Below are 57,671 nucleotides of genomic sequence, written 5' to 3'. Positions count from 1 at the left end.
CAACAACCACGTTATATGCTATTCTGTTTTTGCGGTAGTCTTTGAACTTTCGGTTCGTCAATCTTATCACTCCTTTCTCGGTTCGCGTCCTCTGAGCTCGAGCCTGCCGCTGACGAAATCTGTAACAGTGATACCTTTGCTACGGCATATAAGATATATTTCAGCAAGTGTCAGGTCAAGCGGGTGCGATGTACGGTTTGTTACAGTACCCTTTGAGCAGCCCATGATACGGGCGGTGTCCTCGACCTTATCGAATGCGCGCAGCAGCTTGAAGTTATCGCGCATTGTGCTTTCAAAACGGTCTATTTCGCGCAAAAATGTTTTCGGCATAAAAACGCCCCCTTTTTGAATTTTTATTTTGTTTTTCGCACAAATTTTTGTGTTTTGCTTGACAAATCTCGCAGCACCAGTTATAATAAAGTCATGGGCATAATAAGTTTTACACGGGCTTAAATGTTCTAACTGAGTGCTTACTTGTGAGATGGTCGGCGCTCTGAACCCTTTCGTTTTTCGGGAGGGTTCTTTTTTTATTTATTCAGCTCGTCGGCTATCCTGCGATCAGCGGCGTGCCGATATTTGCGCAATCTGCGCTCCAGCTTGCTTCGGCTCGCCGACTGTGCGAGTATCAGCATGAAAATTGCTGTTGATACCGCCATGCCCGTTAGGCTGTGTGCGAAGCAGGCTATCATCTGCGATACGCAGAATATAACAGACAGCACGCCCGCTTTACGTTCGTCATTTTTCATTTGCTTCACCTCAATCTAATTTGAACATTTTGCCGACTACCTTCCTCGTATAGTCGGCAATTTCTTCATCTGTCGGCTCTATGGACTTATCCTTGCAGAACCATACTAACGCCCGGGTAGAAATTTTCCATTTTAGCGCCGTGATTACTGATATTATCAGCAAAATACAGACTATCAAAAAGCAAAGTTTCATTTGCTTCACCTCCCTTCTTCGCTTCATGTTCAGGCGCTTTCTGCGCGGGGTTTAAAAAGCTCGTTAACGTCACAATCAAGAGAATTATAGAAAAATACTATATCTTCGGGATATACGCTTTCATATCCGTTAAGCTTATTGTTTAGCTTTTTATAACTAATCCCGTTGAGTTCTGCGAAATTTTTTTGTGATATTTTTCTTTCTCTCAAAATCCTTTTGACGTTATAAGCTACAATTGTGGGTCTATTCAAAATATTCACCTCCTGCCGTTTTCCAATAATATTGGATTGATTTTATTATACTCCAATTTAATTAGAATGTCAATAGGCTAATTCCAATTATCTTAGAACAGAGCTTACAAATTTTTGTATGACTTTTTGTGCAGTTTACCAAAAATATTGGATTTATCAAATTTTATTGGAAAAGTTCTTGATATTTTTGGATTTTGTGTTATAATGTTTAATAGAGATTGGAGGTGCTTGAAATGATAGGCGATAAACTAAAAAAACGTCGCGAAGAGCTCGGGCTTACACAAGCCGATTTAGAAAAGCTTACGGGGATAGGTAATCGAATGATTAGCAACTACGAAAAGAACAACAATAAACCGAATGATGAAACTATTCTGGTATTGATGAAGGCTCTGCAATGTGATGCCAATTATTTGTTTGATTATCAACCGCAAATCAAGAACGGCAAACCACTTTATATAACGCCGCATGAAGAAAGGCTAATCAAAGCGTATCGTCAAATGCCCGAAATGCACCTAGCAATTGACAGACTATTAGGCATTGAAGAACCAAATATAGCAGTAAGTCAGAAAGCTGCCCGCAGCGGTGATGGCCGCGCGATCGACACAGTGAAAATGACTTCTGAGCGCACAGCGAAATTTGAAAACGCTGAAACGGACGACGATATTTAATACATAATAAAAACCTCGCAGGGTATACTACCTTGCGAGGTGATAAAAGTTGATATATGGTTCATACAAAAACGCTCGTAATGCCGCGTGGCAATGCCTGATTGATTTTGATATAAAAGAGTTGCCCGTTAAACCGTCTATGATCGCTAAGCAATTAGGTATAAAGATAATAAAAAACAGCTCTATCAATGAGCTGTCAGAGGGTGAAAGCGGCGCAACATATCTTATCAAGTCCAAATGGTATATCGTTTATAACGATACAGAGCCTAGACAGCGTTGCAGATTTACAGTCGCACACGAGCTCGGGCATATTCTTTTAGGGCACATTATGTGTGACAAACACTATGCTCGTACATTTGACACGTCACGCCCGACCATAGAGCAGGAAGCGGACGTTTTCGCGGCAAGGCTGCTTGCTCCGGCGTGTGTGCTATGGGGATTAGATATTCACACAGCGCGTGAGATCTCTGAGCTGTGCGACATATCGCTTACGGCCGCGCAGGTAAGAGCGGAACGTATGGAAATCCTATACTCTCGGAATAAGTTTCTTACAAGCCCGCTTGAAAAGAAAGTCTACTCCAATTTTCAATCATATATACAGCAAAAAAGGTGATAATGTGGAGATCAAGGACCGAGTTAAGGCACTCCGAAAAGAAAACCACTTGACACAAGAAGACATGGCAAACCTTTTGGGAATATCGCCCGGAGGTTACAGCGCATTAGAAACGGGCAGAAATGCTTTCGACATTGATAAACTTGCCATAATGGCTGAAAGATTTCATGTATCTATTGAGTATCTCGCCCATGGCACAAAAAAAGACACTTCGTTGGTGGACGAAGTGTCAAAACTACTTAGCGGATTATCTCGTGAAGAATTACTAGAAATCCGCAGATACATAAAATATGTGCGCTGGACACGTGAAAACGACTAGAAAGAGGGGGTAATATAAAAATGGTAATTAAAGTTGTAGTCGGAAATACTACGGCGCAAACAGGTAACAATAATTCTGAGGAAACAGAAGAGGTAAGGCATAAGGGTAATAGCTTGCTTGAAACTCTGTCTAATTATACTGTAATAGATCTTGAAACAACAGGTACGAACATTTATGGTTGCGACATTATAGAGCTTTCGGCTGTTAGAGTACGCGATAATCAGATAACCGACAAATATTCGACCCTCGTTTGTCCTCCTACACATATCCCCATTCAAATACAGAAGCTTACCGGCATAACAGATGAAATGGTCGCGGGCAAACCAACCATTGACGATGTTATAAATGATTACGTTGCCTTTCTTGGCGATGACATTCTTTTAGGACATAATATCGCACGGTTTGATGTAAACATTATATATGATGTTTACAATGACATAACGGGTAAGGAACTGCACAATGACTTTGTAGATACATACAGATACGCCCGCTTTTGTCACTTAAATACGACTAATCTGAAGCTTAGTACCATTGCTGAATATTATGGCGTAGTCAACGAACAAGCTCACCGCTCGCTTTCTGATTGCATTGCTAATCACTATGTATATCAGGCTATGAAACAAGATTTTTCAGCACCTGAGAGAATTACTTCTGCTAAAAAGCCGAAAAAATATTCTCCCGAAACAAAAGCCGTTCAAGAAATTCAGTATACGTTGAAAACTATTCTCGAGAGCGGCGAATTAACAACGGAAAATGTCTATACAATACGTGATTGGCTGAATGAACACACCGAGTTTATCAATAAATACCCTTTTGCAGATATAGACCGTTCAATCAAAAAGGTGCTGGCCGATGGCGTAGTAGATGATACGGAAATAGAGTATCTGCAACAGCTTTTTGCTGATTTATTAGATCCCGTAACTGCTCAGGAACACGAAAACGAATCACTTGACATTAAAGATAAAACTATATGCTTAACAGGTGAATTTAAGTTCGGCGAAAGAACGTCCGTCGGTAATTTTCTATCCAATTTCGGTGCAATAATAACCAAAAACGTGACCCAGAAAACAGATTATTTGATAGTTGGCGACCTGGGAAGCCAAAACTGGCGCTGCGGCAATTACGGCAACAAGATAAAAAAGGCTTTGGAGCTGCAACAAAAGGGCAAGGGCATTGAAATATACAATGAAAATGAGTTCTTCGATAAAATGATTTCCAGGTTCAGAAAAAGGTGATAAATATGTACATGGATAGATTAAAAGAGATTATAGCAACCGTCGAAACGGATTATAATATATCGAGGGACGGCGCTTCTGCATTTACTATCAAAACACTTGCTGATAATAAAACAAATTCGGTTTATCTCGGCTCAAACTTCGCGTTACGCATAAAGCGCATGAAACTCGTTTACAGGCTCACCATAAGCAACAAGCTAGTTGATGATTATGATAGTCTGCACTGCGTTAAATATAAAGAAAATGCCATTGACAGAACCATAGATATAGACTACCCACATGATATGCTCGATGAATTGTATACATACGCGGATATAGCGCTAAGATATACAGCCGCAAACTATATGCCGTCAATTCTGTTCGGCTGCTGTTCCAAATACATCGAGTGTTCAAAAGCGAAAAAGTGTCTGCATGATGATCTGTTATATTCAAAAGGCTGTTGGTATCGCTTGAACATTGAAAAGGGTAAAATACTATTCGACGAATAATGTAAATATCGAACAATATGCACATACGTTGTGCATATTTATTATTGCAAATTTGTGAGGTATATTATGGGCAAAATAGAAAAGACTGCTTCGGGCAAGTACCGCATGAGAGTATACAGCGCAAAAGCAGGCTGCACAAAGTCATTTACTCATGCGAAAAAATCAGTAGTACAGTCGATGGCGGACGAATGGCTGAAATCTCTTGAAACGCGGCCATTATCCGAAAAGACATTTGCGGAATGTGTAGAAGATTATATCAGCATGAAATCTAACATACTATCCCCGACAACCGTTGACAAATACCGAAACATACCTAAAAACCAACTTTCAACGGAATTTCTAAACATGAAGCTTGACCGTATCAACGGCATAATGATACAAAATGAGATCAATAATCTCGCTGCTAGATATTCCCCTAAGACCGTGCATAATGCGGCCGGGCTGATTTCTGCGGTAATGCGTACATATTATCCCGCGCTCAACTACAAAGTAACTTTGCCGCAAGTGCAGAAACAGTACAAGGAATATCCATCGGCAGCGGAAGTTCTTAGCTGGTTCAAAGATTCACCGATTGAACTACTGGTGCTGCTGGGTATATGGCAAGGATTCAGAGTTTCAGAGATACGCGGTTTAAAAAAATCAGATTTTCATGACGGTACATTGCTTATAGATCGTGTAATCGTAAATGTCGGCAATACACCCATTGAGAAAAAAGCCGCTAAGACAGTAGAAAGCCGACGTAAAATGACCGTACCACCTATCATACAAGACATGGTAGATAAGGTCGATGGCGAATACATAACAAAGCTAAGCGGCGAAAGCATATATAAGAGATTTAAGCGTGTTGTCAAGAAGCACGGTTATCCAGATCTAACGTTTCACGACCTCCGTCACCTAAACGCGTCAATAATGCTGTTGCTCGGTGTACCCGATAAATACGCGATGGAACGCGGCGGCTGGTCTACAACATCAACGTTGAAACGTGTCTATCAGGAAACATTCAGCAGCGAACGTGAGAAAATGGACACTAGAATTGACAGTTACTTTGAGAACCTTTTGAACAATGACTTGACAAAAATTTGACAAGCATTTTTCAGAACCCTTGTATTTACAAGGTATTAAAGGGGTTTTACTGGGGGTTCGAATCCCCTATGCTCCACTTCACAAAGAGAAACCGCTGTAAAATCAGCGGTTTTTTTGTTATATGCAGTTGATAAGTCCGAAAAACCGGACACTAATTTTCTTTCAGCAGACCGTATTTCAAGACCACCCGCTCGATCGAACGTATCATTCGCGGCCCTAAGATCAGCAAAAACACAACGTTTGAAAACGCATACACCGCACAAAATGGCGCTGAGCCTGCCGCATAAGCGATAAATCGCGCCAAATTAAAGCCGCCGTCCTGCCAAATCACGCTGAAAACGTCCATTATAAAGGAGTATAGGACACCTGAAAATGCTCCAAATAGATATATATTCCATTTATATTTGCCCAACTGCGAGCTCAAAATGCCCGAGAGAACGCCGATAAGCCCCCAACTGAACATCTGAAATAACGTCCACATTCCCTGCCCAAAGTAGATGTTGGAGATGAGAGCCGTCAGCGCACCGCAGATGAAACCCGCGTCCGCGCCCAGCGACACGCCGGCGATTATGATTATCGCAGTGCACGGTTTGAAACCCGCGAGCGGAGTGAAAACAATGCGGCCGACGACCGAAAGAGCCGTGAGCACCGCCGTTATCGAGATGAACCCCGCGCTCTTGCGGCGAGCGGTCTTGACAAGGCTGATCAGCAGGAAAATCGCGCAGACTGACACAAAAATTAGCGACGGAATCGAATTATTCATCGCCATCACCTCGCTCATTTTTGCGGCTGACTGCACTTGAGATAAGCTCGGAATCGGTCATTGTCTCGTCAAAATAACCTCTGCCAATCAGCGAAGCTGCCGTCGTATAAACAGAATTTTGCATGATAAATTGCCGCACAGGAAGACTTGAAACAGCCTTTCCACCAAAAATCAGAGTGACATCATCGGCAGTTTCAGCAATAAAATCCATGTCGTGCGTAATAAAAATCACGGCTTTACCCTCCGCCGCCAACTCTTTTAAAAGCGTTGAAAGCTGCCTTTTGCACCGCTTATCAAGCCCTTTAGTCGGCTCATCGAGCAACAAAATTTTCGGCTCAAGCAGCAAAAGTTTGACCAAAGCAGCCCGCTGGATCTCCCCTCCTGACAGATCGTAAGGGTGAAGATCAAGCAATTTTTCGGAAATATTCAGCCTTTTGCAGAACGTTTTTACGGTTTCAAAGTCGTATTTTTCGCCGTCGGGAGAGGTAGAAATGTCCTCTTTAACACTCTCGCAAATGAAAATATCGTGTGGGTCTTGCGGCAGAGAAGCTATCAAATTTCGATAAAGAGCGCCCGATTTGTACGAAGAAATGCGCTTTCCGTCAATATAAATTTTGCCGTCACGCAGAGTTTTTAGACCGCTTATGAGCTTAAAAAGTGTGGTTTTTCCCGAGCCATTAGCACCGCAGATCGCGTGGATTCGTCCAAAATCAGCATTAAAATCGAGGCTATCAATGACATCTTTGCCGCGTCGCGTGTATGAAAAGTAGGCATTTTCCACCTTAACAGCATCACCATTCAAGTGATTTTTGCTCTCTATGAATTGATCGCAAGCAGCATTTTTATAATGACCTCGCACAAAATTCATTGCTGAAGAAGTCGTGAAAGCGGGGCAATTGTCAAGTTTAAACGATGAGAAAAGCTTAGCTGAAGTGGGCAGAAAGTCGTGATTTGCAGCTTTTTTTACGAACAAAGACGGATCATCGAAAGCAAGCTGGTGACCATTTTCCAGATACAAAATCTTATCAGCAAAATTGAAAAACTTCTCGGTATTGTGCTCGCTAATAATGATCGTAGTGCCCATTTCACGCCGAATTCGCAGAACTATATCGCTAAATCTCTCAGCAGAAATGGGGTCTAACTGGGATGTTGGCTCGTCTAAAATCAGCAATTTAGGGTAGGCTGTCATGACAGCGGCAAGGTTCACAAGTTGTTTTTGACCGCCTGAAAGGCTGCAAATATCTGATCCGATGATAGATTCAAGTCCGAAAAAAGCGCAGATCTCAGCTATCCTAAGTTCGATAGTTTCGGGTGACAAGCCTAGATTCTGTGGTAAAAATGCAAGTTCAGAATATACTTTTTCGTTCACATAAGCGGCGTTTGGGTCTTGAAAAACATAGCCTATCTCGGCAGCAGATGCTATTTTAGGCAAGTCATTCAAAAATTTTCCGGCGTAAATTATTTTGCCGTCAAGCCTTCCATTAGGAGAGATTTCGGGCTTAAGAAGACGCAAAAGAGTAGATTTTCCCGAACCACTTGTCCCACAAATGAGCAAAAAATCACCTTGTTCAAGTGAAAAATCTATATCATGAAGTGCAAAACCATTCGATTTATCACCAGCATAAGGATAGGAAAAATTTAATTTTTCGCATTCGATAAATGCCATTTTAGTCTATCCTCCAATTCAAAAGATGTCGGTATAAGAGTTAAAATCGTGAATAAAATTGTCGGGAGCATGGAAAAATCCGTTTTAAATGACGGGTAAAACGAGGTTGAAAGTTTGTGAGTGAGGGAGAAAACTATCACACAAACTGTAATGACAAGCGTCAAAATAAGCACAAGAAGTTCGTTAAATTGAAATTTTCTGTGCGAAATTTGCGTGCGTTTATGTAATAAATAACCTCTGGCGTTCATTGAAACAGCCGTATTTGCCGACTTTTCAAATGAGAATTCAGCGAGCGACATAAATATTTTCAGATAGCTTTTGACTTTTTCAAACCAAGTATCCTCACATATCAAGCCTGCTGAACGATGAGCATCGGCAATTTCGGCAAAACGTCGCTTGAATTCTGGAACATATCTCAGCGTCAAAGCAGCGATCAGTCCTAATGTTGCAAAGCGTTTACCATAAATCTCGACGATCTTTTCAGCAGTCATTAGTGTAGAAAAAATACGAAACCAAGCCAAAACTGCGATCATGGAAAGCGAAAAATTAGCTCCATACGCCATTGCTTCAAGCGTTATTGGTGTGTTTTTCACATAAAAAAGTACTGTATTTCCTCGGTGAACAAACAGCGGATTTGAAACTGTGATAACCAAAAACACGGCTAAATAGAACCGAAAGTCCTTAAAATAATCTGTTATAACATCAAAAAAGCATGCATTTATAATCGAAATCACAAGAGAAATCGCACGCAAATAGACGTTCTGAGTGAACATTGTGATGCCGATCACTGACAAAAAAAACAAAAATAGAACTCCAGAATTGAGTTGCGAAAACTTTTTCATACGTCATAATCCCTAATAAATCGTAAAATAAATGACAATATTATCGCCATCTTCAAGAACATAATCCGACATTCCAACATTCGGTTTATCACCATTTACCGAATAGACCCAGCCCGATCTCTTCGTGCAATCGCCCTCATAAAGCCCGCCTATACCTTTAATATAGGCTGTTTTATAAATGTTTTCAGACGGTTTTTGATAATCAAGAGATATATTTTTTTCCTCACAATAACATAAAAGAACATCAAATACCGTGTCATTCTCCGAAAAACTAATCGTTTCATTATCAGCAAAGTAATGTTTTTCAGGCAAAAGATCGCCACTTTTCAATTCTTCTTTCAGCCTTTTATAATTATGTTTGGCATATATTTGATCGAAATTTATTGAAAGATCTGCATGATAATTTTGATTTTCTTTATTGTTATCATGATCATCTGTAGTCGAAAGATGAATATTTTTAATAAAAAAAATTGCAAATAATGCAAATATAATGACAATCGCCGAATATTCTGCAACGCGTTTTTTCTTGATTTTATCCATTAATACTCCTTAAATCAAAAATAGACCTTTATAGTGTACATGATTTTTTGATAAAAATTTAAATCTGCAAAGGTCGATTTTTTTACACTTTTAAATAATCCAAGTGAATCAGAAATTTGAACTGTAGAATGATTTGAATAGATTTTCTCCATTAAAGCACTCTGGAAATCATCAAGCTGGCTTTGTAAATCATCACTTAATGCAGAAAAATCGTAAATTCCATTTGCCATTTCAACATGTTTTTGCTGGTAATTAAGGAGAGAAACGCAAGTTTGGAGAGCAAATGAAGCGTCATATTTCAGCTTATTCCTTATATATAGAATTCGCACACCTACAAGAATCGCAGCCAGAAACAGCGGAGCAAGAGCAAAAATCAAATAATAATTCTTCGTTTGCTCTTCATCATCTATAATTTTATCGGCAATTCTTTCACCCGAAGCCACATTATTTCCTTGCTGAATCGCAGCATTATTTTGCGTCAGTTCCAGCAATTTTTCTGCTGAAACGCCATTTGGAAGCGGCATTTTATTAAAATACTCGGGCGTAGACTCGAATGGGATCCAGCCGATCCCCGTTAAATAGTACTCAGTCCAAGCGTGAAAATCGGCATCTGTAAGAGTAATTTGCGAACCGGAAAGCTTGTTTTTAACCGCATTTTTATCAACAATATACCCCTCTGCATAGCGCGCAGGTATGCCATAATATCTAAAGATCTCGGTCGCAGCACTTGCAAAATGAATCGAATATCCCGATTTAGAAGTCTGTAAAAATTGTTCCAAAGTCAAATTAGAAGAATTATTATCATACGAAAAACCACCAAGATAATCGTAAATAACGTTGGCAATGTCATTCAAATCGCCACGCTCAACATCATATTTAGCAAGTTCAGTATCTAAAATTCGGTTGATATTGTCGGGTAGTTTAGTGAAATTCTGTGTGTAGATCTCGTCGAAGATTGCTGAATTTGAAATAAAAGTTTCGTCAAGCAAGTCGTTTTCATCATGATATTTATTAGAAAAAGAACTTGAATTTTGGATAAGATCTGCTATAGTTAGTGATGAAGCAGGCGTTTTCTCGCCAAATTTTTTCGAATTTTCAAATCCTCCTGACGAAAAAAAGCGAGGTGAAGCATCATATTTTGCCGTTGCAGGAGTGTAATATACACTTGAATTTGCGCCAAGATTCGTCACAGTTACATTATTAAAAGAGAAATCATCAGCAAAATTTTCTGCGAAAATGACAGTCTGAGAATCTGCAATGAACCTCTGCGCATCCAAATAAGCCAACTTTTCTGAGTAATCACTGATCTGCGAATAATCTGCCGTCTGCCATTTGCCATCAGAATAATTATACCCCAAAAAACCGTGCAAATACATGGCTTCGGGCGTATCCATCACAACTTCAAGCGATGAGAAACCTTTAGGCCGGAAAGGTTTTGAATCACTTAGATCACCCATTGGCAACTGAAAACCATCGCCGCCATATACTGAATTTGAAATATTCATGGTGATTTTTTTTGAGAAAACCTGCATAAATTGCGCAGAGATGAAGATAGATAATGCGGAAATTATCGCAAAACTTCGGGACATCACATCCAAAAAAGAGCGCTTTTTATTATAAAAAATCATAATTAATGTGCAAAAAATCGCCAAAACTACAGATAAAATATTGCCTAAAAAGGCCACAAAAACTATCATTAACGAAAGAAAAACAGCTTTCAAAATTTTAGAATCACTGAAAAAGATCCAAGAAAATAGAAGCAAAAGGCAACTCAGAAAAATGATTTTTGCAGCAAAAGATGTGCCACTTGAATTAAATAAATGCACTGAAAAGGCATACTTTTCAAACATGATAAGCTGAATTTTATTGAGCAATGCGGCAAAAAAATCAATTAAATCATTATGAAAGATAACGTAAAGAATCGGTAAGATGACCGCTATAATAAGCGAAATTTTCTTGGATTTTTTGATGATCGAGATTGAAAAAAGCATGGAAATAGCTAACATTATAAAAAAATATATTGCAGAAAATGAATCAAAAATCAGAGAAAACGATAAAAATAACGAGCAAATTGCTAAGAACAAAAGTGCAAATGATGATGCAAAATCCATTTTATCAGAGCTGTTTTGTTTCAAAATCGACAACTTCAAGTCTTATGCACCTCACCATTTTCAATCAAAATACCATCAAAATCATTTGCTGAACGAGAAAAAAATGACTTTTTATCGTTAGAAAAAAGTTTCAGAAAAGTACTTTGGACGTCCCATTCACCTTGAACATGTACTATTTCATCGCCGATTTTCACTGCACACTCCCCGCCTTTTGCAAAGCAATCGTACATTAAAGTTAGCAAAAGCGATGCATTTTTTTGAGAAATATCGACATCATCGGAATAACAAAATACAATATTCACTACGCCTTCTCCACCGTTAGGTCGTTCAGAAATCATGTATTTTCCAGCTTTTGCAGACAGTTTCATATGAATATCGCGCATCGAATCACCCAATTGATATTCACGAACACCATCGCGCAGTCCATTGCCTTTTTTTTGAGAAAAAATATTGCTATCAGATAGTTCAAAATTCAAAATTTCAGGCAAAACCTCAGGCATTATAAGACATGGTTCAGAGTTTGCGATTTGAATTTTTCGACCAAATATCGAACCGAAACGAGTAATTTTCACATCAGAAATCTCAACATTAAGCAGTCCACAAGTTGAGTTTTTTACATCGATTCCAAGTGAAAGCAACCCGTTTACAGAAGATGTACGCTTGATTTTCAGTTCAGTTTTCTCGTTAGTATACAGATTTTCAAGTTGAATTTTCGCAGTAATTGACCACGAAAAATCGAATTTCAATGTGTTTTTCAGCTTCAATTCAATTCGATATTTGCTGATTTTCGTTTCATTTTTCAAATGAATCGGAATTAAAAATGTGATGATTGACGCAAAAATCTGCCAAACGATCAAAGAAATCAAAAGTGATAATATTACTTCAACTATCACTTTGTCTTTCCTTTCATGTGCGGCGGAGGTAAATTTACGAGAATTTTCGTGCAAATTTCGTCTGCTTTTACGCTCTGAGCCGCTGCATTTGGTGTCAAAACGAGTCTGTGTGCTGCCGATTCCGTGAAAATCTCCGCGATGTCAGCAGGCAAAACATAGTCGCGCTCATCAAAATAAGCCATAGCTTTTGCTGCTTTCATGATCGCGATCGCGCCACGTGGACTTACTCCCTGAGCAACATTTTCATCACAATTCGTCGCCTCGATAAGCGCCGCAAGCCACTCCGCAATCGGCTGTGAGAAGAAAATTTTATCGCAATCGACTTGCATTTTCAGCACTTCTTCCCTGCCGCAGACCGCGTTGATCTCCGTTTTTGGATGCTCGGCGCGGTGTAAAAGCAACTCCGAAAGCTCCGTCTGCGTGGGTCTGCCGAGTGAGATTTTCATCATAAAACGGTCGAGCTGTGAGTTTGGAAGCGGCATCGTGCCTGCCGAACCGTAGGGATTTTGCGTCGCGATTACCATAAATGGCGACTCCAACTCGTAAGTTTTTCCGTCCTCACTTACGCAATTTTCCTCCATTGCCTGCAAAAGAGCCGCCTGAGTTCTCGGGGAAGTGCGGTTTATCTCGTCCGCAAGCAGAATGTTCGTCATTACCGCGCCGCTGTGAAATCTGAATTGTCCTGAAGCAGCGTCCCAAAGCGTAAAGCCCGTAATGTCGCTCGGAAGAGTATCCGGCGTGAACTGAACACGCTTGGTTTCAAGTCCCGCCGCCGCCGCAAGCGCCTTTGAGAGCGTAGTTTTTCCGACTCCTGGCACGTCCTCAAGCAGTAAATGTCCGCCCGCAGCGAGTGTAACAACAGCCTTTTTCACAGCTTTCTCCTTGCCTTTGAGCGATTTATTCACTTCATCAAATATCTTTTTTGCGTAATTGCTCATGTGATTTTGTCCTTTTTATAATGTATATAACGCCGCTGCATGCCAAAATTATAATTAAAATTGCACCCGCTGCAGCCTCTTTTTTTAAAGCTTTTTCACGTTCAGACAACTCGTTAGCGCTCAAAATCAGCTCTTTATCAGCCGATTTATATGAAGAAATTTCTTCATTCAGCGCTGAAATTTTGCTCAATTTTGTGAAATTCACATCGCTTGCAGGGTAAAAATTCTCTCTGATTTTAGCATTAAGCTTCTCGATCTCATCACATTTACGCTTTGAAATCGCATACTTTTCTTTCAAAATATCAAGCGTTTCATCATCAATGCCGTACTCATCAGCACGATTTTTCAGTTCTGAAATCATTGAGAAATCACTTGCAAGCGGTTCATCTATCGACTCGATTTGATCAGAATCGTACTTAAAAAAGCCCTCTGCAAACGGATTTTCAGTTGAAAGTACGTCTGTCAAAGCAAAGTTTTCGTTCAAATAATACTCTCCGACGACTGAAAAATACCCCTGAACAGCCAGCGCCGCAAGCGCTTCCATCGTTGCGATCGTGTTCGATTCGTCACCGTAAACGTGTGAAAAACCGCCGTCATCTGTCTGATAGCTCAGCAGAATATCCGTCAGCCGTACGCCGTTTTCCTTTGTAAAATCACTGCTTTCGCTGCAATTCACGCCCTGTGCGCAAAGTCCAATTATCATTTGTGCTGCCGTTTCGCACGATATTTCGTCCGTTTCAGCAAAGTATTTTTTCAGATAATCCAGCGCTTTTTCTGCGTTTTCACCGTCTTTCGGAAGCGCCATGAGCGCCATCGCAGTGATGTCTGCATCGCTGTTTGAAAGCCCGAAACCGCCGTCCGACTGCTGCATTTTGCAGAGCTTTTTGACCGTTTTTGCATTGTCAAGACTGCAAAAATTCTGTGCCGCGGCGAGCCATGCAAGCTCATTTGCGCCCGCCTGCGAGATGTCCAGGTCCACTAATTTCGCAAAATTTTCGCGCTGATCTTCATCACAGAGCACCGCCGCAACAGCTATTCTCGCAGGCTCGGTTAGGTATCCGCCATCGGGTCCAAGCATAAAATCTGCTAATTTTTCAACTGAAACGCGAGCGTAATCATCATAATTATCATCAATATCGAGTACGCGTTCAGCCAAAACGAACCAATCTCCTTCGGAAGTTCCCGCTAGATCATGCGCCAAAAATCCATCACAAAGGCTATCGGAAGCAAGCTTTTTACGCTCCCACTTGAGCGCTTTTTGCACGCTTTCTTGGTAAATTTCCGCCGTCAGAAGTTCCCTTTTCGGCTCTTCCGCGCTCGCTTTCAGCCCTCCGACCAGCGTAAAAACCATTACCGTGGTGCAAAAAAATCGCAAAAATTTAGAAGCAAATGTCATAATTTTCGTCGCCCTCAGTGTATCCGCCTATGTCTTTTCCGTACGCCAATGTGTATCTCAGCCGAAGTTTGTCACCGTCTTTCAGGTGCATATCACTCGTTCCGTAGCTCGTGAAATGGTCGTTTACCGTTATCATCCAGCCTGAGCCGGTCGTATAATCCTTCTCGCTCAGCCCATCGGGATCGCTGTTGCTCGTGTAATGTATCATCGGGTCGGCGTCGATGCGCTTTTTCAGCTCGGGGTCGATCGCCGCGCCCGCCGCCATGCCTGCCTTGTGAAGTCCGGCAATGTAAAACGCTTCGCCAAAGCTTCCAGTACTGCTTACATTAAATCCGTAATTCTCCAAAGCGTTCACTATCGACTCCGCCGCCGATTCGCCTTGACGGATTCCGACAGTCATGTCGCTGACAATAGTTCCCAGACCGAGCACATTCGCGTCGATCTGCATGGTCGCAACGCCGATTAGGTCGCCGTCCTGCAAAGCCGTGCACTGTATCGCATAGGAAAAATCTGCATATCTGCCCTGATTATCGGTGATCCGTATGTCCAGCGTGTTCTCGCCGCCGACCAAATTCAGCAGGTAGCTTGTGTACTCGCCGTCCCACTGGTAATGAATCTCCGCGCCGTTCAAGCGCACAAAAAGATTATTGTAAAAAAGCTTGTTGCCGTCGCAGTCGCGCGGCGCCAGATCCAGCGTATACAGCGTTCCGCGCACATTTTCGGGCACATTTTGGTACGCCAGATACGGCGCGGTTTCCGGCGTAGTTTGCGCAATAAGTTTAATTTCAAAAGTCAGATCTTCCTGCTTCTGCTCGCCATCGTATTCGTATTTTGCGCTGATTCGTATGGTATTTAACCCCATATCCAGTGTACACGAGTACTGGCCGTCCGCACTTTTCAGCTTCTTATTTTTGTGATAAATGGTTATCTTTACATTCTCAGCCTCACCGCTAACATACGCCGTGAAGTTCAGCTGCGGGTCTGACTGCGTGTGCGAATACAGACTGGTTTCAAGCTTCGGCTCGGCCGGCTGAGGCGGGTCGGGCTCGCTCTGCGCCTCTTTCAGATATACCGTATACTCGCGGTAGCCGGAGTAAACTTTTCCATCTTTGTCAGTATACGTCGCCGCTACCCGTATCTTGTTGCGCCCGCCGTTCTCCGCCGAAAGCGTAACCTCGCCCTTGTAAGGCACTTTCGAGCCGTTTACGCTGACGTCAAGCCGTTTGAGTTTCAGTTCTTTTTTCAGATGCGTTATCGTGAAAGCGTACTGCGCGTTTTCCACGGTTTCGCCGTCGATTATGCTCGTTTTGAAGTAGACTTGGTCAGTTTCCGCGCCGTCCTGCGGGTCATCACCGGGGGTGTCGGTGCGGCTCTCGTCGTCCGCAAGCTGATTGCCCCCGCCCGATGAATTTCCCGACGAGAGGTCGGTATCCGCACCGGTCGAATTTGTCGGGTCGGCATACCCGCCGCTGTCCGACGTACCGCCCCAATTATTTCCTCCGCCGCTGCCCGAAGTTTGCTCCTCAGGCAGCCGCGGAGAAGCCGAAGCCTCGCTCTCCGTATCATCATCGCGGTCATTTTTCGCTTCATCACCGCTAAGATCTTCGTGTTCCGCTTCGGCATTCTCATCGCCGTTCAGAGCTTCCGCAAAGCCGTTGTCAGCAGGCAGCTTCGCGAGAATGCTCTGCGGCTCTCCCGAAATTTTGTCCGAACCGTCAGGCTGATACTGCTTGTGTTCCAGACCGAAAGCGCTCGCGCCGATGATGATCGCGCACGCCGCCGCCGATATTTTCATCGCCAGTCTGCCAATGTCAGCCATTTCAGTTCAGCTCCTTTCGGGAAAAACGTTCAAATTACTTGTTCTTCTTAAATACAGTGATAGCCGCGCCTGCAAGTATCATTACTGCCGAAAGAGCCGCCGCTCCGCCGGTTGCAGGGTTAGTGTTGTCGGCCGCAGAAGATGTGGACGAGCTGCTGCTTGCGCCGGACGATGCTGCCGAAGAAGCTGCCGAGCTGGAGGCCGCACTCGAGCTTGCCGCAGAAGAGTTGCCCTCAGAGGAAGCTGCGGAGGAAGTATCAGCCGCAGAGCTGTTTACACTGGAAGTATCTGTATCGGAAGATGTATCAGCAGCAGAAGAGCTGTCTGCATCGGAGGAATCAGCCGCCGAAGAAGAATCTGCCGCAGAGGAAGCGTCGTCCTGAAGCTTCTTGTAAGCCGTTTCAGCGTCGATAAGGTCGTCGGCGTTGCTTACCAGCTTCTGGAGGTCTTCGGAAAGCGCGTCGTAAGCTTCGCGGGCAGCCTTTATAGCGTCGCCGCTCTCGAGAGTAACTTCGCCTATATCGTCGATAGCCTTTTCAGCCGCCTTGAGCGCGTCGTAATCAGCCTCGGCAAGTACTGTGATGTCGATGTCTGCGTAAAGCGGAGCGTACTCGTGGCCTGTTTCATCGTCGGTATCGCCGTAAAGCATTCCGTCGAAGGATACGCTTACTTCGGTATCGTCGGTAGTGAGCGGCTCGCTGAAATCGTAGTCCGCGCGCGCTGTAACGTCTTTCTCAACGCCGTTTGCGAGAGTAGCAGTAACTTTCAGGCTCTTCTCGTCAAAAAGCTCGCCCTCTTTGTAGATCTTAGTACCGGTAGCGGTGAGCTTGTCAACTCTGCTGCCCAGCGCCATAACGTAGCCCGAATCATTCTTGAAGTAGAGAGTGCCGTCCTCGTCAGCAAAAAGGCTGGTAAGGCAGTACTGCGCCTGTCCGCCTACGGGTGTAAAGAGTATCGGGCAAACGTTCTCGTGAGTTTTTCCGTTTTCGGTAACAGTCTCGGTCTTTTCAGGCTCGGTCATATCCTTGTTATCGTGGAAAGCGTATACCTTGCCGGGGGTGTAGTTAGAAGTAAAGTAAACGTAGTTCTCGCCGTTATCGTCTTTTACCAGCGCGCTCGACTGGCAGTAACCGTCGGTTTCGAGGGTGTAAACTACCTTGAAGCTCTCAGCGTCTATAACCGCGATATGGTGGCCGCTGTACTGGCTGAACTGTCCGCCTCCGCAAACGCCAACGTAAACTCTGCCGTTAGCAGCGATTGGGGTAGAGGTGCTCATGCCGCCGAGATCAAGCTCTTCGAGGTCGGTGACCTTATTATCATCGCTCAGCTTGAAGCGGTAAACCAGCTTAGCCTTGCTGGTGATAAAGTAGTAGCCTGTTTCAGCGTCGTAGCTTACTGCCGAGCGCAGGTCGCCCTTAAGATCGGAAGCTTCGCTTAAAATAGTAGCAGCCTTGTTCTCTACGCTTCCCTGCTTATCGAATACCAGTATCGAGCTTCCCTCGCCGTCGCCGTTGCCCAGACCGTTATCTGTGCCGACGATTATAGCGTCTGCGGTAGCGTATGCGCCCGCCCAGTAGTATCCGCCTGCGGCAGCGTATGTCCATGCAGCCGCCTGCTCTTCATTGGTCTGCTCGGGGTCGGTATCAGCCACGGGCAGGCAAACGAAATTCGCGTCCTTAGTTTCGCTGTTCCAGAAACCTGTGTAGATGTATCCGTCAGAATAGATTATTTCGGAGTTCGACTGTCCGCCCAGCGGGTCATGATATACCCAGAGCGACTCGAGAGTATCGGCGTCGAAAGCCTGTACTATTCCGCCGCCCTCGCTTACGAATATCTTGCCGTCAGCGTAAAGCGGAGCGGTAATGCCGTAAGAGGTGGACTTTTCCATCTGTCCCTCTACGCTCAGAACTTCGCCCGTTTCCTTATTGATCTTTCTGAGCTTGCTGCCGCTGGTAACTACAAGGTCGTCGCCAACTACCGCGGGCACGCCGGGTGCAGCCGCCCAGCCGCTGCCGAGCTTAGCTACCCAGTAAAGGGCTGTGTCATTCTTATTTACGGGTGTTGGCGACTTGGTCGTGCCGCCAAAAGCGTCTGCTGCGAGTACCGCGCTGACCGAAAGCGCTGTGGCAGCCGCGATAGCCGCCGATCTTTTCATTAGTCCTTTCATTTCATAAAGACTCCCTTATAAATATTTGCAGAGGGCGTACCGGGGTGCAAAAAAAGCTTTCCTCTTTATAATAAGGAAAGCTGCGGGAAGATCAGTCATAGCGGCAATTCACGGCAGATAAAAATATGTACAGCAAACCAAGCCACGCCCATCTGCCATTTTGAAAAAGCACGCGAGCGCGACCTCAAAAAACATTTTTATCTGCATAAAAAGCGATACGCTGGCCCGCGCTTTTCCCATTGCCCAAAAAGCGTTGATCCATCGCCGCGCGGCAGGTCTCCTGGCTCAAGACTCGGCACGGCGGAAAAGTCTTCTCATTCGCGGTATGCGAACAATGACCGCGCGCTTATAAAAAGCTGCGCACTCCGTCGGCTTCGGCGTCTAATACAGTAATGGCGGTTGCGTCGGACTCAAACCGACTTCCCTATTGATCTACTCGGTCAGCAATTACGCGCCTTTCAAACCATCGCGGCTATATATCAGCAAAATATCTGCATATATCAATTATAGCACAAGGCGAATATTTTTGCAATAGCTTATTTTAATTTCATGCAAATTAGCCCGATATGCGCCGAAATGTAAACGATTTTTGTAACATCTACTTATCCGCTGCCAATATTTGCGGGGAAAATCGGCACTTTTAACGCTTGAATAAAGGCTGGCGTTGTGATATACTATAAGTACATCAGTAAAAAACGAAAGGATATAATAATATGAATATTGCAGTTGCACAGTCAGGCGGCCCTACCTGCGCTATAAACGCTTCGCTGGTCGGCGTTTTCAAGCAGGCGCTCAAAACGCCAGAGATCGACGCAGTTTTCGGCTCGCGAAACGGAATCGAGGGCATCATCGGCGACGACCTCGTAGACCTAAAGCGCATAATACGTACCAACGAGGATATGGAGCTGCTGCGCCAGACGCCATCTACCGTGCTGGGTTCATGCCGCCGCAAGCTGCCCGAGCCTGGCGGCGAGGACGCGGAAGCGCTCTACAAAAAGATATTCGAGTGCCTTGAAAAGCACCGCATAGAGGCTTTTTTCTACATCGGCGGAAACGACTCTATGGACACTGTGCACAAGCTTTCGCAGTACGCGGAAAAGATAGGCTCTAAGATCTCGTTCGTCGGCGTGCCGAAAACTATCGACAACGACCTGCCCGTTACCGACCACACCCCCGGCTTCGGTTCGGCGGCGAAGTACGTTACCGCCACCGTGCAGGAGATAATCCGCGACAGCTCGGTGTACTCCATCGACTCGGTAACTATAATCGAGATAATGGGCAGGCACGCGGGCTGGCTCACCGCCTCGACCTGCGTACTGCGCGCGAATGACGAGATAGCCCCGCACCTCATCTACCTGCCCGAGAGCGATTTTTCGGCGGAGCGATTTCTCGAGGACGTTCGCGCCGAGCGTGCTAAGCACAAGGCTGTTATAGTCGCCGTTTCCGAGGGCATAGAGCTGGAGGACGAGGGCGCGCGCAGCGGCGTTACAGACAATTTCGGGCACAAGTACCTCTCGGGCGTTGGAAAGGCGCTGGAACAGCTCGTCCGCGAACAGATAGGCTGCAAGGTACGCTCGATAGAGCTGAACGTAATGCAGCGCTGCTCCAGCCACATCTGCTCAAAGACCGACATCGACGAGGCGGAGCAGATAGGCTCTGAGGCGGTAAAGTGCGCGATGGCGGGCGAGAGCGGCGTTACCATGATATTCCGCCGCATATCCGACAAGCCTTACGTTGTCACCATCGAGAGCGCCGACACCGCGCTGATGGCAAATCAGGAAAAATTCTTCCCCGCGAAGTGGATCACCGCGGAGGGCAACCAAGTTTCTGACGAAGCGATAAAGTACTTCCTGCCGCTCATTCAGGGCGAGGTGAACATTGCGATGAAGAACGGTATGCCCGTGCACTTCAAGATGTAAACTGCAATTATCTGTAAAATACAAAGACCGAAGCTCGATAAAAAGAGCCTCGGTCTTTTTGTGTATTAGTCCGCTTTTTTGTACACTTTAGGAAATTTAACGCAAAATCCAACGCGTTTGCCCTCTACCTTGCAGCTTATCTTAGCCTTGTGCGCGTCGGCTATCGAGCGGGCTATAGAAAGCCCTATGCCGCTGCCGCCCGTTTCGCGTGTGCGCGATGAATCGGCGCGGTAAAAACGCTCAAACAGCAGCCGCGTATCGCCCTGCGGCGGGTCGTCGCAGAAATTCACGGCTTTAAGCACCGCCTTTCCGCCCGTCTGCACAAGGGTAAGGCTGACGCTCCCGCCCGCCGACGAGTATTTTGAAGCGTTCTCGAGCAATATCGAAACCAGCTCGCGCACCAGCGTTTCGCTGCCGAAAAGCGCCAGCCCCTCGGCTACATTTATCTCAAAAGGCAGCGATTTTGAATCGAAGAGCGGCTTAAAGCCCTGCGCCGCCTGCTCCACCGCCTCGCTCAGCGAAAATTCCGCGAAGCTGCTTTGCAGATTTTCCTGCGATTTTGTAAGCGTTAGAAGCTGCGAGAGCAGTTCGCTAAGCCTGTCGGTCTGATTAAGTATGCTCTTCGTCCACTCGTTCTCGCCGCCCGTAAGCTCTATCACTTCGGCGTCGGCGCGTATCACGGCTAGCGGCGTTTTCAGCTCGTGCCCCGCGTCGGTGATGAACCTGCGCTGGCTCTCGATGCTTTCGATAACGGGTCTTACCGCGCGTTTTGAGTAAAGGGCGATGAGCAGTGCCGAGATCGCCAAAAGCGCCGCAGCTATCACAGCCGAGATCTCGAGCATACGCCCGAGTGAAGCCGACTTTTCGCTGAAATCGTAAAATACCAGCATCTTGCCGCCATTCGGCACATCGTTCACTGCGTAGCGGAAATCGCAGCCGCTGTAAAAACCGCGCTTTTTATCCGGCTTCGCCGCCGCCAAGCCCATCTCCTGCGCCTGCTCGCTCGTTACGGTAGAGATATGCCCGGTGTCGATGAAGTCCGCCTCGCCCGATGGATCTATCATCACGGTGAAGTAGCGGGTGCTGTAACGCAGCTCGTCGAAGCGCCGTCCGTCGTCCTTTCTCGGCTCACGCGGGGCGAAATTCTCGGGCATCTTGCCTTTGTTTTCCAGTATACTGTCAATTATCTCGTCCACCTCTGAGATGGTGTAGTAGATGTTCAGCCCGTTGATAAGCCCCGTCATAAGCAGCTCTACGCAGAAAATCACGGCGATGGCGGCGGCGGAGAACTTTACGCTAAGCCGCCTAAGCATTTTCCACCGCGAGCGAATAACCCGCGCCCCTAGCCGCGTTTATAGCAACGTTCGCGCCGATAGACCGCAACTTTTTGCGCAGATAGGATATGTACACCCACACCACGTTTATCTCGGTATCGGTGTCGCAGCCCCATATGCGCTCCATGAATTTTTCGGTAGAGATGAGCATATTCGGATTTTTCATCATGTACTCCATCATCTGAAATTCCTTGTTGCCCAGCCGTACAGCGCCCTGCGGGGTGCTCATTTCAAATGTCGCGCGGCTGAGGGTGACGTTGCCGAATCTCAGCTCTTCGGGGGCGTAGTCTGCCGAGCGGCGGGTCATGGCGCGCAGTCTGGCGAGCAGCTCGCTCATCGCGAAAGGCTTAGTAAGATAGTCGTCCGCGCCCGCGTCAAGGCCGGTGACTTTATCCTCAAGCTCGCTTTTCGCCGTCAGCAGCAGCACTGGCACGCTGCACTTTTCCGCGCGCAGCCTTTTCAGCGCCTCAAGCCCGCTCATTTTCGGCATCATTATGTCCATTATTATAGCGTCGTACTCGGCGGAAAGCACGTAGTCGAGCGCTTCCGCGCCGTTGTAAACAGCGTCTACCGAGTAATTATTGTGCTTCAAAATAGCCGTCAGTGCGTTTGAAAGCTCGCGCTCGTCTTCTGCCAAAAGTATCCTCATACGCTTTCACGTTCCTTACTTTTTCAGCCGCTCCGCCTCCGCCGCGTCGGGCTTGACGTACAGCGTTTTCTGATTTGTGAATATCACCATGCCGGGCTTTGCGCCGACAGGTTTTTTGACGTACTTTATCAGCGTGTAATCCACCGGCACCTGCGAGCTTTCGCGTGCCTTTGAGTGGTAAGCCGCTATGCGCGCCGCCTGCTCTATCGTCGAAAAAGGCGGCTCTGTGCCGTTAGTGCATATCACCGTGTGCGAGCCTGTTATGTTCTGCGTGTGCAGCCAAATATCGGTCTTCTGCGAATCTTTCAGCGTCAGGCGGTCGTTCTGGCGGTTGTGCCTGCCGACCAATATAGTGTAGCCGTCGTCGGAAACGAATTTCAGCGGCGGCAGCGACTTCATAGTCTTAGCTTTCAGCGAGCGCTTTTTGATGTAGCCCTGCTCGGCAAGCTCTTCGCGAAGCTGCGATATATCCGCCTCGGAATCAGCCCTCGTCAGCGAATCGAGCACCGAGTCGATATACTGCTGCTCGCGCTCGCCCTGCGCTATCAGCTCTACGAGCTTCTTCTCCGCGGTGTCCGCTTTTTTGTACTCTTTGTAATACCGCTGAGCGTTCTGCGAGGGGGTAAGGCGCGGGTCTAGGGGTATCTCTATCTCCCCGCCCTGCTCGCTGTAAAAGTTCTCGCAGCGCAGCGAAGTCATGCCTTTCTGCACGGCGTAGAGGTTGGTCATTATCAGGTCGCCCTTAATTTTCAGGCTCTCGCGGTCGGCGCACTCGGCAAGTTCCTGCCGCTGATTAGCCGTGCGGCGGGCGGTGCGCTCTGAAAGCGAGGTCAGCAGGCGGAAAAGGTCTTGCGCCTTTTGCTTTATGCGGTCGAGCCTGCCGCGCTGAGAGTAGAAGCTATCAAGCAGTTCGCAGGCGCTCTCGTGCTCTTTTATCTGCATGAGCGAGCCGAAGTGCGCTATATCTGTAAAGCAGAAATCTTTCAGCCTGCCCTCTTCGTCCGAGAGGGTGATGTAGCGGTGTTCGCCGCCGCGCAGTTTGTCCGACTCGGCTTTCAGCCAGTTTTCAAGCCGAGTAAATTCCTCCTCGCTAACATCGCAGACTGCCTTGTCCTCGCCGCAGGCGCGCCAAACGGCTTCATCGGCGAAAACGGGCGATATGCCCTCGAGCGTCTGCACCAGTGCGTTTGAGAGCCGCTTGCGCTCATACATCGCGAGCATTTTGCGCAGCACGCCGAAGTCCAGCTCTTCCAAATTCGCGCGCGGGCTTTTCGGCGGCAGTGTGTAATCCATGCCAGGCAGCACGGGGCGCACCGAGGACATCTCGGGATTAACGCGCTTTATACTGTCGATCATCTTGCCCTCGCCGTCTATCAAAATTATGTTCGAGCGCCTGCCCATTATCTCCGCCGCGATGGTCAGCCGCTCAATATCGCCCAGCTCGTTCGCCGAGTCGAAATCGAAATACAGTATTCTCTCAAAGCCGTCCTGCCGTATGTCTACCAGCTTGCCCGATGAAAGGCGCTTGCGCATGAGCATACAGAACATCGGCGGTGTCTTGGGGTTCTCTATATTCTCGCGGGTGAGGTGTACGCGCGCCGTGCCCGCGGCGCTGTTTAGCAGCAGCCTGTAACCGCCCTCGCGCGTGCGTATGCCTATTATCAGCTCTTCCTTAGTGGGCTGGTGTATCTTATCCACCCTGCCGCCGATGAGCGGCGAAAGCTCTTTTCGCACTAAGCTGAGGTATATTCCGTCAAGTGCCATTTACAGCCACTTCCTTTCGTTCAGATAATTCAGATAACGCTTACCGGGTCGGTGAAAGCTTTCGAGCGCTCTATCACAAGCTCGGGAAACTCCTCCGCCAGCTTTTCCGCAAGCGCGGCGTGAAAGATATTCTCGGTGTAAAAATGCCCCGCGTCGATAAGGCAAAAGCCGTTGTCAGCCGCCTCTACAAAATCGCTGTGCTTCACATCGCCCGTCACCATAGCCTGACAGCCCGCCGCAGCCGCAGCGCGCCAAAGTCCACCGCCGCTGCCCGAGCATATGCCTATCTTCGCGATGCTCGCGGGCGTTTCAGTGTAGCGAACTACCTTGCAGCCAAGGCGCTTTTTGCACTGCGAAGCGAGGTGCGCCGCCGATGTTTCAAAAGCCGCCGTGCACACATAGCCGATGGGCTTGCCCTCTTCGTAAACGAGCGTTTGCAGGGGCTTTAAGCCAAGCTTCTGCGCCAGCAGATCGTTCATGCCGCCCTGCGCCGAGTCGAAGCTGGTGTGCGCGCAGACAGCCGCAATGCCACTGTTCGCTAAGGCGACTGCGGGCTGCTCCGCCGTCAAGCATTTCAGCGGGCGGAAGATGACGGGGTGGTGCGAGATCACCAGCTGAAAGCCGCCGAGCGCCGCCTCATCAGCCACCGCTTTGGTAATATCAAGCGCCGTGAGCACCTTTTTCACGGGCATATCCCTGCCGCCGACGCATATTCCACTGTTATCGTAGCTCTGCTGCTGCGAAAAGGGCGCGAATGTATCTATATAATCGTAAATTTCTCCAACTGTTGCCATTTTACTCACCTATCTCTTTCATAAGCTGTTCCGCAAGCCGCAGCATATCCTCCGCCTGCGCGGTGTCGCCGTTTTTAGCACTGAGCCTGCCGAGCGCCGCTTTTTTCATGCGCTGTGCCGCGGTGGATATGTACTCCGCGCTGTAAGGCTCGCGGGGGTCTAGCCTGCCCGCCGTAAGATACCTGCCGTCGCAGGGATAGTCTATAAGCTCGGGCGCGTAATGCGCAGCCATCACCGAGTAGACGAATTTTCCGTCGCGGCAGGCGCGCTCGCGCATGATATGCCAGCCGTTTGCAAAAAGCCAACGGCGCAGCTCGTCCACCTTGGTCATGGGCTGAAGTATCAGCGTGCACCCGCGCAGCTGCTTCTGCCACTCGCCGCGCGAAAGTATAGCGGCTATCAGCTCGCCGCCCATGCCTGCGCAAATCACGTCGGTAACACCCTCCTGCGGGACGTTTTCCAGCCCGTCGGAAAGCACGGCATCTATCTTATCGGCAAGCCCGCTTTGGGCGATGTGCTCGATGGCGGAGCTTAGCGGCTGAGGGTTAATATCTGCGGCGATGGCGCGCTCGCAAACACCGCTCTCTACCAGCGCGCAGGCTAGGTAGCCGTGGTCTGCGCCAATATCGGCGGCTATGCGCGGGTCGTGGTCAACATGGCTTTCCGCCAGCATTTCGGCGCAGAGCGCCAGTCTTTTATTTTCCAGCTTGAATATCATCAATGATCTTTCCAATCTATAAAAATGCGGAGACGCCTAATTTATCAAGCGCCTCCGTATGATCTGCAAATCTGACTTTGCGATACGCGCACCGGCTGTGCTGTACTAAGATCAGCCTGCAAAATGCGCGTTGAGCTTTGCGATAAGCTCCTTAGGGTCTACGCCGTGTACCTCGCAAGCCTGCGCTACGGTCTCGCCGCGCGACGATGGGCAGAAAAGGCAGTGCATACCCATTTCGAGAAAATATTCCGCAGTAGTTTCATCAGCGTCCATGATGTCGCCGATAATGGTATCTTCTGTAACTTTAAAATTCATGAAAATTCAACTCCTCTCGAGGATACATAATGTATACCTCTTAACTCCTATTATAACCCATATCAAAAGATTTTTCAAGCCCCCGAGCAAATTTTTTATCTGAAAATTCTGTGACAGACTATCAGCCGCGTTTCAGCTCTTCCCAGTCGGGGCAAGCTCAAGCCCGCCGTCGGTACTGCCGACGAAAGTATCTCCCCTGCGGTAGATGTGGTCGTAGCGAACGTCGGCTTCATAGCGCGTACCGCTCGAGTCGGTAAAATTATCCACGCCGCGTATGCCCTGCGTGGAATTATCTATCATGCGGTCAACGGCGCGGGCGTGGTCGGCGCAGGCGGAATTTACAATGTCGCTCGTCTGCGAGAGGGTCTGCGAAACGCGCTGAGATGCGTTTATAGCCATCTGCTGACGCTGCGCAGCGCCGTTCTGCTCTATCTGCGCGACGTTTTGAAGCTCCTGCTGTTCCAGCGCGAAGTAGAGCGGGCCGTACTGTATCTCAGCCGTGAAGCGCTCGAAAATGCGCTCCATCTCCGCCTCATCGCAGCCGCGCGAGATGAGCATTATGTCAAAAGCCCTGCCCCAGTCAGGCTCGCCCTTTTTCTGCGTGAGCGGCATAAGCCCCATTCCGAACCCCGAGAGCATATCTAAAAATCCGCCGCCGCGCTGCTGTTGTTGGCTAACGGGCAGGCAGCAGAATATCGTCGCGAAAAAGCCGCTGAACTGCGCGCCGCCTTGGCTGAAAGTTATCTTGAATTTGTGCGGAGATACCTGCGCGGGCTTTCCGAGCTTTTGCGAAGTCTGCTGAGCGAAATCCTGCGCGCGCCGGGCTAGGGGCGCATTATCTAAAGGTATAACGCGAATGTCGTCGAGCCTGCCGTATACCGCCGTGAGCCTTTCGTAAGCGTACTGCTGCGGCTTGACGAGCTTGCGGTAGCGCAGCCCCGACCAGCCGTCGAGGAAATAATCGCTCGCCTTCTGACCGAAAACGCCCGGCGCGGTAACCATAGTGCCCTGTGCGTAATCTTTGTAGTAGGCGAATGGGTAAAAGCGCAGCTCGGCAGTCTGCTCATTTTGCGGCGGGCGGCGCAGGACAAGTCCGTAAGTCACCGCCGCGCTGAACGAGCAGGAATTATCCTCAAAGACCTGCCAGCGCCAATTCGGCGGCACGAACGAACGGAAAAGCGCTCCCCGCCCGCCGAAGTCGATATTGCGCACGGCTTTCTCTTCCTCGGTCTGCCGCAGGACGTACTGCGCCCCTCAGAAGCGGCAGGCAAGGCGGGTATCGCCCTCGTGAGCCTTGATATACGCACCGCAGTTGCGGCATTTTATCTCGATAAATTCCATGTGATACACGCTCCTTTCGGTGAAAATATGACAAAAGTCTATTATTATGCACAATTCATCTCATATTCACATTATAACATATTTCATACGCGATTTCAAGCCCTAAAAGACGCATTTTGCTAAGTTTACTCAGGTAAACTTTTGACTAAAGAATTATCTTTTCTTAGCGTTTTTTGACATCTATTGACAAATTCCGAGTTTGGCGGTATAATATATTTGTAAATGCCGTGTAAACATATGCGGCAAAAAATACGGTCAGACAAATCGACCGAAATAGACAAAATTTGCGGAGGTAATAATTATGTTAAAATGTCTGAAAAATGAGAAGCTTTGGTACGCAGTAGGCGGCGCGGCTGCCCTCGTTATCGGCAAGAAGATAGTAAAGGCAAAGAAGACCCGCGAGCTGGCTGTTACCGGTATCGCTAAGGGCATGAAGCTCAAGAGCGACGCTCAGGAAACTCTGCGCAACATGAAGGACGAAGCTTCCGACATCTGCTACGACGCTAAGGTAGAGGCAGGCCTGCACGAGGAAGCCGACGAAGGAAAAGAAGCGGCTGAATAATGAGAGCGAAAATTGTTTACGACGCGCCGGGAAGAATAAGGCTGCGCGGCGGAGCTGACGCTTTTGAAAAGTCCGCCGAAGCGGCCATAGAGCAGTACGCGCTGAAAAACGAATGGGTGCTGGACTGCGAGGCGCATTGTGAAAACGGCGGCATACTGCTGACGTACAAAAAAGGCTGCCGCGAAAAGGCATTGCAGTTCGTGCGGGAGCTTGTGCCCGCCGCTCTCGAGCCTGTATCACCCAGCGGCTGCGACGTAAAAGAGATTGACAGGACTTTTAAATCAGACCTGATAAAGCTCATCGCGGACAGGTATGTGAAAAAGGCTCTGCTGCCCTCGCCGATAAGCAAGGCGCTGATAATCTACAGCGGTCTGAAATACATAGCGCGCGGGATAAGCACGCTTTTCGACGGCAAGCTTACGGTAGAGGTGCTAGACGGCGCGAGCATCGGCGCTTGTCTGGCGCAGAAGAATTACAACACGGCGGGCACGGTAATGTTCCTGCTCTCGGTATCCGCGCTGCTTGAGGATTACACCCGCACGAGGACTAAAGCCGCGCTGACCGACAGCTTAGCTATAAAGGCTGACAAAGTATGGCTTGCGGGCGAGGGCGACGAATCCGACCTGCTGATACCAATGAGCGAGCTGAAAGCGGGCGACTGCATAAGAGTACGCACTGGCAGCGTGATACCCGTAGACGGCGAAGTTACAGACGGCGAAGCATACGTCAACGAAGCCTCTATGACAGGCGAGCCGCTGGCGGTAATGAAGTCGGCGGGAAGCAGCGTATTCGCGGGTACGGTGATTGAGGAAGGCTCTATCGTGATAAAAGTACGCAGCCTTTCATCGGACACTAAGATCAGCAGGATAATCGAGCTTATCGACAACTCTGAGAACCTAAAAGCGGGCGTACAGAGCAAGGCGGAGCGGCTGGCGGACAGCATAGTGCCGTACAGCTTCCTAGGCTTTATACTGACGCTTGCGCTGACGAGGAACGTCACCAAGGCGGTATCGGTGCTGATGGTGGACTACTCCTGCGCGATAAAGCTTTCAACGCCGATAGCTGTCATCTCTGCGATAAAGCAGGCGGCCGACTGCGACATTACGATAAAGGGCGGAAAATATCTGGAAGAATTTGCAATAGCGGATTCGATAGTTTTCGACAAAACGGGCACACTTACGAACGCCGAGCCGGTGCTTGAAAAAGTGATAGCGCTGGGCGACTATTCAGAGGAGAACACGCTGAAAATAGCGGCTTGTCTGGAAGAGCACTTCCCGCACAGCGTTGCGCGAGCGATAGTAAAAGGCGCAGCGGCACGGGGCATAGACCATGCCGAGGAACACGCGGAGGTGCAGTATATAGTGGCGCACGGAATATCCACCACGCTGCACGGAAAGCCCGCGGTCATCGGCAGCAAGCATTTTATCTGCGAGGACGAGGGCGTTGAGATAACGGAAGACCAGCAGCGCGAGATAGACGAAAAGTCGGGCGCCTGCTCGGTAGTATACCTAGCGGTCGGCGGAAAGCTGACGGGCGCGCTCTGCATAAGCGACCCGCCGCGCGCGGAAGCGAAGCGGGCGATAGAGCTGCTGAAAGAAAGCGGCATCGAGAACATAGTAATGCTCACAGGCGACAGCGCGAAGGCGGCCGAGATAACGGCTGAGAAGCTTGGCATAACGAGCTACCGTGCGCAGGTATTGCCCGAGGACAAGCACAGTTGGGTAGAGCGGCTGAAAGAAGAGGGTCACCGCGTGATAATGGTAGGCGACGGCATAAACGACGCGCCTGCGCTGGCGGCGGCGAACGTATCAGCAGCGATGAGCGACGCATCGGACATCGCGCGCGAAACGGCGGACATAACGCTGCGCGGAGCAGACCTGACAGAGCTTGCGCGGATACGCAGGCTGAGCGAAGCCTTAATGGCGCGCATAAACAGCAATTACAGATTCATCCTGTGGTTCAACTCTGTGTTGCTTGCGTGCGGAGCTTTGGGGCTGCTTGCTCCATCGTGGTCGGCGCTTTTGCACAACGCATCGACGATGGCGATATGTGCGAAGAGCATGACCCCGCTGAAAGACAGCGAAAAATAAGACATGAATTGCGGCGTTTTTTCGAAATGGAGGACGCTGCTTTTTTGTGCATTAGTACAGATTTTGTATATTTAAATTATGCAGATTGTACAAATATCGAACATATGAGAAAAATCGAAGCGAATATGCTTGACAAGCGGAGAAAAATATGATAAAATATACTAGTCGTTAAGGCGCAAGCCAAGACTTCACAAGGACAGCAAGGACAGGTGTCCGAGTGGTTTAAGGAGCCGGTCTTGAAAACCGGTGATACGGCAACGTACCGTGGGTTCGAATCCCACCCTGTCCGCCATATTTTTGCGGATTTACCCAAGTGGTGAAGGGGCTCCCCTGCTAAGGGAGTAGGTCGGGAAACCGGCGCGAGAGTTCAAATCTCTCAATCCGCGCCAAGTATTATATCTCGCAGATCGTGCAAAAGAACGGTTTGCGAGTTTTTTTATTTGTGCAGATATGCTGAAAAGAGCGCCGAGATCCCCCCACATTCAAATTAAAACATCATATCATACCGCACGGCTCGCCACGACGCGATCGTGCGTTTTTTATTGCCAATACTTCTTCCTTACCAATAGTCAATAATGTTAAATTTTTATAAAAAATCTATTGACAAACGCACTGTGCCATGTTATAATTGAATGAACATAGAGTTATATGCCAAATTCATGCCAATCTTTGTTGTATATGCCCGCTGAGATGTGCCCTATTATAAATGTATATTTTCACGCGGCGGAAGGCATTATTTATGGTATCAATAAAATGATATAGAGGAATTTCCACAAAAAGGGGGTAATTTTATGAAAACCAAACTCAGAAACCGAACGGCTCTTGCGGGGCTTGCGGCTTTTTTCGCACTCTCCTGCGCCATGAGCGCTGCGGCTTACGCTGCCGACTCCGACGGGGTGTCCGCTAAGCTTACTACCGACAGCGCGGCTTACTCTGCGGGCGACGCCGCCGAGATAACGCTAGATGTGCAAAATGACGGCGGCTTGGCGGACATCTCTACCGAGATATTCCTGCCCGAGGGCATGACCTTGCAAAGCGGCAGCCTTGCGCTAGACCGTGCAGCCGTTCAGACGGGCGAAAGCTTCTCCAATAAGGTGACTGCCGATATTCCCGACAGCGGCACGGACGACAGTTCGTCATCAGCAGACAGCTCATCGCCCGACAGCTCTTCCGCGGCGGACAGCAGCACGCCCGCTTCAAGCAGCCAGACCACCTCTTCGCAGGCGGCTGCACCCGCCGACACAAACCCGAGCACGGGCAGCGGCGCGGCTTACGTTTGGCTTAGCTTCGCACTCATGTCGGGCGCGGCGCTCATTGCGATAGGCGTTAAGAAAAAGCAGGGCAGGCGTATGCTCTCGCTCTTCATGTGCGCGGCGATGTGCCTAAGCTTCGCGGCGGCGGAGATACCCGTAAGCGCCGACGAGCTCAGCGATCCCCTGCCCGACGGCACGCTCGAGCTTACCCGCGAAGTAGAAATAAACGGTCAGAAGCAGGTCATCAAAGCGCGCGTTGCGAGCACTCCCCTGCTGGACGACACCGAAACTATCACGATAAGCTTCGTTACCGATGGCTCGGCGGTAGAGCCTGTTACGGTGGTAAAGGGTGAAACGCCCGACCTGCTGCCGCAGTCTTACATGGCTGGCAAGACCTTTAAGGGCTGGTACACCGACCCCGAGCACACGCAGGAATTTTTTGAGGACACCGCTCTTGAGAACGACATAACGCTTTACGCGGATTTCGGCGAGGTGGAAAACGACATCGAAGTCGAACCGCGAACCACTTATTACGAAGAGGACTGCGCCGCAGACTTCGCTTTCACGCTGGTCAGCAATACGCCTATCTCCTCCGACAACCTGCTAAGCGCGGTGGACATCGAGGCTATTTCGGGCGAAATGCCCGAGAGTTTCAGCGTTTCCGCTTCGGGAAATGAGTACACGGTAGTGCCCGAGCAGGATTACACCGAAGGCGGACTTTACCGCGTTACCCGCAGCGACTGGGTGACTTTCCGCGACTTAGAGGACAGCGTTACCGAGTACACATTCCGCATTTTCAAGCCCGAGAGCATGATACTCGATATGGATTCCGGCATAAAGTACGTTGACTCCGCCCATTTCAAGGAAAAGAAAGAGAACAGCGAATACATAGTTGACGCGGACTACTTCGTTGAAAAGGACATCAAAGCGAAGGACACCCTTTGCTTGGGCGACGGCACTGAAAAGGTTGACGAAAATTCGCGCTTTATAAACGTGCTGGATACTGCCCCCAGCGGCGATGACTACGTTATATCGTTCGAGGACAGCGAGCCTGAGGACGTTTTCGACAACGTTGACATCAGCTTCAAGAAAGACATGACGAACGCCATTCTCGCCGACGATTTCGACCCCGAAGCTATGGCGGACGAACTTTACATGAGCGAGGGCGCTGACCAGATAAACATGATGATGGCGGCGCTGCTGGCGGACAGCGAAAGCGTAAAGAACGAGCTTGGCGGAGAGAGCCTGCTGGCAAACTACGCCGCCGACGACCCCGCGCTCACCGATTTCACGCAGGGCGCGCGGCTGAAAGACGACAGCCTTTTCGACCTTTCGCAGAAGCTGAAAAAAATCTGAAAGTAGAAGTTACCATTGCTGAAGCGGAGAACGAGAATTTCCGCATACCCGACCCGAACAACTGGTGCGCTATCAGATTTACATTCTCTTACAGCGGCACTGTAAAGAACAAACTGAAAATAAACGCTTCGATAAGCATAACAGAGTACCTGAACATTTCGCTGCAAGGCTACAAATCTTTCAAATTCAAGCTTTTCAAAAAGAGCCAACTGGAATTTGACTACGCTGTAAACATCTACTCGCAGACGGATATAGAGTTCAAAGTACTGGTATGCTCTACCAACAAGAAGAACGAAAAGTGGCGCGACATCTCGAAAGAGATAACCGACATGATGAACAGCGAAGAGGAAAACGACCAGAACTCGCTGGTAGCGCAGATGAAAGAGATGCTCGAAAGCCAGGGCGACTACATACAGCTTTGCGAGATACCGCTTTTCAAATCGAAAATACCGCTTATAGAGCCGATAACGGTATTTGACATAAACCTCGACCTAAACTACGTTATCAAGGTAAACTTCGCGGCGGGCATGAGCACGAAATTCTCGGTGCTTGACGCTACGCAGGTCGGCATAGCAGGCAACTCCTCCACAAAGGAATTTCGCAGCTACAAAAACGACCTCGACGGCGACAACAGATACAGCTTCGATTTCTCGATGTGCGGCTACATCGGCATAAAGACGGGACTTGAGGGCAGAATGACTATTTCGTTCTTCGGTCTGCAAAGACTGGGCGAGGTAGGCATGGGCATGGAGGTAGGCGCGTACCTCGACATTTACGGCTATGCGCAGTACCACGCCGTAAAACCCTACTCGCAGTACAATAACGTGTACAAGACTGCGGTCGGCGGCTACTATATGGAAGTCGGCATATATGTAGAGCTAAAAGTTATCGCCGAATCAAAAGTCTTTAAGCTAAAGGCTGAGGGCATACTTTTTGAGATCAAAGTACCGCTCTTCCACATGGGCAACAAAGAGCTGCTGCTCTCGGTAAACGAGCCTGAAGCACAGCTGATACTAACCAACTCGAACAAAAAGGCGAAGTACACCACCGTGCCGATGTCCTCGCTGCCCGCGATAACAGGCACGTTCTTAGACATCACTACGGGCGAAACGGTGCGCCGAGAGATCTCTTGGGACTCGCTTGATCTGAGTTTTTCAAACTACGCTTTTGAAGCGACATGGGACAACAGAGCTTGGAAGTACACAAGCGTGCGCTTCAAGCACAGCTATTACAATTACGACCCGCCCGCAGTGGTAGAGTGCAACGCGCACGTCAGCTACAACGGTCAATACCTGCAATTCACGCGCGGCGCGGACTACGGCAGAAACACGATAGCCAACATGAAAGTAATGTGGGCAGACACCAGCCGAATAGACAGCGACCGCGTAGGAAAGATCTGCAAGGTGAACTTTTACAGCGAGATAGACGGCAAGCGCGAACTGCTCGGCAGCCGCGAAGTGCTGGCAGGCAAAACGGCGGGAGCTTTCCGCGTAGAGGACTACCTCAGCACATACAAGTTCAAAGAGGGCAAGTGGAACAGCGACCCCAACTGGACTATGGTAACTGAGGACACCGATTTCGTATACTCGGCGGTAACTGCGCAGGCGACCGTAGCTTTCATATACTTCGACACCGAAGCGCTTTGCTGGGCGGCGGATATGCAGGTGGTGAACATCGGCGAAACACCTGTACTGCCTGACGTTTCGGGCAACGAACACCTGAAATTCACACGCTGGGAAGTATGGAAAGGCCCGAGCAATTCATTCGGAAAAGTACCTGCGGGCGGCGTAGGCGCACTGACAGAGGGCTGCGTGACGAACGACTACATACTCACGAGCGGAAAACAGACGGGCGTGCGCTATAATAAGGTATACGGCGGCGACTATTCATACACGGCAAGAATTGCTTTTAACGGCGAACATCCTAACGATTACAACAAACTGGCTTTCATATACATAGCGTCATATGATTTCGACACGCTGAATATGAAGGTAGTCAAGCGCGGTTACCGAAACGCCGAATACAGCGTTGATCTTGGCGTGCGCTACGGCAAGAAGATAGATTGTATAGGCGAGTCTGCGCCTTACGGCAAGAAATTCATAGGCTACACCGACGAAAAGGACGGCGAAGTGAAGTACAAAACTTACACCGATCTGCCTAAGATGACTGAGGACGTCACCTACTACGCCGTTTACAAGGGCGAGCCGTGCAAGGTAACGCTCGAGTATTTCGACGAGGATACGCTGGAGTACAAGACTTACAAAGTGCTAGACCTCGAAAGCGGCGACAAAATACCCGCAGAGGAGTTTCAAGCCGTAAAGGATAAGATGAAAGCCCCCGAGGGAGTAGAGTACACTATCTACGAGCGCTGGTTCGACACTATATCGGGCACGTCTTATAAGCACCCTGAAAACCTTACCGTAATGCAGGATATTACCCTGCGGCTCGACTTCCTGCGCACGGTAGACGTTACGCTCGACGGCGGCGAGGGCGAACTTCTTACAGGTATGCCCGTCCGCAAGACGGTATCCAACAAGGACTACGCGCTTACTTTGGAAAACTGGGCTGCAAAGCAGGACGACGACTACAACACTTACGAGCTTGCGGGCTGGAAAGACAGCAGCACGGGCAAGATATACGCGGTAGGTCAGCCTTGCAGATTCGACCGACCCGTCACCCTCACGGCGGTGTACACCACCACGCCAAAGACCTACAACGTAAGAGTACACACGCAGTACGGCGAGCTGAAAAACGGCAAGCAGACCGACAGCTTCACGGGCGGATTTGACGACTACGTTGAATTCCTAAAGATATACGAGGGCTGGCTGCCCGATAAGGTAAAGGACGTGGACTACACCCACACCTGCAAGACCTCGCGCTACCAGTACTCCATCGACAAACTGGATCTGGAGATAGAATACATCTGGGCAAACACCATAAACAAGTACACGATAACCCTCGACCCGAACGGCGGCACGGCAGGCAGCTACACCGAGTACGAATTTGACTACGGCAGCGAACTTGAGCTTGCGAAGCTTTTCAATCCGAAAAAGAGCGACGAGCTTTGCGACTACGTCATAGCGGGCTGGAAAGACCAAAACGGCGAAGAGTACGCGGCGGACGGCAAGCTGATACTTAAAGGCGACACCACCATCACGCCGATATGGAAAGAGGGCACATACAAAGAATACGCGCTGATATACGAACTGGACGGCAAGATCATCAAGTCGGAGAGAAAGCACTTTGGCGACGAGCTGACCGCGCCAGACGTCCCCGCAGAAGCTGAGGGATACGCTTTCAGCGGCTGGAAGTGGCAGGACTCGAGCGGCAAGGATATTGAGATGCCGAAGACCATGCCCGCCGAAACGCTGACGGTATACGGCACTACCACAAAGTGCTACGTTACCTACAAGGTAGACGGCGAGATCTGCAACGGCCCTGACTTCACAAAGGTGGGCGAGAGCACTAAGGTCCTAAATAAATACGAGCGCGAGGGATACGACGTTACCGAATGGACTACCGAGGACGCGGAAGTTGTGAACGGCAGCTTCACGATGCCCGACCACGACGTAACCTTCACCGCGACCACCACGCCAAAGACCTACACCATAACCATCGACGTAGAGGGCGCAAAGACCACCGCGACAGCCGAGTACGGCAGCACATTCACACTGCCCGAGCAGCAGGCGCGCGAGGGATACACATTCTACTGGACGGGCGACGGAACGGACGTACTCATCACAACAGTGGAAGGCGTGAGCACCGTTCAGATACCCGCGAGGGACTTCACCGTAACGGGTAAATACACGCAGAATGTACACAACGTTTACTTCATTATCGACGGCAATGAGCTTACCGAGCAGACTATGAAAGACATACCTGCGGGACAGGAAAACCTGCGCACGAACGACTTTTCCGTGGATATTCCCGAGGGCAAGAGATTCACAGGCTGGATAACGGGAAATGTCGAGCTGAACAAAGAGGGCAGCTTCACTATGCCCGACAGCGACGTTTATTTCTACGGCAAATTCGTAGACAGCGGAAGCGTTACGATAGAGATATGCACGAAGCGCGATATGAGTATGTTCGGCGAAACAGGCGACCCCGACCTATATATGCGCTCATGGACTCTCTACGGAGAGCCGGGCGACGAGGTAGAGCTCCCCGCGCTGGAGCGCGAGGGCTATGAGCTGACATGGCAGCTGCAGGAAGGCCTAGAAAACCAATTCACCATCACGAACGGCAAGCTGAAAATAGCGGAGAACGCGGCAGACACATACGTCAGCGTGAACGCAGTTTTCAAGGAAAAGCCAAAAAGCTGAAAGCCTAAAACACACAGACCGCAGGCGTAAAAAACCTGCGGTCTTTTTTTTGCTGATTATTCACAATTACGTCATTGAACTGCGCGGCGGGGTGTGCTATAATATCTTGAAAATCAAAATACAAAGCTAAGGAGATAAAATATGGCAAAGATACTTGACTGGAACGAATACCTCGACACCGCCGCTGAGATGGTGGCTGAGGGCATAGTAATGCTGAAAAATGAAAACGTTTTCCCACTCGTCGCCGAGGACACCGCCGCGGTATTCGGCAGGATACAGCTCCACTACTACAAGAGCGGCACAGGCTCGGGCGGAATGGTGAACGTTTCGCGCGTGGTGAATATAGTAGACGGGCTGAAAGAAGCGGGAGTAAAGCTGGACGAAGAACTGCTGGAAACCTACCGCCGCTGGGACGAAGCGAACCCTTTCGACCTCGGCGAGGGCTGGGGCGCTGAGCCTTGGTCGCAGAAAGAGATGCCCCTTACCGACGAGATAGTGGAAAACGCCGCGAAAAATGCGGGCGTTGCGATAGCCGTCATAGGCAGAACGGCGGGCGAGGAGCAGGACAACAGCGTGGCGGAAGGCTCTTACCTGCTGACCGCCGACGAGATGGATATGCTGAGGCGGGTGCGCGCGAAATTTACGAAAATGGCGGTACTGCTGAATGTCGGCAACATCATCGACATGAAATGGATGGAGGAGATACGCCCCGACGCGGTAATGTACATCTGGCAGGGCGGCATGACGGGCGGCACAGGCACGGCGGCGGTGCTCACGGGAAAAGTAAGCCCGAGCGGAAAGCTGCCAGACACCATCGCCCGCGACGTTGCCGACTACCCCTCGGCGGCAGATTTCGGCAACCCCGACCGCGACCTTTACCGCGAGGACATCTACGTCGGCTACCGATATTTCGAAACTTTTGCCAAAGAAAAGGTGCTCTACCCTTTCGGCTACGGACTTTCGTACACGCAGTTTGAGGTAAAGACCACCGCCGCAGAGCAGACGGCGGAAGCGCTTACGCTGAGGGTAACGGTGAAAAACATTGGCAAATACAGCGGCAAAGAGGTAGTGCAGGCGTACTTCTCAGCGCCGCAGGGCGCTCTCGGCAAGCCCGCCCGCCAGCTGTGCGCGTTTGAAAAGACCCGCACCCTAGCGCCGAATGAGCAGCAGGAGATATGCATGACTATCCCGCGCGCGCAGCTTGCGAGCTACGATGATTCGGGCGCTTCGGGCAACATCAACTGCTATGTTTTGGAAGCGGGCGAGTACAGATTTTTCGTCGGCACAGACGTGCGCAGCGCGGTGCAGGCGGCAAGCTTCACTATCGACAAGACCGAAGTCATCAGCCGCCACGAGCAGGCGGCCGCGCCCGTTACGCCTTTCGAGCGCATAAAGCCTATTCCGCAGGGCGAGGGTTTTGCGATAGGCCGCGAGGAAGTGCCGCTCAGCCGAGTTGACGAGCAGGCGCGCCGAGAGGAGAATATGCCCGCCGAGCTGACATACACGGGCGACCGCGGGATAAAACTCAGCGACGTTGCGGCGGGCAGGAACAGCATGGCGGAATTTATCGCCCAGCTTTCCGACTACGACCTTTCGTGCATTATCCGCGGCGAGGGAATGGGAAGTCCGCGCGTAACGGCGGGCACGGCTTCGGCTTTCGGCGGCGTTACCGACGCGCTCACGGGCTACGGCATACCCGCGGGCTGCTGCTCAGACGGTCCATCGGGAATGCGCCTCGACTGCGGCACTAAAGCATTCAGTCTGCCGAACGGCACGCTGATAGCCTCGTCATTCAACAAAGAGCTTGCGCAGCGGCTTTTCGCGCTGACGGGCTTAGAGATGGCGGCGAACAAGGTGGACTGCCTGCTCGGCCCCGGCATGAACATTCACCGCCACCCGCTAAACGGCAGAAATTTCGAGTACTTTTCGGAAGACCCTCTGCTGACGGGCAAAATGGCTGCCGCCGAGCTGAAAGGCATGGCGCAGGCGGGCGTTACGGGCACGATAAAGCACTTCTGCGCGAACAATCAGGAAACATCGCGCCACTTCCTCGACTCCGCCGTTTCCGAGCGCGCGCTGCGCGAGATATACCTCAAAGGCTTTGAGATAGCCGTAAAAGAGGGCGGCGCGACATCTGTCATGACCACCTACGGCAGGGTCAACGGTTTGTGGACTGCGGGCAGCTTCGACCTCAACCACACAATACTGCGCGGCGAGTGGGGCTTTACGGGCTTCACCATGACCGACTGGTGGGCGAATATAAACAGACGCGGCGGCGAGGCTGACAAGAACGATTTTGCGGCTATGGCGGCGGCGCGCGGAGATGTTTACATGGTGTGCGCAGACGGCGGCTCGGGCAGCGACAACACGCTTGCCGCGCTGGAAAACGGCAGTCTGAAACGCGCCGAACTTCAGCGAAACGCGGCGGACATCTGCGGATCTTTACTGCACACCAACGCCCTCAAGCGCCTTGAAAACGCCGAGGAAAAAGTTGAAGTTATCAACCGCGAGGACGGCGGCGAGGAGGACGATACGCCCGTAGAGTTCTACAAGGTCGGGGGCTACGAGATAGAGCTTGACCTTAGCGGCGTTTGCACCGACAAGGGCACTCACCACAGCTTCGCGCTCGACATCTCGCACCCCGGCATCTACAACGTTACGATAACGGCAAGCTCAGGGCAGAGCGAGCTGGCGCAGATACCGCTGACCCTCTTCAACATGGGCACGGCGAGCGGCACATTCACCTGGAACGGCACGGGCGGCAAGCCTGTTTCGTACACCAAGCAGACGCCGATGTTCTCGCGCTTCACAACGTTCCGCCTGTACTTCGCGCAGAGCGGTCTGAAACTGCACAGCATAAAATTTGAATATGTAAACGGCGACACACGTCATTAAACCGCGCCGTTTATGAACTCGGGGCTGAGGACGAAGCTGCTTTTGCGGCAGTCTATCAGCCCCTCTTTTTTGAGCCTGCCGAGTTCGGCTGAAAGTGCGCTGCGGTCTACGTTGAGGTAATCGGCAAGCTGCGCGCGGGAGAACGGCACGTCAAAAGCCGAGCCATGCAGGCTGTACATATATAAAAGGTACTCCGCGAGCCTGCCGCGTATGGTGCGCGGGGTGATGCAGCTTATCTTGCGGGTAAGGGCGAGATTTTTGGCGGCGGTGATTCGCAGAAGATTTTTCAGCACGCGTTCCGCACCCTCGCGGCGGCAGGCAAAAAGGCTCTCCAGCCCAATATGCAGCACCTCGCACTCGCCCTCGGCGCGCGCCGTGACCATCATCGGCTGCCGCGAACAAGCGTAGACCTCGGCGAAAAGCTGCCCCGCGCCCGCCGTGCCGATAAGCGCGCTCTCGCCGCCGAAACCCGCACGCTCAATGATTATCCGCCCCGACTTCACCAGCCCGAAGCTCGAGATGACCTCGCCCGCCGAGCAGACCGCCGCGCCCTTTTTGTAGCGCTTTAGCCGCAGGTGCAGTTTGCCGACCTCCTGCGAAAAGGTAGACATATCCTCTATCTGCTGCGCCGAAACGCCCTCGAAAAGCGGGTCGGCGGCGAGCATTTTCAGCAATTCAACATCCATAAAATACCTCGCAAAAAATTTTGAAATGTTGTAGAAACAACATACTTTCTGCTTTGATTATATTATAATATGTACATAAAGTCAAGCGATACATCGAAAAAAGCGAAACATTTCGGAGGTAATAAAATGAAAAGACGCATAATCAACATCGACGAAGAAAAGTGCAACGGCTGCGGCGCTTGCGCGAACGCCTGCCACGAGGGCGCTATCGGCATGGCAGATGGCAAAGCCCGCCTGCTGCGCGACGACTACTGCGACGGTCTGGGCGACTGCCTGCCCGCTTGTCCCACGGGGGCGATAACATTCATCGAGCGCGAGGCGGCGGCGTATGACGAAGCGGCGGTGCTGGCGAACAGGGCGCAAAAGGCGAAAAAGTCCAGCGCTCCCCTGCCCTGCGGCTGCCCCGGAAGCATGGCGCGTTCGCTGAAAAAGCCCGCCGCGGTAACGGTAAAAGCGAAGCCCGCGCACACGCCCTCGCAGCTCAGCCAGTGGCCCGTACAGATACAACTCGCGCCGATAAACGCGCCGTATTTTGACGGAGCGAGCCTGCTCATCGCCGCCGACTGCACCGCATACGCCTACGCCGATATGCACGCAGATTTCATTCGCGGCAGGATAGCGCTCATCGGCTGCCCGAAGCTGGACAGCGCAGATCACAGCGAAAAGCTGACAGAGATACTGCGCCGCAACGACATCAAGGACGTAACGGTGGTGCGCATGGAAGTGCCCTGCTGCGGCGGCATAGAGCTGGCGGCGAAAAAGGCGATACTGCAAAGCGGAAAAGACATACCCTGCCGCGTGACCACCATATCGGTAAGCGGCGAGATACTCTGATACACATTTGGCAATTTAACTAAACAAAACGCTTGTTAGAGCCGTGTGAAACGTTTTCATTCCAAACTTCGCGCGGCTCTCGCTTTTTTGCACAAAAAAGGCTTTACAAAGCACAATGGTTATGATAAAATTAAGTCACTGAATTACGACACAAAGGGAGTTATTATCATGAATATCAGGAAAATAATCGCTGCGGCGGTCAGCGCGATAATGCTCGCGGGCAACTCGGCGCAGTTTGCGGCATTCGCCGACGGCAGCATGAGATTTGAAGCCGAAAACGGCACTCTCGGCGGCGCGGCGTATATTGAAAAGGACAACAGCGCCTCAGGCTCAAAGGCGGTGACTTTTACCGACGCCACCTGCACATGGACGCAGAAGGTGAACATGACCGAAGAGGGATTTTACGACATACGCATTTACAGCAAGGGTCAGGGCGGCGACAAGTTCAATGATCTGCTGATAAACGGCGAATCGGCGGGCACTTTCAAGAGCGCGGAAGGCGAAGGCTACTCGGAGTACACGGTGGCGCGGCTGTATTTCAACAAGGGCGCGAACACCATCAAAATGACGATGAGCTGGGGTTACTTCATGCTCGACTACATAGAGCTGGAAAAGTCGGCGATACCCGAAAACATCTACGCCGTTTCCAAGCAGCTCTCAAACCCCAACGCCAGCGACAAGACCAAGCGCCTTTTCAGCTACATGGCGGACGTTTACGGCAAAAAGGTCATCACGGGCCAGTACTGCGACGGCGGGCTGAACGGCAGCGAATTTAAGGGCATAAAGAACGCGACGGGCGAAACGCCCGCTATGCTGGGTCTTGACATGATGCGCTACACCCCTGCGCGCGTGAAGCACGGCGACAGCAGCAAGGCGGTGGAAAACGCGATAGAATTTTCCGAAGCGGGCGGCATAGTGACATTCTGCTGGCACTGGAACCTGCCAGACAAATTCCTCAAATCGGGCACTGACAAAAGCGGCAATCCGCGCTGGTGGGGCGGTTTTTACACCGATAACGCAGACCTTAACAAATTCGACCTCTCGGCGGTGATGGACGGCAGCGACCCCGAAACTTACAACGCGCTGATGAGCGACGTAGATGCCATAGCAAAGCAGCTCACGCGGCTGAAAGAGGCGGACGTACCCGTGCTTTTCCGACCCCTGCACGAGGCGAGCGGCGGCTGGTTCTGGTGGGGCAGCGACGGCGCTGAGGCTTACAAAAAGCTTTGGAAAGCGGTATACGAAAAACTGACGAACGAGTATCGGCTCGACAATCTGATATGGGTATACAACGGTCAGGCGGCTGAATGGTACCCCGGCGACGAATACGTTGACATAATCGGCGAGGACATCTACCCCGGCACGCGCCGCTACTCGCCGCAAAGCTCGAAATTTATCGAAGCGGCGGAATACTCGAACAGCCGCAAGATAGTAGCGCTGAGCGAAAACGGCTGCCTTTTCGACCTCGACAAGGCGTTTGAAGCGGGCACGGCGTGGTCGTACTTCGGCACATGGAGCGGCGAATTCTGCATATCCAGCTCGGAAAAATACACCGAAAAGACGATGTGGAAAAGGGTCTACCAGAGCGACTGCGCGATAAACCTCGACGACCTGCCCGACTTCTCGATATACCCGCTGGACAGCGGAAGCAGCAGCGCGACGGTAACGCTGAGCGAAACGGCTAAGACTCTCGCGCCGGGCGACGTATTCCAGCTGCGCGCAACGGTCACGCCCGCGGGGGACAATGTGACATGGAAAAGCACGAACACGGCTGTCGCTACGGTAAGCGGCGGCAAGGTTACCGCCATGGGCGCGGGCACGGCTGAGATAACCGCATCTCTGCCAAACGGCAGCAAAGCTGTATGCAAGGTGACGGTAGAACGCACGAAGCTTACGGCGGCGAACGTAAGCAACATAGCGGGCAGGACATACACGGGCAAGGAAATAAAGCCCGCAGTTACCGTAAAATACGGCGGCAAGACGCTCGTCAGCGGCAAGGATTACACCGTAAGCTACTCAAACAACGTGAAAGTCGGCACGGCTAAAGCTACGGTAACAGGCATCGGCAATTACAGCGGCAGTGTTGAAAAAACGTTCATCATCTCGCCCATGAAGCAGACGATAACGGCTGCCGAGAGCGCCTGCAAGGGCATTAAATTAAGCTGGCCGGAGGACGAAACAGCGACGGGCTATGAGGTGCAGTACAGCCCGAATTCCGGCTTCGCAGGCAGCATGAGCAAAAAAGTCAGCGGCACTGCAAGCACCACGATAACCGGACTGACCGGCGGCAAGACCTACTATGTAAAAGTTCGCAGCTTGGCAGAGGTCGGCGGAAAGACATACGCGGGCGCTTGGTCGAACGTGGCGACCGTTAAAGCGGCGAAGTACGACATCACGAAAGCTAAAGTAAGCGGCATAGCCGACAAGGTATACAACGGCAAGAACCAAACGCAGAAGATAAAAGTGACCTACAATGGCAAAACGCTGAAAAGCGGCACTGACTACACGCTGAAATACGCGAGCCGCAAGAACGTCGGCACGGCAACTGTAAAGATAGTCGGCGCGGGCGACTACGCGGGAACTATCAAAAAGACCTTTAAGATAAACCCCGAAAAGCAGAAGGTCAAGAAGCTGATAGCGAAGTCAAAGGGCTTTACCGTAAAGTGGGCAAAGACGGCTTACGCTGCGGGCTTTGAGATACAGTACGCGGAAAACGCAAAATTCAGAAGGGCTAAAAAGGTGACGGTAAGCGACGGCACGAGCGTTAAAAAGAGCGTGACGAAGCTAAGATCGGCGAAAAAATACTATGTAAGAGTACGCACATACACCACCGTAAGCGGTAAGAAATACTACGGCGCATGGTCGGCGGCTAAGAGCGTTACCACAAAAAAATGATCTGCGGCGCAGACCTGCGAAAGGGTCTGCGCTTTTTTTGCGCTCGGGGTTGCTTTTTGGGCGATAGTGTGTTATAATAATTTTAGGTATTGTTTATAGAAAACAACGGAGATAACGACATGATAAAAAGCACACTGCTCGCCGCGGCTGCCGCCCTGCTGATATGTACAGGCTGCGCGCACAGCGGCGGAGATCCATCGGGATATTACGAAGAGCCCGACTCGGCAGAGAGCGCGGCTTCTCAGGCAAGCACGGAAAGTTTAGAAAGCGCGGATAGTTCGGCGGCTGAGAGCAAGGCTGACAAATCCGACAAAGCTGAGGAAGCGTATATGTACGACGTTTCGCCTATAGCGGAAGCTTACCGCGCGGGCGACCCATCGGCGCTGAGCGAGTTTGACAGCGAGATATACGAAAAAGCGGCGGCGGTGCTGGACGAGATAATTACCGACGGCATGGACGATTACGAAAAAGAGCTTGCCGTGCACGACTACATAATTTACAACGTGACCTACGATGAAGGCTCGCTGAGCGCGATACCGAACCCCGCGGAGCACTGCGACGACCCATACGGCGCGCTGATAAACGGCAAGGCGATATGCAAAGGCTACACCACCACATTCAGAATGTTCATGGGAATGCTCAGCATACCATGCGGCACGGCGTACTCGAGCGACGCGACCGGTGAAGAGCACGCCTGGAACACGGTAAAGCTCGACGGCAGCTGGTACTACGTTGACTGCACATGGGACGACCCCATTCCCGACAGCGCCGCGCGGCCGGTCATCCACACATATTTCAACGTTTCGCGCGAGGAGATAGAAACAGACCATGTGCTGCCCGACGGCTGCCCCGACACCGAAAGCGCTGCGAACAGCTACTACACGCGCAGCGCGGTGAAGATAGCAGACCTCGGCGAGATATACGGCGCGGCAAAAGACGCTTTAGCGCAGGGCAGGCGGGACTTCGTACTGCTCTTTGACGAAAGCACCGGCATAACGCTGGACGGCGTGGACGCGATAGACGATATATACGAACCCGAGAGCAAAGCGCTTGAGAAAAAGCTGAACGGGCTGGCGGCGAAGATGAAAAAAGACGGCTTGGCTAACAACTGCTTTTTAGACGTGCGGCGCGTACAGACAGCCGAGGGCATAGGGCTGTATGTGGAAATGCACTTATTTACTGACTGAAAGGAGCGCTGAAAAATGCGTTTCAGACCATGTATCGACATACACAACGGAAAGGTGAAGCAGATAGTAGGCTCATCGCTGAAAGACGAGGGCGGCGAGGCTGCGAACAATTTCGTTTCAGATAAAAATGCGGACAGCTATGCGCGGCTCTACAAAGAGCGCGGGCTGAGCGGCGGGCACGTTATAATACTCAACCCGCGCGGCAGCGAGCACTACGAAGCCGACCTGCGGCAGGCGCAGTTGGCGCTGAGCGAGTATGAGGGCGGCTTGCAGATAGGCGGCGGGATAACGGACGAAAACGCGGTCGATTTTCTGAACATGGGCGCTTCGCACGTTATAGTTACGAGCTATGTTTTCCGCGGCGGCGAGATAGACTTTGCGCGGCTGAAAAAGCTGACGGAAGCCATCGGCAAAGAGCGGCTGGTGCTCGACCTTTCGTGCAAAAAGCGGGGCGGCGAGTACTATATCGTCACCGACCGCTGGCAGAAATTCACCGACACGGCGCTTTCAGAGCAAACGCTCGACCTGCTTTCGCGAAACTGTGCAGAATTTCTGATACACGCGGCGGACGCTGAGGGAAAATCGAACGGCATAGAGGAAGGCGCGACGAAAATAGCGGCACTCTCGCCGATACCGTGCACATACGCAGGCGGCATCTCGAGTTTTAACGACGTAGACAAACTGCGCGACATATCGGGCGGCAGGCTGGATTTCACTATCGGCAGCGCGCTTGACATATTCGGCGGCGGAATGAGTTTTGAAGCCGCGGCGGAGTATGTGGAAGAGAAATAAAACGCCGCTCGGCGGCATAAAATAAAATAGACCAAATCAGCAGAAAGGAACTGATAAAAATGGCAAAGCTCAAAGTAGCAGTAATATTCGGCGGAAAGTCGAGCGAGCACGACGTTTCGCTCGTTTCGGCGGCGCACGTTATAGAAAGCATACCGAAAGATAAGTACGAGGTGATCTGCATAGGCATCACCAAAAAGGGCCACTGGCTAAAATACATAGGCCCTGCCGAGCTTATCAAAAACAAGGAATGGGAAAAGCACCCCGACAACGTGCCCTGCATCATGAGCCCCGACACCCTGCACAAAGGCTTTATCGTGCTCGGCGCGGACGGCACTTTCGACAACATAAAAGTAGACTGCATATTCCCCGTACTGCACGGCAAAAACGGCGAGGACGGCACTATACAGGGACTTTTCCAGCTCAGCGGCGTGCCTTTCGTCGGCTGCGACATGATCTCTTCGGCGAACTGCATGGATAAGGAAATGACCCACCTGATACTCGAAGCGAACGGGATAAAGATGGCGAGATTCATCTCTATGCGTTACAGCGAGATGGATAAGATAGATGATAAAATAGCCGAAGCAGAAGCGAAGCTGAAATACCCGATGTTCGTAAAGCCCTGCTGCGCAGGCTCATCGGTAGGCGTTTCGCGCGTGGAAAACGCTGAGGAGATGAAAAACGGCATAAAGCTGGCATTTCTTTCAGACAGCAAGCTGCTCATAGAAGAGGGCGTTACAGGAATAGAGTGCGAGTGCGCGGTGATGGGCAACGACGAGCCTTTTGCATCTACCGTTGGCGAGATAAAGAGCGCAAACGAGGGCTTCTACGACTTTGAATCGAAGTACGAGGACGACAATTCGGAAACGATAATCCCCGCCCGCATGAGCGAGCAAGCGATAGAGAATATTCGCGCGCTGGCGGTAAAGGCTTACAAGGCGATAGGCTGCGCGGGACTTTCGCGCTGCGACTTCTTCCTCTGCCCCGACGGCACTGCCCTGCTCAACGAGATAAACACTCTGCCGGGCCACACGCCGATAAGTATGTACCCGAAGCTGATGGAGCACGCGGGCATGACCCCCGCCCGGCAGGAGGATAAGCTGATAGAACTAGCGCTTGAAAGAAACTAATAGAAACGGAATGATTTGACATGATAGAAACTCTCAGCGGCAGCATTTCAGACGGCGCTATCGGCGTATTCGACTCAGGCGTCGGCGGACTTACCTGCGTGAAAGAGCTGATAAGGCTGATGCCGCACGAGGACATAGTGTACTTAGGCGACACCGCGCGAGTGCCCTACGGCACGAGAAGCCGCGACACGATAGCGGAATACTCGAGGCAGGACATACGCTTTATGGAGCAGCACAACGTAAAGCTGCTGCTGGTAGCCTGCGGAACGGTATCGGCGGTAATGCAGACCGTGCCGATATTTGACGGCTCGTCCATAACCTGTTACAGCGGCGTGATAATACCCGCGGTAGACGAAGCCTGCGCGGCCACGAAAAACGGCAGGATAGGCGTTATCGCGACGCCCGCCTCTATACGTTCGGGCTGTTACGAGCAGGAGATACACCGCATAAGACCTGACGTGGAGGTATTCAGCCAAGCGTGCGCGATGTTCGTACCGCTGGCGGAAAACGGCTACACTGCGCCTGGGTGCGCGCCCGCGGAATTTTTCGTTCGCGAATATCTGAGCGAGATAAAGGCGCAGGGCATCGACACGCTGATAATGGGCTGCACGCACTACCCGCTGCTGGAGGACGTTGTGCGCGAATTTATGGGCGAGGGCGTAAAGCTGATCTCGCCGGGCGCGGTAACGGCTCAGCAGGCATTTGAAGCGCTAAAGGCGCAGAACGCGTTGAAAGGCGAAGATCACAAGGCGAAGATAGAGCTTTACTGCACCGACAGCGCGGAGCTTTTTGCGGAGAACGTGAGCAGATTTTTAGGCGGCGGAGCAAGCGGCGCGGAGATACTGCAATGTTCGCTGACGTAAGGTCGGTGGCGGCATGAAAGCTATCAAGATCGCGAGCGGTGAGAACGCGAAGCTGCGGCTGGTAACGGTAACGGGCGGCGAGCGCACGGAGCTGGAGTGCGAATGCGAGCTGCGCGGCGGCGATGGCCGGCACATAATAAAGTACAAAGACGGCGCGGGAAAAGTGATGATGAAGCTGACGAGCGAGCGCGCCGAACTTCTGCGGACGGGCGGCGAAACGGGCTTAAAGCTATCCGCCGAGCCAAACGCAGAAACTATTGCAAAGATCAAGACGGAGTATGGCACACTGAGCGTGCCTGTACGCGGTATCTCGCACAAATACGAACCGACGGACGAAGGGGTCACGGCAGCGTTTTCGTATGACAACGGGAACGTTGTTGAGGTTTGGGTTCGGGTTTGGAAGAAATGAAACAGAATATCATGACGGCTTGGAGAATATCCGAGCCGTTTTTTTGTGCACATTCGATATATTTTGACACGTTTTTTCTATAAGCTGTTGAGAATAAAATGTGAAGAATATATTTTATTTTTGTTTGAGATATGTTATAATATGTATATATTACAATTTGCAGGAGCTTGGGCGAACAAAGTTTCTTTTAATTGTGTCAAAAATGATACCATTAAAATTGAAAAATATGTTATAATATATACATCGAATACATACACTGCCAAAACAAGGAGAGATGTACCTATGGAAAACGAACTTTACGCACACATCAGCGAGGATGGGAGAAAGCAAACGCTGAAAGAGCATTTGGAAAACGTTTCTATAATGGCGGAGAATTTTTGCATACCTATGCTGAAACCGATGGCGCGGCGGTCGGGCGAGCTGCACGACATCGGAAAAGCGGCGGAGGACTTTCAACAGCGGCTGTACGGCTCAAAGAAAAGCTTTTGCCACGCTGCCTGCGGTGCGATAGAGTATCAAAAACTGAGCGATTTTGAGGATATTATCGCCTGGCTGATGGAATACTGCATTGCGAGCCACCACACGGGGCTGCTTGACGGGCAAGGGAGCGGGCAGGAGCTCGCCACGCTGAAAAATATGCTCGGCAAAAAATACAGCGGCAGCGCAGATTACAGCAGGTACAAGGAGATAGTGCCCGAGGTACTGCTGAGCGCCGAAGAGCAGAAAGCGGCGCTGGAGGAGCTGGAGAGCTGCGGCGAGGACAACACCGAGATGATGGAGAGGTTCGCTTTTTTCGTGCGCGAAGTTTTCTCATGCCTTACCGACGCGGATTTTCTGGACACGGAAAAATTTTTCTATCCGAATACCGAGCGCGGGCTGACGGGAGATATGGAGAAAGCGCTGGAAAAGCTGAACGGGCGATTTACGGAATTTACGCAGACCACTGAACTTCAAAAAGCGCGCGGCAGGATACAGCGGCAGGCTTTTAAAAACGCCGCCGAAACGAACGAAAACATAATGCTGCTGGATATGCCGACAGGCTCTGGCAAGACGCTCACGGCGGCGAAAATAGCGCTCACGAGCGGCAAGAAGCGGGTGATCTACGTTATCCCGCAGATCAGCATAATAGAGCAGACCGCCGACAGCATGGAGCAGATATTTCAGGAAACCATGCCCGTGCTCCAGCACCACTCGAACTACTCATACGAACCAAAGCGCGGCGCGGACAAGCCGGACGAGGAAAAAGCCGAGCGCCTGCTGATAAAGACCACCGAAAACTGGGACGCGCCATTCATCGTGACGACAAGCGTGCAGTTTTTCAACTCGCTCTGCCACTACAAAAGCTCGGCGCTGAGAAAGCTGCACAATCTGCGCGACTCGATACTGATATTTGACGAGATACACCTTATACCGACCGAGCTGCTGCGCCCCTGCCTGAAAGCTATCGGCTACATAACCAAATACATGAACAGCAAAGCACTTTTCCTCTCGGCTACCATGCCCGACTACTCCGCTATCTTCAAGAAATATATGCCCGACGTGAAGTTTGCCGAGCTGATAACGGACAAAAGCGATTTCGGATATTTCAAGAAATGCAGATACAATGACCTCGGCAAAAGCAGCTATTCCGCAGTTGCCGAAATGGCGCAAAGCAAGCCTAACGCGCTGATAGTCGTGAACAAAAAGGACACGGCGGTGGAGATATACCGCAAGCTCGGCGGCGAAAAATACCACCTCTCGGCATTCATGACACCCGCGCACCGCAGCAGCGTTATTGCGAAAATACATGAGCGACTGAACGACGGCGCGCATATCACAGTAGTGTCCACCTCGCTGATCGAGGCGGGCGTAGACCTCGACTTCAAATGCGTCTTCCGCGAGATGGCGGGACTGGACAGCATTTTGCAGTCGGGCGGACGCTGCAACCGCGAGGGCAAGTACGACAAAGGCGATGTGTACATTTTCAAGACTGACGAAAAGGCGAATCCTGCTTTTGATCGGCTGGTGCACTTTACGGAAACCGCAGTGAAAAATACGAACACTTCTATGGAAAACATCGACAGCGAAGCCTGCGTGAAAGAGTATTACAGGCTGAAATACGGCTTCAACAAAGAGGAGATGGACATAAACTCTATCGAAAAATTCAGCATTGCGGCAAACGAATGCAACGGACATACTGCAAACTACGAGGAATCTCTGCCATTCAGAAGCTACGCTGAACATTTCCAATATATAGAGTCTGACACAACGGCGATAATCATTGAAACGCCCGAAAGCCGCAAGCTTATAGAGCTTCTGAAAAGCGGCGGCAAGAGCGTTCGCCGCAAGCTGCAAAGGCACTCGGTATCGGTGTACCGCTACCAATTTGAAACGCTTTTGAAAGAAGGCGTGCTGAGCGAAGTGAGCGGTTTCTATCTGCTGAACACGCCCGAGCGCTACGATGCCGAAACGGGGCTTATAGTTTCCGCGCAGGGGGAAGCGTATTTCGGCTGAGCCGCAAATACAAAGAAAAAGCCGCCCGAGATGGGGGCGGCAGTTTTCAAACGCAATACCAATATATTGCAACTCACATACGCTTTCGCGCAGACTATATGTTTATTATAGCATTTTTACAAGATGTTTGTCAATGCAGGGATTTTGTTATAACTGCATAAAAAAGGCATTTAAAAGTTGTAACATTACACTATTGACATTTAATTCAAAATGGAGTATCATTATTACAGTAACGAAATACTAATATAAGTTTAGAGGAGATGATCAAATGGCTTACGGTTTTAAAGTGATCGTTGAAGGCGATTACGCCGGCTTTAACAGACCTGAGCTGAAAACCGAGAGGGTAACTTACGATGTGCCCACTGTCGGCGCACTCGAGGGAATGCTCAAATGCGTGTATTGGAAGCCGTCGCTTTGCATCGTGATCGACAAGATCGTGGTTTTCAACCCGATCAAGACCGTCAACATACGGCGCAATGAGGTAAAGACCAAGCTGCCGCTAAAGGCGGTCAGAGCGCAGATGAACGGCGGCGGCGCGGCAGTTATCTACACGCCCGATGTGCGAACGCAGCGCGGCTCGGTAGTGCTCAAAGACGTGAAATACGGGATAGAGTTTCACATCGAGCGAACGTTCATACGCTCTGACCACGAGGACGAGTGCGAGGAAAAGCACTACAACATCATGCTTCGCAGGCTGAAAAAGGGGCAGTGCTTCCGCCAGCCATGCTTAGGGTGCAGAGAGTTTTCGGTGAAGCGGCTGGAGCTTGTCGATGATCTCGACCTCAGCGAAGTTGCCGAAGAAAACATGGGCAGGCACGATCTGGGGCTTATGCTTTACGGAATGAGATTTCGCGACGGCGGCAAGCCGATAAACGGCGACTGGGAACACCCGCAGTTTTCCGACAAAGCAGACGCCATGTACTACCATCCGTACATGATCGACGGCGTTATAGACGTCGCCGAGTACAGAAAGGAGCTAAAATGCTGATAAAAGCACTTTGCGATTACAGCCTGATACAGAAAAAAGAAGTTCAGGACGGATACTGCAAACAAAACGTAAACTATCTTATACAGCTCTCGCCCGAGGGCTGTATAGATAATATCATCAGCGTGGAAGAATCTAAACCGATAAAGAACAAAAACGGCAAGGAAAAGATGGTGCTTGCGCCAAAAGTCGCCGAGCTCCCCATACGCACGCAGAAGCCCGGTATCGACGGAAACGTCATCGAGCACCGCCCACTCTACATATTCGGGCTGAACTACAACAAAAAGGACGGCACGCTTTCGACCGAGGACAAGACCGACAAAGCAAAGAAATCGCACAAAGCGTTCTGCGAGGTGAACCTTGCGTTTTTCGAGGGCATCGACTCGCCGCTCTGCCGCGCGTACTGCAATTTCATAAAGACGTGGAATCCCGAGGAGCACACAAGCGACCCGATATTGCTGGGGCTTGGCAGCCGCTTTGGTGCGGCGAGCGTTTACTACGAATTCGGATTTGACACGGACAAGCTTTTGCAGGACGACCCCGCTTTTAGAGAAGCTTACGGAAAATATCTGGCGGAGAAACAGGCTGCCGCCGAAGCTGAAAACACCGAGCTGGCGGTATGCAGCATACTGGGCGAACGTCTGCCGCAGGCGCGCATACACGATAAGATCAAAGGCATAGCGGGCGGTATAGCGTCGGGCTGCGTTATGGTAAGCGCTAAGGAGGACGCTTTTGAATCGTACGGTAAAACGCAGTCGTTCAACAGCGGCGTTTCCGAAAAGGCTATGAAGATGTACACCTCGGCGCTCAACCGCCTGCTTGCTGACGAGGCGCACCACAAGGTGATGGACGACCTGACGCTTGTCTACTTCGCAATGAAGCGGGACGACGTGAACGAATCAAGACTTGTGAGCAGACTGCTGACGGGCGCTGACAACACGCTGAACGATACTTTCGCAAAGGCGCTGAAAGGTATGCCGATCGAGTTTCCCGACATCGACGAGAGGGTGGATTTTTACGTTGCGGGACTTACGGCGAACAGCTCGCGAGTGTGCCAAAAGTTCGCCCTGCGCAGGAAGTACGGCGACATCATCGACAACATAATGGAGCACCAGCGCAATATGGCTATCGGCTACGAGCCGAAATACATCTCGGCAGGGCGAATGCTCCACGAGTTGGTATCGCCAAAATCAAGCAACGGCAGAGTACCGCCGCCCCTGCTCTCGGGTATTTTTGAGGCGATATTTAACGGAACGAACTACCCCACTTCCCTGCTGAGCACAATGATAAGGCGTGTAAAGACAGACAGCGATGCCGACAATAACCATTTTATAAAGCTAAATAACGCGCGCGCGGGCATAATAAAAGCCTGCCTGATACGCAATTACAAAAAGGAGGACATTAAAATGCTGATAAACCAAGACAACAGAGAGCCGGCGGCACTTTGTGGCAGGCTTTTCGCCGTACTGGAAAAGATACAGTGCGATTCTGTAACGGGCGACCTTAACAGGACGATAGGCGACACCTACTTCTCGTCAGCCTGCTCGCAGCCCGCAACCATTTTCCCGATACTGATGAAGCTTTCAAGAAACCACATGAGAAAGCTCGGCAAGCCGGCTTTTATCTATTACGATAAGCTTCTTACCGAGTTAAACGCAGGGCTTAATGACAGATACCCGAAGCAGCTCAGCTTAGAAGATCAGGGTATGTTCATCGTGAACTACTACCAGCAGAAGAGTGAGCTTTACACCAAAAATGAAACCAAAGAAAAGGCTGCGCAGGCCGACGAATAATGAAAGGAAGATAAAACTATGGAAAACGCTATCAAAAACCGCTATGAATTTGTAATGATATTCGACGTAGAAAACGGCAACCCCAACGGCGACCCTGACGCGGGAAATATGCCGCGCGTAGACCCCGAAAGCAACCTCGGCTACGTTACCGACGTATGCCTGAAAAGAAAAATCAGAAATTTCGTAGAGCTTGTAAAAGAGGGCGAGCCGGGCTTCAACATACTGATAAAGGCTGACAAGGCGCTGAACACCAAGTTCACCGAAGCTTACAACGCGCTCGACCTGCCGACCGGAAACGGCAAGACCACGCCCGCCGAAACGCAGAAGCAGGCGCGCGACTACATATGCAAAAATTACTACGATGTGCGCACATTCGGCGCAGTAATGAGCACGGGCGACGACCCATGTGGAATAGTAAGAGGGCCTGTGCAGATAAACTTTGCGAGAAGCCTAGATCCCGTTTTCCCGCAGGAGATAAGCATTACGCGACAGGCAAAGACCACGGCTGAGAGAAAAGAGGTCGGCGACACCGAAATGGGCAGAAAAAGCTTTATCCCCTACGCGCTCTACCGCGCCGAGGGCTATGTTTCCGCGATGCTCGCCGACAAGATAACGGGCTTTAGCGAAGACGACCTAGAGCTGCTTTGGAGCGCTGTCATCAATATGTTTGAGCACGACAGAAGCGCGGCGCGCGGAAAGATGTGCATGAGAAAGCTGATAGTTTTCAAGCACGAGTCGCCTTTGGGCAACGCCCCCGCGCAGACGCTTTTCGACAAGATCAGCATAAAGCTGAAAGAAGATACGGCTGTACCCAGAGCATTTTCGGACTACGAGATAAGCATAGACCGCGATATGCCCGCAGGCGTAGAGATGATAGAAAAGCTCTGATCAAAAATTGGAGAACGAGGTATACAGAGAGCAGGCGCGGACGATAAACATACGCAGCATACAGCACTATATGTACTGTCCGCGCAGATTTGCTCTGCTGGAAATAAACGACGACTGGGCGGAAAACGCCTTTGTGGTAAAAGCTAACCTGATGCACGAGAATGTGCACAGCGGCAGCCGCAGCTTTGAGAGCAAAGAAAAGATAGTGCGCAGCGACGTTGCGCTTTACTGCGACGACCCCGAGCTGGACATTTTCGGCGTGGCTGACTGCATAGAATTTGTTCGGAAAAAGAGCGGCGCGTATATCGAAAAGCTCGGCGAAAATTTTGACGTGGACATCGTGGAATACAAGCCGCGCAAGCCGAAGTCGGGCGAATACAACGAAAGCGACGCCATACAGGTCTACGCGCAGAAGATATGCGCCGACAGCATTTTCGGCTGTAACTGCAACGCTTACATATATTACGGCGATGTGCGGCGCAGGGTAAAGCTGCCTTTTGATGGGCGGGAGCGTGAAAAGTATGACGGACTGCTGCGGAAATATCTGCACGAGATGCGGGAGATACTGCAAAGCGGCGAGATACCTCAGCGCGCCCGCGGACAGAAATGCAGCGGGTGTTCGCTGGCGGATATGTGCTTCCCGAAAGTGAAAAAATACAGCGTAAAAGAGATAGTGATGTCGATGAACGACGCGCAGTAAAGGGGCTGAGAGGTTGCGAAAACTGCTTAATTCACTCTACATAATCGACGAAACGGCGTACCTGACGCTAGACGGCGAGAACGTAGTATGCCGCACGAAAAACGAGGACGGCGAATACAGCGGCGAGAAATTTCGGCTGCCATTCACCACCATCGAGGACATATACATTTTCAACTACATAGGCTGTTCGCCCGCGCTGATGGGCAAGTGCACCGAATACGGCATACCGATAAACTTCATATCGCCGCAGGGAAAATTTTTGGCGAGAGTTCAAGGCAAGCCGAAGGGCAACGTTTATCTGCGGAAAGCGCAGTTTGAAAAATTCGGCACTGAGCAGACGGAGATGATGCAGAACTGCGTGGCGGCAAAGCTTTCAAACACGCGGTATCTGATAAAGCGCAGTATGCGCGACGCACCCGAGATAAACGCCGACGGCGCACTCACCGACTGCATAAGCTACCTCGAAAGCGGCATAAAAAGCGTTTACGAGATGAAGGACAAAGAGATGATAATGGGTGTGGAAGGCAGCTGCGCCAAAGCATATTTCGATATTTTCGACCGGCTGATACGTCAGCAGAAAGAAGAATTTAAGCTGCTGAACCGCACCAAAAGACCGCCGCTAGACCGCGTGAACGCTATGCTCTCGTTTCTGTACACCATCGCCGTCAGCTGGCACACATCGGCGCTGGAGAGCGTAGGGCTGGACAGCTGCTGCGGATTTTACCATTCACTGCGCCCCGGCAGAGCAAGTTTGGCGTGCGACATGGTAGAGGAAACGCGCTGCATATGCGAGCGGCTGGTGTTGACGATGATAAATCTGAAAATGATAAAAGCGGAAGATTTTGAAACACAGCCGAGCGGCGCGGTATACCTCAGCAAAGACGGCAAGAAAAAGGTGCTGACGGCTTGGCAGGAACGCAAACGCGGAAGGATAGACCACCCATATCTGGGCGAGAAAATACCGCTGGGGCTGCTGCCGTATGTGCAAAGCTCACTGATGGCAAAATACATACGCGGCGAGATAAGCGAGTACCCATGCTATCTGCTGAAGTAGGTGACAAAAAAATGATGACATTAGTAAGTTATGACGTATCTACAACGGACAACAGCGGCAGAAAGCGGCTGAGAAAAGTCGCAAAAGAGTGCCAGAACTACGGTCAGCGCGTGCAGAACAGCGTTTTTGAGATAGACGTAGACTACGGCACATTTTTGAAGCTGAAAGACAAGCTTTTGAAGATAATAGATCAGCAAGAGGACAGCCTGCGGATATACTATCTCGGCAACAATTGGAAAAACAGGATAGAACATTTCGGCACAAAAGCGGGGTATGATCCTGAAGGCGTGCTGATAATCTGACAGACTGACCGACACCTGCGAAGCGAAAGCGAAACCGATCGCGCGGACGCTTCGCGGCAAATGACCCGCAAAATATCAACGATTTATGAACATCGCGCCGATATTTTGCAAACCAAAAAGGATCGGATCCGTATCATGTGGAGCAAGCGTCCAACTGCAACAACATCTAGGGTCGCGCTCCACGTGAGCGCGTGAGTTGAAATCTAGTGAATATCACGACAAAGGCGTTTATGGAAAGTCGCGCTCCACGTGAGCGCGTGAGTTGAAATGAATTTCGTCCACTGACGGCAGAAGAAATCGAGGGTCGCGCTCCACGTGAGCGCGTGAGTTGAAATTTTTTACATTTGTTCCCATATCTACTCTTGCGTGTCGCGCTCCACGTGAGCGCGTGAGTTGAAATTGCCAACTGTTTTGACACTATTGCTGTGTCTAATCGTCGCGCTCCACGTGAGCGCGTGAGTTGAAATATGAGATTCATTTTTCGATCATCTGGTGGCAAATGTCGCGCTCCACGTGAGCGCGTGAGTTGAAATTTTTGAATCTGGCAAATACTACCACAGGCTCTTCGTCGCGCTCCACGTGAGCGCGTGAGTTGAAATATGAGATTCATTTTTCGATCA

The 57,671-nt window shown here is 50.4% G+C and carries 48 protein-coding genes, 2 tRNA genes, 1 CRISPR repeat array and 1 riboswitch (1 of these 52 running past the window's edge); of the genes, 28 read left to right on the top strand and 22 right to left on the bottom strand.

Annotated features, from left to right (window positions below; all coding sequences use genetic code 11):
- The 4 genes from LI114_RS06995 to LI114_RS06980 all read right to left on the bottom strand — a co-directional run.
- On the bottom strand, nt 1-61 hold the beginning of the coding sequence (locus LI114_RS06995; RefSeq protein WP_227220060.1) for a hypothetical protein. The gene continues 551 nt to the left of window position 1, outside the view; 61 of the gene's 612 nt are visible here — the first part of the coding sequence; its start codon is at nt 59-61; the stop codon falls past the left edge of the window.
- A 5-nt stretch (nt 62-66) separates the two neighbouring features.
- Nucleotides 67-330, bottom strand: a complete 264-nt coding sequence (locus tag LI114_RS06990) for a hypothetical protein (RefSeq protein ID WP_227220059.1) — start codon at nt 328-330, stop codon at nt 67-69.
- 197 nt (nt 331-527) lie between these two features.
- Nucleotides 528-746, bottom strand: coding sequence for a hypothetical protein (locus tag LI114_RS06985; protein WP_227220058.1), 219 nt, complete (start codon nt 744-746; stop codon nt 528-530).
- 222 nt (nt 747-968) lie between these two features.
- Entirely contained in the window at nt 969-1,190 is a 222-nt protein-coding gene (locus LI114_RS06980) for a helix-turn-helix domain-containing protein (RefSeq protein WP_227220057.1), read from the bottom strand.
- Between the two features lie 233 nt (nt 1,191-1,423).
- Here LI114_RS06980 and LI114_RS06975 point away from each other — a divergent pair, with 233 nt between their 5' ends.
- The 6 genes from LI114_RS06975 to LI114_RS06950 all read left to right on the top strand — a co-directional run bounded on the left by LI114_RS06975 (nt 1,424) and on the right by LI114_RS06950 (nt 5,596).
- Complete coding sequence (locus LI114_RS06975) at nt 1,424-1,858, top strand: helix-turn-helix domain-containing protein (protein WP_227220056.1); 435 nt, start codon at nt 1,424-1,426, stop codon at nt 1,856-1,858.
- A gap of 49 nt (nt 1,859-1,907) precedes the next feature.
- Nucleotides 1,908-2,471 (top strand): ImmA/IrrE family metallo-endopeptidase, encoded by a 564-nt coding sequence (locus LI114_RS06970; RefSeq protein WP_227220055.1) that lies wholly within the window; start codon nt 1,908-1,910, stop codon nt 2,469-2,471.
- A gap of 4 nt (nt 2,472-2,475) precedes the next feature.
- Nucleotides 2,476-2,790: a helix-turn-helix domain-containing protein gene (locus LI114_RS06965; protein WP_227220054.1), complete on the top strand. Its 315-nt coding sequence runs from the start codon at nt 2,476-2,478 to the stop codon at nt 2,788-2,790.
- Between the two features lie 20 nt (nt 2,791-2,810).
- Nucleotides 2,811-4,025 carry an exonuclease domain-containing protein gene (locus LI114_RS06960; RefSeq protein WP_227220053.1) on the top strand — a complete coding sequence of 405 codons (1,215 nt, stop codon included), beginning with the start codon at nt 2,811-2,813 and terminating at the stop codon, nt 4,023-4,025.
- An 11-nt stretch (nt 4,026-4,036) separates the two neighbouring features.
- Entirely contained in the window at nt 4,037-4,513 is a 477-nt protein-coding gene (locus tag LI114_RS06955) for a hypothetical protein (RefSeq protein ID WP_227220052.1), read from the top strand.
- Between the two features lie 66 nt (nt 4,514-4,579).
- Complete coding sequence (locus LI114_RS06950) at nt 4,580-5,596, top strand: site-specific integrase (RefSeq protein ID WP_227220051.1); 1,017 nt, start codon at nt 4,580-4,582, stop codon at nt 5,594-5,596.
- A gap of 151 nt (nt 5,597-5,747) precedes the next feature.
- Here LI114_RS06950 and LI114_RS06945 read toward each other — a convergent pair whose 3' ends face one another.
- The 10 genes from LI114_RS06945 to LI114_RS06900 are packed head-to-tail and all read right to left on the bottom strand — an operon-like array spanning nt 5,748 to nt 18,731.
- Nucleotides 5,748-6,359 (bottom strand): ECF transporter S component, encoded by a 612-nt coding sequence (locus LI114_RS06945; protein WP_227220050.1) that lies wholly within the window; start codon nt 6,357-6,359, stop codon nt 5,748-5,750.
- Nucleotides 6,352-8,025: an ABC transporter ATP-binding protein gene (locus LI114_RS06940; protein WP_227220049.1), complete on the bottom strand. Its 1,674-nt coding sequence runs from the start codon at nt 8,023-8,025 to the stop codon at nt 6,352-6,354. Before LI114_RS06940 ends, LI114_RS06945 begins: the two co-directional genes overlap by 8 nt.
- Complete coding sequence (locus LI114_RS06935) at nt 7,998-8,867, bottom strand: energy-coupling factor transporter transmembrane component T family protein (protein WP_227220048.1); 870 nt, start codon at nt 8,865-8,867, stop codon at nt 7,998-8,000. The genes LI114_RS06940 and LI114_RS06935 overlap by 28 nt, the downstream gene beginning before the upstream one ends.
- Nucleotides 8,868-8,879: 12 nt before the next feature.
- Nucleotides 8,880-9,407 (bottom strand): DUF4430 domain-containing protein, encoded by a 528-nt coding sequence (locus tag LI114_RS06930; protein ID WP_227220047.1) that lies wholly within the window; start codon nt 9,405-9,407, stop codon nt 8,880-8,882.
- A 14-nt stretch (nt 9,408-9,421) separates the two neighbouring features.
- Nucleotides 9,422-11,542 carry a transglutaminase-like domain-containing protein gene (locus LI114_RS06925; RefSeq protein WP_227220046.1) on the bottom strand — a complete coding sequence of 707 codons (2,121 nt, stop codon included), beginning with the start codon at nt 11,540-11,542 and terminating at the stop codon, nt 9,422-9,424.
- Nucleotides 11,543-11,553: 11 nt separating this feature from the next.
- Nucleotides 11,554-12,411: a DUF58 domain-containing protein gene (locus tag LI114_RS14295; protein WP_227220045.1), complete on the bottom strand. Its 858-nt coding sequence runs from the start codon at nt 12,409-12,411 to the stop codon at nt 11,554-11,556.
- Complete coding sequence (locus LI114_RS06915) at nt 12,408-13,349, bottom strand: AAA family ATPase (RefSeq protein WP_227220044.1); 942 nt, start codon at nt 13,347-13,349, stop codon at nt 12,408-12,410. Before LI114_RS06915 ends, LI114_RS14295 begins: the two co-directional genes overlap by 4 nt.
- Nucleotides 13,321-14,745 carry a prenyltransferase/squalene oxidase repeat-containing protein gene (locus tag LI114_RS06910; protein ID WP_227220043.1) on the bottom strand — a complete coding sequence of 475 codons (1,425 nt, stop codon included), beginning with the start codon at nt 14,743-14,745 and terminating at the stop codon, nt 13,321-13,323. The genes LI114_RS06915 and LI114_RS06910 overlap by 29 nt, the downstream gene beginning before the upstream one ends.
- The gene (locus LI114_RS06905; RefSeq protein WP_227220042.1) at nt 14,729-16,564 is read right to left on the bottom strand and encodes a DUF4430 domain-containing protein; all 1,836 of its coding nucleotides are present in this window, start codon (nt 16,562-16,564) and stop codon (nt 14,729-14,731) included. The genes LI114_RS06910 and LI114_RS06905 overlap by 17 nt, the downstream gene beginning before the upstream one ends.
- A 34-nt stretch (nt 16,565-16,598) precedes the next feature.
- Nucleotides 16,599-18,731, bottom strand: coding sequence for a PQQ-binding-like beta-propeller repeat protein (locus tag LI114_RS06900; protein ID WP_227220041.1), 2,133 nt, complete (start codon nt 18,729-18,731; stop codon nt 16,599-16,601).
- Between the two features lie 252 nt (nt 18,732-18,983).
- Nucleotides 18,984-19,198: riboswitch (cobalamin riboswitch) on the bottom strand.
- A gap of 246 nt (nt 19,199-19,444) precedes the next feature.
- On the opposite strand from LI114_RS06900, the gene LI114_RS06895 reads away from it, so the two are divergent.
- Nucleotides 19,445-20,650, top strand: a complete 1,206-nt coding sequence (locus LI114_RS06895) for a 6-phosphofructokinase (RefSeq protein WP_227220040.1) — start codon at nt 19,445-19,447, stop codon at nt 20,648-20,650.
- Between the two features lie 65 nt (nt 20,651-20,715).
- Here LI114_RS06895 and LI114_RS06890 read toward each other — a convergent pair whose 3' ends face one another.
- The 7 genes from LI114_RS06890 to LI114_RS06860 form a co-directional block, all read right to left on the bottom strand.
- Nucleotides 20,716-21,963, bottom strand: coding sequence for a sensor histidine kinase (locus tag LI114_RS06890; RefSeq protein WP_227220039.1), 1,248 nt, complete (start codon nt 21,961-21,963; stop codon nt 20,716-20,718).
- Nucleotides 21,956-22,633: a response regulator transcription factor gene (locus LI114_RS06885; RefSeq protein WP_227220038.1), complete on the bottom strand. Its 678-nt coding sequence runs from the start codon at nt 22,631-22,633 to the stop codon at nt 21,956-21,958. The genes LI114_RS06890 and LI114_RS06885 overlap by 8 nt, the downstream gene beginning before the upstream one ends.
- A gap of 15 nt (nt 22,634-22,648) precedes the next feature.
- Nucleotides 22,649-24,397: an NFACT family protein gene (locus LI114_RS06880; protein WP_227220037.1), complete on the bottom strand. Its 1,749-nt coding sequence runs from the start codon at nt 24,395-24,397 to the stop codon at nt 22,649-22,651.
- 29 nt (nt 24,398-24,426) lie between these two features.
- Nucleotides 24,427-25,191 carry a Nif3-like dinuclear metal center hexameric protein gene (locus LI114_RS06875; protein ID WP_227220036.1) on the bottom strand — a complete coding sequence of 255 codons (765 nt, stop codon included), beginning with the start codon at nt 25,189-25,191 and terminating at the stop codon, nt 24,427-24,429.
- A 1-nt stretch (nt 25,192) separates the two neighbouring features.
- The gene (locus tag LI114_RS06870) at nt 25,193-25,909 is read right to left on the bottom strand and encodes a class I SAM-dependent methyltransferase (protein WP_227220035.1); all 717 of its coding nucleotides are present in this window, start codon (nt 25,907-25,909) and stop codon (nt 25,193-25,195) included.
- Nucleotides 25,910-26,020: 111 nt separating this feature from the next.
- Nucleotides 26,021-26,224, bottom strand: coding sequence for a DUF1858 domain-containing protein (locus LI114_RS06865; RefSeq protein WP_227220034.1), 204 nt, complete (start codon nt 26,222-26,224; stop codon nt 26,021-26,023).
- Between the two features lie 132 nt (nt 26,225-26,356).
- Nucleotides 26,357-27,436 (bottom strand): hypothetical protein, encoded by a 1,080-nt coding sequence (locus tag LI114_RS06860; protein WP_227220033.1) that lies wholly within the window; start codon nt 27,434-27,436, stop codon nt 26,357-26,359.
- A gap of 430 nt (nt 27,437-27,866) precedes the next feature.
- On the opposite strand from LI114_RS06860, the gene LI114_RS06855 reads away from it, so the two are divergent.
- From LI114_RS06855 to LI114_RS06825, 7 genes are all read left to right on the top strand, one after another.
- Nucleotides 27,867-28,127, top strand: a complete 261-nt coding sequence (locus tag LI114_RS06855) for a DUF1490 domain-containing protein (RefSeq protein ID WP_227220032.1) — start codon at nt 27,867-27,869, stop codon at nt 28,125-28,127.
- Entirely contained in the window at nt 28,127-30,217 is a 2,091-nt protein-coding gene (locus LI114_RS06850) for a heavy metal translocating P-type ATPase (protein ID WP_227220031.1), read from the top strand. The genes LI114_RS06855 and LI114_RS06850 overlap by 1 nt, the downstream gene beginning before the upstream one ends.
- Before the next feature lie 203 nt (nt 30,218-30,420).
- Nucleotides 30,421-30,509 (top strand) — tRNA-Ser (locus tag LI114_RS06845).
- 7 nt (nt 30,510-30,516) lie between these two features.
- A tRNA-Ser gene (locus LI114_RS06840) sits at nt 30,517-30,606 on the top strand.
- A 402-nt stretch (nt 30,607-31,008) separates the two neighbouring features.
- Complete coding sequence (locus LI114_RS06835) at nt 31,009-32,826, top strand: InlB B-repeat-containing protein (protein WP_227220030.1); 1,818 nt, start codon at nt 31,009-31,011, stop codon at nt 32,824-32,826.
- A 329-nt stretch (nt 32,827-33,155) separates the two neighbouring features.
- A complete protein-coding gene (locus LI114_RS06830) occupies nt 33,156-37,148 on the top strand; it encodes an InlB B-repeat-containing protein (protein WP_227220029.1) in 3,993 nt (1,330 codons plus the stop codon).
- A 141-nt stretch (nt 37,149-37,289) separates the two neighbouring features.
- Nucleotides 37,290-40,043 (top strand): beta-glucosidase, encoded by a 2,754-nt coding sequence (locus LI114_RS06825; protein ID WP_227220028.1) that lies wholly within the window; start codon nt 37,290-37,292, stop codon nt 40,041-40,043.
- On the opposite strand, the gene LI114_RS06820 is transcribed toward LI114_RS06825, so the two are convergent.
- Complete coding sequence (locus LI114_RS06820; protein WP_022127767.1) at nt 40,040-40,729, bottom strand: Crp/Fnr family transcriptional regulator; 690 nt, start codon at nt 40,727-40,729, stop codon at nt 40,040-40,042. The genes LI114_RS06825 and LI114_RS06820 overlap by 4 nt on opposite strands.
- A 126-nt stretch (nt 40,730-40,855) precedes the next feature.
- On the opposite strand from LI114_RS06820, the gene LI114_RS06815 reads away from it, so the two are divergent.
- From LI114_RS06815 to cas2, 14 genes are all read left to right on the top strand, one after another.
- Nucleotides 40,856-41,563 carry a 4Fe-4S binding protein gene (locus LI114_RS06815; RefSeq protein ID WP_227220027.1) on the top strand — a complete coding sequence of 236 codons (708 nt, stop codon included), beginning with the start codon at nt 40,856-40,858 and terminating at the stop codon, nt 41,561-41,563.
- Between the two features lie 168 nt (nt 41,564-41,731).
- Nucleotides 41,732-44,458, top strand: a complete 2,727-nt coding sequence (locus tag LI114_RS06810; RefSeq protein WP_227220026.1) for a glycosyl hydrolase — start codon at nt 41,732-41,734, stop codon at nt 44,456-44,458.
- A 119-nt stretch (nt 44,459-44,577) separates the two neighbouring features.
- The gene (locus LI114_RS06805; protein WP_227220025.1) at nt 44,578-45,645 is read left to right on the top strand and encodes a transglutaminase domain-containing protein; all 1,068 of its coding nucleotides are present in this window, start codon (nt 44,578-44,580) and stop codon (nt 45,643-45,645) included.
- A gap of 15 nt (nt 45,646-45,660) precedes the next feature.
- Nucleotides 45,661-46,437, top strand: a complete 777-nt coding sequence (gene hisA, locus LI114_RS06800; RefSeq protein ID WP_227220024.1) for a phosphoribosylformimino-5-aminoimidazole carboxamide ribotide isomerase — start codon at nt 45,661-45,663, stop codon at nt 46,435-46,437.
- 59 nt (nt 46,438-46,496) lie between these two features.
- Nucleotides 46,497-47,564, top strand: coding sequence for a D-alanine--D-alanine ligase family protein (locus LI114_RS06795; RefSeq protein ID WP_227220023.1), 1,068 nt, complete (start codon nt 46,497-46,499; stop codon nt 47,562-47,564).
- 20 nt (nt 47,565-47,584) lie between these two features.
- Entirely contained in the window at nt 47,585-48,427 is an 843-nt protein-coding gene (gene murI / locus LI114_RS06790) for a glutamate racemase (RefSeq protein ID WP_227220022.1), read from the top strand.
- 13 nt (nt 48,428-48,440) lie between these two features.
- Nucleotides 48,441-48,836: a DUF1934 family protein gene (locus LI114_RS06785; protein WP_227220021.1), complete on the top strand. Its 396-nt coding sequence runs from the start codon at nt 48,441-48,443 to the stop codon at nt 48,834-48,836.
- A gap of 282 nt (nt 48,837-49,118) precedes the next feature.
- Nucleotides 49,119-51,329: a CRISPR-associated helicase Cas3' gene (gene cas3 / locus LI114_RS06780; RefSeq protein WP_227220020.1), complete on the top strand. Its 2,211-nt coding sequence runs from the start codon at nt 49,119-49,121 to the stop codon at nt 51,327-51,329.
- A gap of 268 nt (nt 51,330-51,597) precedes the next feature.
- Nucleotides 51,598-52,317, top strand: coding sequence for a type I-C CRISPR-associated protein Cas5c (gene cas5c, locus LI114_RS06775; protein WP_227220019.1), 720 nt, complete (start codon nt 51,598-51,600; stop codon nt 52,315-52,317).
- Entirely contained in the window at nt 52,311-54,107 is a 1,797-nt protein-coding gene (gene cas8c, locus LI114_RS06770; RefSeq protein ID WP_227220018.1) for a type I-C CRISPR-associated protein Cas8c/Csd1, read from the top strand. Before cas5c ends, cas8c begins: the two co-directional genes overlap by 7 nt.
- Before the next feature lie 18 nt (nt 54,108-54,125).
- The gene (gene cas7c / locus LI114_RS06765) at nt 54,126-54,995 is read left to right on the top strand and encodes a type I-C CRISPR-associated protein Cas7/Csd2 (RefSeq protein ID WP_227220017.1); all 870 of its coding nucleotides are present in this window, start codon (nt 54,126-54,128) and stop codon (nt 54,993-54,995) included.
- Between the two features lie 7 nt (nt 54,996-55,002).
- Complete coding sequence (gene cas4 / locus LI114_RS06760; RefSeq protein WP_227220016.1) at nt 55,003-55,695, top strand: CRISPR-associated protein Cas4; 693 nt, start codon at nt 55,003-55,005, stop codon at nt 55,693-55,695.
- A 13-nt stretch (nt 55,696-55,708) separates the two neighbouring features.
- Nucleotides 55,709-56,749, top strand: coding sequence for a type I-C CRISPR-associated endonuclease Cas1c (gene cas1c / locus LI114_RS06755; protein WP_227220015.1), 1,041 nt, complete (start codon nt 55,709-55,711; stop codon nt 56,747-56,749).
- Between the two features lie 11 nt (nt 56,750-56,760).
- Complete coding sequence (cas2, locus tag LI114_RS06750; protein WP_022127781.1) at nt 56,761-57,051, top strand: CRISPR-associated endonuclease Cas2; 291 nt, start codon at nt 56,761-56,763, stop codon at nt 57,049-57,051.
- A gap of 171 nt (nt 57,052-57,222) precedes the next feature.
- Nucleotides 57,223-57,650: direct repeats of the CRISPR family, unit length 32 nt; unit sequence GTCGCGCTCCACGTGAGCGCGTGAGTTGAAAT.
- Nucleotides 57,651-57,671 lie beyond the last annotated feature (21 nt).

It is taken from the genome of Ruminococcus sp. 210702-SL.1.03, from assembly GCF_020559915.1.
GTDB lineage: Bacteria > Bacillota > Clostridia > Oscillospirales > Ruminococcaceae > YE71.
This window is presented reverse-complemented; position numbering and strand designations above follow the sequence as displayed.

What these genes read in the sequence shown, in the direction of transcription:
- LI114_RS06795 (WP_227220023.1), top strand. Translation starts at nt 46,497, where the DNA reads ATGGCAAAGCTCAAAGTAGCAGTAATATTCGGCGGAAAGTCGAGCGAG.
- LI114_RS06785 (WP_227220021.1), top strand. Translation starts at nt 48,441, where the DNA reads ATGAAAGCTATCAAGATCGCGAGCGGTGAGAACGCGAAGCTGCGGCTG.
- LI114_RS06940 (WP_227220049.1), bottom strand. Translation starts at nt 8,025, where the DNA reads ATGGCATTTATCGAATGCGAAAAATTAAATTTTTCCTATCCTTATGCT.
- LI114_RS06955 (WP_227220052.1), top strand. Translation starts at nt 4,037, where the DNA reads ATGGATAGATTAAAAGAGATTATAGCAACCGTCGAAACGGATTATAAT.
- LI114_RS06885 (WP_227220038.1), bottom strand. Translation starts at nt 22,633, where the DNA reads ATGAGGATACTTTTGGCAGAAGACGAGCGCGAGCTTTCAAACGCACTG.
- LI114_RS06815 (WP_227220027.1), top strand. Translation starts at nt 40,856, where the DNA reads ATGAAAAGACGCATAATCAACATCGACGAAGAAAAGTGCAACGGCTGC.
- LI114_RS06905 (WP_227220042.1), bottom strand. Translation starts at nt 16,564, where the DNA reads ATGGCTGACATTGGCAGACTGGCGATGAAAATATCGGCGGCGGCGTGC.
- cas7c (WP_227220017.1), top strand. Translation starts at nt 54,126, where the DNA reads ATGGAAAACGCTATCAAAAACCGCTATGAATTTGTAATGATATTCGAC.
- LI114_RS06930 (WP_227220047.1), bottom strand. Translation starts at nt 9,407, where the DNA reads ATGGATAAAATCAAGAAAAAACGCGTTGCAGAATATTCGGCGATTGTC.
- LI114_RS06865 (WP_227220034.1), bottom strand. Translation starts at nt 26,224, where the DNA reads ATGAATTTTAAAGTTACAGAAGATACCATTATCGGCGACATCATGGAC.
- LI114_RS06895 (WP_227220040.1), top strand. Translation starts at nt 19,445, where the DNA reads ATGAATATTGCAGTTGCACAGTCAGGCGGCCCTACCTGCGCTATAAAC.
- LI114_RS06935 (WP_227220048.1), bottom strand. Translation starts at nt 8,867, where the DNA reads ATGAAAAAGTTTTCGCAACTCAATTCTGGAGTTCTATTTTTGTTTTTT.
- LI114_RS06915 (WP_227220044.1), bottom strand. Translation starts at nt 13,349, where the DNA reads ATGAGCAATTACGCAAAAAAGATATTTGATGAAGTGAATAAATCGCTC.
- LI114_RS06830 (WP_227220029.1), top strand. Translation starts at nt 33,156, where the DNA reads ATGATGAACAGCGAAGAGGAAAACGACCAGAACTCGCTGGTAGCGCAG.
- LI114_RS06975 (WP_227220056.1), top strand. Translation starts at nt 1,424, where the DNA reads ATGATAGGCGATAAACTAAAAAAACGTCGCGAAGAGCTCGGGCTTACA.
- cas8c (WP_227220018.1), top strand. Translation starts at nt 52,311, where the DNA reads ATGCTGATAAAAGCACTTTGCGATTACAGCCTGATACAGAAAAAAGAA.
- LI114_RS06870 (WP_227220035.1), bottom strand. Translation starts at nt 25,909, where the DNA reads ATGATATTCAAGCTGGAAAATAAAAGACTGGCGCTCTGCGCCGAAATG.
- hisA (WP_227220024.1), top strand. Translation starts at nt 45,661, where the DNA reads ATGCGTTTCAGACCATGTATCGACATACACAACGGAAAGGTGAAGCAG.
- cas2 (WP_022127781.1), top strand. Translation starts at nt 56,761, where the DNA reads ATGATGACATTAGTAAGTTATGACGTATCTACAACGGACAACAGCGGC.
- LI114_RS06810 (WP_227220026.1), top strand. Translation starts at nt 41,732, where the DNA reads ATGAATATCAGGAAAATAATCGCTGCGGCGGTCAGCGCGATAATGCTC.
- LI114_RS06890 (WP_227220039.1), bottom strand. Translation starts at nt 21,963, where the DNA reads ATGCTTAGGCGGCTTAGCGTAAAGTTCTCCGCCGCCGCCATCGCCGTG.
- cas5c (WP_227220019.1), top strand. Translation starts at nt 51,598, where the DNA reads ATGGCTTACGGTTTTAAAGTGATCGTTGAAGGCGATTACGCCGGCTTT.
- LI114_RS06960 (WP_227220053.1), top strand. Translation starts at nt 2,811, where the DNA reads ATGGTAATTAAAGTTGTAGTCGGAAATACTACGGCGCAAACAGGTAAC.
- LI114_RS06875 (WP_227220036.1), bottom strand. Translation starts at nt 25,191, where the DNA reads ATGGCAACAGTTGGAGAAATTTACGATTATATAGATACATTCGCGCCC.
- LI114_RS06855 (WP_227220032.1), top strand. Translation starts at nt 27,867, where the DNA reads ATGTTAAAATGTCTGAAAAATGAGAAGCTTTGGTACGCAGTAGGCGGC.
- LI114_RS06945 (WP_227220050.1), bottom strand. Translation starts at nt 6,359, where the DNA reads ATGAATAATTCGATTCCGTCGCTAATTTTTGTGTCAGTCTGCGCGATT.
- LI114_RS06910 (WP_227220043.1), bottom strand. Translation starts at nt 14,745, where the DNA reads ATGACATTTGCTTCTAAATTTTTGCGATTTTTTTGCACCACGGTAATG.
- LI114_RS06985 (WP_227220058.1), bottom strand. Translation starts at nt 746, where the DNA reads ATGAAAAATGACGAACGTAAAGCGGGCGTGCTGTCTGTTATATTCTGC.
- LI114_RS06950 (WP_227220051.1), top strand. Translation starts at nt 4,580, where the DNA reads ATGGGCAAAATAGAAAAGACTGCTTCGGGCAAGTACCGCATGAGAGTA.
- LI114_RS06820 (WP_022127767.1), bottom strand. Translation starts at nt 40,729, where the DNA reads ATGGATGTTGAATTGCTGAAAATGCTCGCCGCCGACCCGCTTTTCGAG.
- murI (WP_227220022.1), top strand. Translation starts at nt 47,585, where the DNA reads ATGATAGAAACTCTCAGCGGCAGCATTTCAGACGGCGCTATCGGCGTA.
- cas3 (WP_227220020.1), top strand. Translation starts at nt 49,119, where the DNA reads ATGGAAAACGAACTTTACGCACACATCAGCGAGGATGGGAGAAAGCAA.
- LI114_RS06835 (WP_227220030.1), top strand. Translation starts at nt 31,009, where the DNA reads ATGAAAACCAAACTCAGAAACCGAACGGCTCTTGCGGGGCTTGCGGCT.
- LI114_RS06850 (WP_227220031.1), top strand. Translation starts at nt 28,127, where the DNA reads ATGAGAGCGAAAATTGTTTACGACGCGCCGGGAAGAATAAGGCTGCGC.
- LI114_RS06880 (WP_227220037.1), bottom strand. Translation starts at nt 24,397, where the DNA reads ATGGCACTTGACGGAATATACCTCAGCTTAGTGCGAAAAGAGCTTTCG.
- LI114_RS06990 (WP_227220059.1), bottom strand. Translation starts at nt 330, where the DNA reads ATGCCGAAAACATTTTTGCGCGAAATAGACCGTTTTGAAAGCACAATG.
- LI114_RS06805 (WP_227220025.1), top strand. Translation starts at nt 44,578, where the DNA reads ATGATAAAAAGCACACTGCTCGCCGCGGCTGCCGCCCTGCTGATATGT.
- LI114_RS06825 (WP_227220028.1), top strand. Translation starts at nt 37,290, where the DNA reads ATGGCAAAGATACTTGACTGGAACGAATACCTCGACACCGCCGCTGAG.
- LI114_RS06900 (WP_227220041.1), bottom strand. Translation starts at nt 18,731, where the DNA reads ATGAAAGGACTAATGAAAAGATCGGCGGCTATCGCGGCTGCCACAGCG.